A 57671-nucleotide genomic window follows, 5' to 3' on the forward strand; every position below is an offset into this window, starting at 1 on the left:
GTAGCTATAAATTATAAAAACCATATCTCACAGAATGCACAGAAACCCACAGAAAAGACTTTTAATTCTGTGTAAATCTGTGAAATCCGTGAGAAATAAATTTACTGGTGTAATTACTGATAACATTTTTTTTTAAACTTATTGCTTATTTGAGCAACTAAATTTAAATCATTTGTAGCTGCGGAAACTACTGGTGTCTTTCCGAGTACATAAAAGGGATTTAAAAAATGAAGATAGTAGCTATTCTCAATGCCCTTCATTTCTTCATCTTTTGTTGGGAAGTGCTCCCATAGCTTCTTGGTGTTATTCAAGTTTCGCTGGTTTGAGTTGAAAAAAAAAAAAAACTTCTATTCCTTGTTGGTTTTTAGGTGTTTAGCTCCGGGGAATCAAGTGCCCAATGAGAATATTAACCGATCTTCCCCTCTCCCTCAATGTTGTTAAGTTAACCACAGATGAAATGGATGAACACAGATTAAAAGAGGTAAAATGACACATCTGTGTTTATCTGTATTCATCTGTGGTTATTATTCCTCTTAACTTAAGAGCATTGAGATGCCCCTTTAGGGGGGCATTTTAACATTCCAGGAAATCTTGGCAATTTAGTTTGGGGAAAGATTCCCAAAGAATTAACAGATTTAGTCGGATACTTCTGATTTTTAATGAAAGAATCTGAAGGGTTTTATAGAATATAATTTTCAAGAGTTTTGATTTTCGTTATTTGCTCTGTTTTAAAGCGACTTTGTTTTTGTTTTATTTCGTTTTGTTGGTTTTGGACTAAGCAATCGTATGTGAAATGAAAAAAATAATGAAATTTTTTTGTGGTTGTTTTAGCGTCTTCCTGCACTGTATTAGTAAGCAATGGTCAATTACTGATATACGTAGATGGAATTTAATCCGGAAAGAGAACTAGATTTTTTAGAGAACGAGTACTTCGTTCAGTGGGTATTGTCCCCTGACGAAGAGTCGGAGCGGTTTTGGAACCGTTGGGTGAAGAATCACCCTGAAAAAGTGCAGATGATGCTCAGGGCGAAGGAGGCCATGTTGTCCTTTTCGCCGGCTGACCAACCTGATGGAGACGGTGAGCGATTGGAATCCATTCTTGATAATGTCATGATGCATCATCAGGGTAAAAAGAACAGCGTTTCCAAAAAGGAGCGATCAGAAGTTAGGTCTAGAAAAATGGACAGGGGCACTTTGGTATTGCTTGCTGCATGTGCGTCCTTGGTCCTTTTTTTTACCATTAGTTATTTAGGGTTGTTCCCATCCACAACTCCGCAGGAAGAGCCGACAGAGTGGATCACCAAAACGACGGCCAAAGGAGCTAAGTCTACTTTTTACCTTCCTGATGGGACCAAAGTGAAGTTGAATTCCTCCAGCTCCTTGAGTTTTCCGGTGACATTTTCGGAAGAAGTGAGGGAAGTAAGGCTGCTGGGGCAGGGATTCTTTGAGGTGACCAGAAATGAGGCGGTTCCCTTTCAGGTGCATACCGATGAATTTTTTGTAAAGGTGTTGGGGACTTCATTTGATGTGGAGGCCTACCAGGAATCGGTTGTTCAGCAAGTTACGGTGCATACCGGAAAGGTAGCGGTCGAAACGAATGCAGGTGTTTCGGAACTGGTGCTGCCCAATGAGAGGGTGAGCCTGAGTGCAGATAAACTGGAGCTGATCAAGACAAACGTAGATAGTGACCACTTGTCCGGCTGGAAAGATGGTATCATCATTTTTGAAAAAAGTACTTATCAAGAAGTGTTTAAGCGATTGGAGGAATGGTATGGCGTGGACATTTCCATTGAGAAAGGAATGAGGTTGGAAGGTACTTTCAGTGCTAGGTACCAGAACGAATCCCTGGAAAATATCCTCAAAGGGGTGAGCTATACCAAGAAATTCCGCTATTCCATTCAAGGAAAGAAAATTCAGATTACCCCTTAGGGATCAAACCGCATTTATAAATTATCAACATATAACGAGATAAAGAGTAGCCAATGAAAGACTCCAGACCCAATTTCAACAACGTTCGACTTCCCTTAGAGATAAGCGGGCCGGATAGAAAAGATGTTAAAACTTTTAATAATTAATCTATGAACAAATATGTACTTAAGGAGTTGAGTACTGCTGGTTATATCATCGCCTTATGTCTGGTGATGATAAGCCCGGTATGTGCTGACCAGTATGCTTACGGAGCTGTCAGCAGGAGACAAATAGACATTTCCGAAATGATGGTTACCCTCCGCTCTAAAGGCAAGTCCATTACGGAAGTGCTGAAGGAGGCCGGTCGAAAGACGGGAGTTTACTTTGCCTTCGAAGATCAGCTGGATCTGAAGATTCTTGCTGTGAATGTCAACGTCAACAATCAATCCCTTCAAAGCTTCTTGGAGCAATTGTCACGGGATTATGGCTTGAAATTCAAGCAGGTCAATAAAACTATTCATGTCAGCCAACAGGAAAAGGCCACAGAAGAAATCGTAGCAGGGATCAAAGTGACCGGTACTGTTTATGATGACCAGGATTTTCCAATTCCGGGAGCCAACATCCTTATCAAGGGAACTTCAACAGGGACGATTACAGACCTTGACGGTAAGTTTACCTTGGAAGATGTGCCTGCGGATGGGGTGCTTATCGTACGGTTCGTAGGGTTCGAACCAATGGAAGTGCCGGTTAATGGCAGAAGCACGATTGAGGTAAAGCTTTCCCAAAATACCATGGGCCTTGACGAAGTGGTAGTAGTGGGTTATGGTATGCAGAAAAAAGCGACTTTGGTAGGAGCGGTTAATTCCATTGATACCAAAGACCTTTTGCAGTCACCAACAGCTAACCTTGGTAATGCCCTTGGAGGTAGATTGCCCGGTTTGATTGTACAGCAAAGGGGCGGTGCGCCAGGATCTGATGCACCGACCATAAGAATACGTGGTGTGGGTACCACCAATGATGCTTCTCCACTGGTTTTGGTGGATGGTGTCGAAAGACCCTTTGATCAGATTGACCCAAATGAAGTAGAATCCATTTCGATTCTAAAAGACGCCTCTGCTACTGCCGTATTCGGTGTGAGAGGTGCAAATGGTGTAATACTTATCACCACCCAAAGAGGTGAGGCAGGGAAGCCCAAAGTAACGGCTACCTTTAACCAGGCCACGCAATCACCGACCATGTTGCCTAAGTACCTTGATTCTTACAACACCGCAATGTTGCTGAACGAGGGACTGAGAAATGAAGGACAGGATCCGCAGTTCACCGATGAGCAGTTGGAGAAATATAGAACCGGTTCTGATCCTTACCTGTACCCGGATACAGATTGGTATGATGCGGTGTTGAATAATTCAGCTCCTCAGAGCCAGGCCAATATTAATATTAGCGGTGGCACCAAATCAGCACGTTATTTCGTTTCTGGTAGTTATTTGACGCAGAGAGGCCTTTATAAAGATGCCAAAACACCGGATTATGATGCTACCGATAGGTTCCAACGTTATAACTTCCGTTCTAATTTGGATTTTGATGTGACCAAGGACTTTACGGCTTCTGTGAATCTGGCCGGTAGAAGAGAAGTAAGAAATGGTCCTGCTATTGGACTGGGAACTATTTTTTCCGGGATGGCAAGATTGAAGCCTTATGAAACCCCCGTATATAACCCGGATGGCTCTTTAGGGGCTTCCAATGTCGGAACCAACCCGGTAGGTCAAGTGACTCGTTCTGGTTATAACAGGCAATATTTGAACACTTTTGAGTTGACTGTGAAGCTTAACCACAAGTTGGACTTTATCACGGAAGGCTTGTCAGCAAGGGCTATGGGGGCTTATGATAATGTGTATAGGTATAATGAAACATGGTCCAAGAGTTTCCAATCAGTAAACTATACCCTTGACGGTGATGGCAATCCTGTTTATATCCCAAAGACCGGTGTAGAGAGTCCTCTTAATTTCAGCTCGGGCTGGAATGATAACAGCAGAAGGTTCTATACGGAATTTGCGCTTGATTATGCCAGAACATTTGAAGAGGATCATGCCGTTTCTGCCCTGGCTTTGTTCAATACGGACAGGACTTGGGGCAATGCCAACTGGCCATCATCAAAATTGGGTTTGGTAGGCCGTGTAACTTACGGATACAAGGACAAGTACCTCGCTGAGTTCAATATGGGCTATAATGGTACGGATAACTTTGCACCGGGACTTAGGTTTGGCTTCTTCCCTTCTGCTTCTGCAGGTTGGGTGATCAGTGAAGAGTCTTGGATCAAGGATACGGCTCCTTGGGTAAGCTTTTTGAAACTGAGGGGATCTTACGGTTTGGTAGGAAACTCAGGAATCGGTGGAAGAAGATGGTTGTATTTCCCTGATAAATACGGTAGTGTATCCGGATATCCTTTTGGGGAAAACCCCAACAATACCGGTGGGCTGGGAGAGACAGAGCTGGGCAATCCTTTGGTGACCTGGGAAAAAGCCAAGAAGAGCAATTTAGGTTTAGAAGCTTTCTTCTATGAAGATAAATTCGGAATTGTTTTCGACCTGTTCCATGAGAGCAGAAACGATATCCTGATGACCAGAAGAGATGTGTCGGGTATCTTGGGACAATCTTCCCTTCCTCCGGTAAATATCGGTGTGATGGAAAACAAAGGTTTTGAGATTGAATTGAGCCATAGAAACAGACTTTCTGGGGACTTTGGATATTTTGTGACGGGGAATTTGTCCTATGCCAGGAACATTCGTAGCAACCTGACCGAGCCTGTTCCAGAGTATCCATGGATGTCCGAAGAGGGAACACCGCTAGGTCAGATCTTCGGCTATCAGAATTTAGGTTTCTTTGATTCCCAAGAGGAAATCGATAATTGGGCCGACCAATCAGCCTTCGGTATGGTCCTTCCCGGAGATATCAAATACAAAGATCTGAATGGAGATGGTGTGATCAATGCGGAAGATAGAGGCCCGATTGGATACCCACTGTTCCCAGAGATTATTTATGGTGCTACGGTTGGCTTTGATTATAAAGGTTTTGACTTCAGCATGTTGTTCCAAGGTGCTGCAAATGGTAGTTCTTATTTTCTTCAGGAAGCTGGCTGGGAATTCTTTAACGGCGGCAAGGCCATGGCCCACCACTTGGGAAGATGGACACCTGAAACCAAGGATACTGCTACCTACCCAAGAATCAGTAGCGCTTCTGGAGATGCGATGAATAACTTCCAAGTTTCAGATTTTTGGTTGAAAGATGCTTCGTATTTGAGGTTGAAAAACCTGGAGATCGGATATACACTTCCAAAGAGTGTTTTGTCCAAATTCAACGCAAGCAATTGTAGGATTTATGTGAATGGTACCAATCTTTTGACTTGGGATGATGTAGAATGGCAAGATCCAGAAATGAGAGATGGCTCAGGTAGTAGGTATTTCAGAGGATGGCAGTATCCTATCATGAGGGTCTTCAACGCAGGTCTTTCAGTAACATTTTAACTTTTGAAAGTTGCTTAAGCTAGAAAATATGAATATTAAATTGAACATAAAGATATACACGCTGTTTTCAGTCTTGATTTTAGCTTTGTCTTCTTGTGCCGGTTATCTGGATCCGGAGCCTCAGCAGGATGATCTGACTAAAGACATTGTGTTTAGCGATATATTACAGGCAGAGAAGGTGCTGAATAATGTTTATTCAGGCGTAAGGACGGGGCTTGATGCAGGTACTTATTACTATGCTATGTTGGGGAGTGCTTCAGATGAAGGAGTGAACTCATTTAACTGGGCCGGAACCTGGCCTGTCACCAATGGTGCCTGGTCTCCAACCAATCAGTTTGACAATATCTGGAGCCGTCAATACCAGTTTATTAGAAAGGCCCACCTTTTCTTGGAAAACATCGATCAGGTTCCCGGAAATGATGAGCTCAAAGGAAGAATGAAAGCCGAGGCGAGGTTCCTTCGGGCTTATTTCTATTTCACCTTGGTGGAAAGATATGGCGGAGTGCCTTTGGTGACTGAGCTATTGTCTTTGGATGCAGACCTTGCGCTTCCTCGTAATACCATGGAGGAGTGTGTGAATTTCATCGTAAGCGAGCTAGAGGCTGTAAAAGAAATTTTGCCAGGTACTTATGGCTCCTCCGATTTGGGAAGAGTGACCAGGGGAGCGGCCATGGCCTTGAAAGCGAGAGCCCTATTGTATTTCGCCAGTCCATTGCATAACCCCTCCAATGAAACCAGTCGTTGGGAAGCCGCTGCCAAGGCAGCAAAGGATGTAATTGATTTGGGTACTTACTCCCTCTATCCCGATTATCAGGAATTGTTCTTAGAGCCATTCAATCAGGAAATCATTTATGCCAGAGTGGATTATGGTAATAGTTTCTTTGATACCATGAACAGACCAAGCGGTAATATCAATGGTGGATGGGGAGGTACTAACCCTACAGTGAATTTTGTGGAATCCTATGACATGGAAAACGGAAAGACGATTGACGATCCAACTTCCGGATATGACCCCGAGAAGCCATTGGAAAACCGGGATCCTAGATTGTATCAAACGGTAGTGATCCCTGAGGATACTTGGTTTGGGGATTCCTATGAACCGTGGGATGGTGGTAAAGACGGCCGTACACCTCCTCCGGGCTTAGGAAATGCCGGCGATGGTACCCGTACTGGTTTCAACCTGAAAAAATACATGCAGGAGAACTTTCAGAACAATACCAGAACATGGATTGTGTTCAGGTTGGGTGAAATGTACTTGAACTATGCCGAAGCGACCAATGAAGTTCAGGGACCGGTGGATGCCGTTTATGAGGCATTGGATATGATCCGAACAAGGCAAACGGTAGGACTTCCTCCTTTGGAGAGAAATCTGTCTAAGGATGAAATGAGAGAGCGGATCTGGAAGGAAAGACAAGTGGAGTTGGCTTTTGAGGATCACAGATGGTTTGACGTAAGAAGATGGAAGATTGGTGAAGTATTGGGCGGGCCAATGTATGGTTATAAAATGACCAAAAATGCAGACGGTTCTATCACTTATGAGAAGAATGTCTTTCAGGAAAGAAGGTACGATGCGCCTAAGTTCAATTTGTATCCCATCCCGCAATCAGAAATCAACATCAACGAGAACCTAGAGCAAAACCCACTGTGGTAAGCTCTGGTCTCGGGTATTTCATCTTAAAAACAGAAATATATGATACTACAGATAAGAAATAAATTTCGCTTTCTGACTGTGTTGTGCTTGGTGTTGATGCTGGGCTTATTCACGGGAAAGCAGGCTGCTTTTGCTGTCAATCCTTCCTATTCTCTGGGAATGGAAGAGAAAAAGGTAAGCGGAAAAGTAGTCAATGCCGATAGTGAGGCATTGATGGGGATTACCGTTACTTCTGTAAATACCCAAGAAGAAGTGGAAACGGATCGTCTGGGGAATTTTACCATCACCGTTAGTGGGGATGATGATTCCTTGACGATCGAAGGGGAAGCCTACATCAGCCAAACTGTTTCAGTAGAGGATTTGGCTGGAGCTCCTTTTATCAGCTTGGTTTCTTCCAAGACCCAAAAGACGGATTTGGTATGGGGAGAGCTGCCCAGTGAATATACCACGGAGGCAAGAAGCTCCATTGGGATGGAAGAAGTGCGCCAGAGTCCAGTTGCCAATTTGTCCAATGCCTTGGCGGGCAGATTGCCAGGCTTGGTGTCTGTTCAGGGTACTGGGGAGCCCGGTTATGATGGTGCTTCCCTTTATATTCGTGGACTGTCCACCTTTGGTAATAATTCAGTAAAGGTTTTTGTAGACGGTTATGAGAGGCAGTTTGGTCAGTTTGATCCCAATGAAATTGAATCCATCACGGTATTGAAGGATGCCGCGGCCAATGCCATGTTCGGGATCTTTGGTGCCAATAAAGTGTTGATGGTGAAAACCAAAAGAGGGCAGGCAAACCAAACCAGGATCAACTTCAATACTGAATTTGGCTTCCAGTCTCCGATCGATTTGCCGGAATACCTGGATTCTTACCAATATGCCACCCTGTATAACGAGGCCTTGAGAAATGATGGCCTTCCGGAGCGTTTTAATCCCGAGGCTATCGAAGCCTACAGAACGGGAAGCAATCCATGGTTATATCCAAATGTCAACTGGCACGATGAAATCCTCAAGGATAAATCCATGCAGCAAAGACATAACTTCAATATCAGTGGTGGAAACGAAACAGCAAGGTACTTTGTGTCTTTGGGGATGTTGGATCAGAAAGGACTGTATAAATACACCGACCTGAATGACGGTTATAGTACGGATGCGAATTATACCCGATATAATTTCCGAAGTAATATCGATGTAAACCTGAATCCTAAGACCGCCATTAAGTTGGATTTGGCAGGTAGATTGGAAAACAGGAACTTCCCGGGGTCTGGAGCATCTACGATTTTTAATAACCTTTCAGGTTATCCTCCGGGATTGTTCCCCATGCTGAATGAGGATGGTTCCATAGGTGGTAATGCAGAATACGGTGATAACCCTTATGGTTTGATTACCAATACCGGTTTTGTGGAAAACCGTTCTAATTTCTTCTTAGGGACGGTAGAGGCCACCAGAAAATTGGATGAATTCATCAAAGGATTGAAATTCCATGTGGGTTTCACCATGGATAGTTATTATGATCAGTTGGTAAGCCAAAGCAAGGACTTTGCTGTCTACCAATTGAATCAGGACGGTACTTATACGCAGTTTGGAAATGATGAGCCTCTTTCCGGTAGATCTCAGGGGCAGGCCCAAAATAGCCGGGTCGGTGTGAAAACCGGTTTTGATTACAACCGAACTTTCGGAGCAGATCATGAGGTAATGGCCAATTTGGTTTATTACCAATCAAAGTATACCGTGAACAATACTCCTGATCCTTATGCTACACAGCTGGTAGCCTTGAGAGGTACCTATGTCAACAAAGGAAAGTATATCGGTCAGTTGTCCATGTCCTATTCAGGATCTGAGAATTTTGCTCCTGGTGAGCGGTTTGGGTTTTTCCCAACTGTTTCAGCTGGATGGATTGCCTCTAAGGAGGAATTCTTGAAAAACAGCAGTGTCATTGATTACTTAAAGGTAAGAGGTTCTTTTGGCCTGTTGGGTAATGATCAAATCGGAGGAGGAAGATTCCCTTATTTGAGCAGGTATACCGGAGGAGGAACGGTTCTTTTTGGCAATCAGCAAAATGTAGGAACCAGAAGAGAAGGAAACCTTCCTAACCTGGGAGCTACTTGGGAAAAAGCCAAAATGGGGAACTTTGGATTTGACCTTGCATTGGTGGATAATCACTTGAACATCAGTGTGGATGCTTTTTACGAAAGAAGAGAGGATATCCTTTCTCAGCTGAACACCATTCCTGATCTGATGGGGGCTATCCTGCCAGCAAGTAATGTGGGGATCGCTACCAATAAAGGTTTCGAATGGGATGTTACCTGGAACAATACGACCGGAGACTTAAGCTATTTTGTAAGGGCTTTGGGTTCCCTGAACAAAAGTAATATCGTTTACCAGGACGAGCCATTTAGAGAGAATGAGTGGGAGTACAGAAGAGGTAATCCTATAAATCAAGGCTTTGGTTTGACCGCTATTGGTTTCTTTGAGGATGAGGCAGATATCGCCAATAGTCCATTGCAGACCTATGGATCAGTGAAGCCTGGAGATATCAAATACAAAGACCTCAATGGTGACGATATCATTGACTACAGGGATGAAAGTGCAATAGGAAAACCTACCCTTCCTCAATTATATTATGGTGGACAGATTGGATTAAGCTTCAAAGGCTTTGACATCAGTGCCCTGGTACAAGGAGCAGGTGCCAGAGGAGCCTTTATTTTGAACAGGGCCACTATGGGCTTTGCTGGGAATGCCAAACCCACCGAGTTTGTGTTGAACAGATGGACGCCTGAAACAGCAGACACTGCAGATTATCCCAGATTGAGTGCGGGTGATTTTTCAAACAACTACAGAAATTCAACTTTCTGGTTGAGAGATGTAAAGTACTTAAGGTTGAAGAATATTGAGTTGGGCTACACATTGCCCGGTCAGTTGACGGAGAGAATCGGTGTCTATAAAGCGAGGATTTATGCCAATGGCTACAATCTCTTGACTTTTGATGATCTTGATTTTGATCCTGAGAACATCCAATCAGGTATCTCAAGCTATCCAATTATGAAAACGGTAAGCCTTGGAGTAAGGGTGAGTTTGTAAGCTGAAAAAAGAGACAGAACATGAAAAAAATACATAAATATATAGGGGGATGCTTGTTGGCCTTGAGTATGTCATCTTGCCAGGATTATCTGGATCGCCCCGTAGTTTCCGATGTAGACGAAGAGCGTGTATTTACAGATTATAATTTGACTTATCAATTTGTAAATGACCTTTATAGTTACCGGATAGATGAGTATCGTGGAGCGAATACCAATGGAGCTGTGGGTACGGTAAGCTTTTTGGGAGCCGGGATGCTGGCTTCTGCTACCGATGATTCCAAGTATTCTGAGCTTTCATCACCGGTAAACTTCCTGAATTCAGGCAACTGGACCCCATCTTATAATCCGGCCAATATTTGGTCGGATATGTTCTCAGCAGTTAGAAAGGCCAATTTGTTCTTTGAAAATGTGGACAGAATGGTCTTGGAGAGTTATGACGAGCCTATCCGTGATAATAGCGAATTAGGCCCTGATGGGAACTTGATCACGGCGGAGCAGTTAAAAATACGGTTAACCGGAGAGGTTTATTTCTTGAGAGCCTATTATTACTATGAGCTGATCAGGAGATATGGAGGTGTTCCGATCATCGATCAAACCTATGAATTGGGGGAAGAGGTGAATTCTACCAGAGCATCCTTCGAAGCTTGTGTGGATTTTATCCTGGATGATTTGGATGCCGCTAGGCCTTTATTACCGGAAAATTATAATTACTATCAAGCCAATAAAGGAAGAGCCACCCAGCCCATGGTCGATGCTTTCAAAGCACAGGTGTTGATGCTGGCTGCCAGCCCCCTGCATAACTCGGACAATGATCTGGATAAGTGGAAAGCGGCAGCGGATGCCTATAAGGAAGTGATGGAATCCGGTGCCTATAGCCTGAACAATAATTATGACAGGGCATTTGTAAGAAACCAGGGAAGTCCTGAGTCCATTTTCGAAATCATTTATTATAACCGGAATGATGTAGAGAAAAATCATACGCCCGTAGGTTACGAAGGAGGAGGGGGAGGAATCAACCCTACCCAGGATTTGGTAGAAGCCTATGAAATGGCCGATGGGACAGCTTTTGACTGGAACAATCCGCAACATGCGGCAGCACCTTTTGACAATCGTGACCCGCGTTTTTACCTTTCCATCCTTTATAATGGAGCAAACTGGAGGGGTAGACCAGTGGAAAGTTATGTAGGAGGGCTTGATGGAGAAGGGGTGAATGGAGCTACCTTGACAGGCTACTATCTCCGTAAGTTCCTGGATCCTGAATTGGATATTTTGAGAAACCAGACAAGTGCCAAAAACTGGGTGATTTTGAGGTATGCCGAGATCCTTTTGGGATATGCAGAAGCCCAAAATGAAGCTGTAGGTCCGGATGCCTCTGTTTACGAGGCGGTCAACGCGGTAAGGGACAGGGCCGGAATGCCTGCTCTTCCTGAAGGGTTGTCCCAGGATGAAATGCGTGCAAAAATCAGACATGAAAGAAGAATTGAATTTGCTTTTGAAGGTCAAAGGTTCTTTGACACCAGAAGGTGGAAAACCGCTGAAGCTGAATTCGACGGTCCTGTGCATGGCTTGAGAATTACCAAGTCAGGCGATGATTTTGAGTATAATGTGATTGAAGTGGAAGACCGGGTGTTTACGGAAAAAATGTACCTGTTCCCCATTCCTCAGTCTGAAATCAACAATACCAACGGAAACCTTCAGCAAAATCCAATGTGGTAATCCTTAAAAAAGCAAAATCATGAAGCTATATAAAAAAATAATCAATCCAATCGGAGGAATGTTCATGGGCCTGGTGCTCATGACTTCCTGTGATCCGGATTTTGTGGTAGAACAACCGGATCAGTATACCCAACTGTATATGCCTCAGGCGGTAAACAGCACTTCCAGCCATTCTTTGGTGCTGAAGGACAGCGTGCAGTACATTACCTTTGGTGCAGCTTACGGTGGTCCCTATGAATTGGGGGCTGATATCCAAGTCAGTTTTGAGGCCAAGCCTGAACTGGTAGCTGAATACAATGCTGCCAATGGTACGGATTATCCTGTGCTTCCTGCGGAGTCTTATGAACTTTCAGCTACTTCAGTGGCCATTCCTGCGGGAAGCCTGGCTTCTGAAGGACTCAAGCTGAACGTCAATCCAATCAACGGTTTTGAATTTGAGACCAAATATTTACTTCCCATCTCTATCGCAGCGGTGGAGGGAGATATTAGTTTGAATGAGTCACTGAAGACTGCTTACTTTCTCATTGAGGCCAATCCACCGGTTTACGAGCCATTTGTGCGGGACGGTTGGACCGTAGTTTCGGTGTCTTCAGAAGAGACGGTGGGGGAAGGAGCTGGTAATGGCCATGCCAAACATGCTTTGGACGGCAATATCGGTACCTTCTGGCATACCCAATGGTATGGTGGATCTCCAGGGCCTCCTCACGATATCGCCATTGATATGGGAGAGAGTAAACTGGTCAGTGGACTATCTTTTGTGCAGCGGCAAAACAGAAGCACGGGTGATGTCAACGAGATTTATGTGGAGTTGAGCGGTGATGGTGAAAACTGGACAAGAGTGGATATTTTCCCGGGAAATCTTCCTGATGATAATGCCAATAATCCGGTGTTTTTGAAGTCACCTCAAACAGCAAGGTATTTCAAAGTAACCATTACGAATACCTATGGTAATACCAATTTTACCCACTTGGCTGAAATTTATGCTTTCTAAATGAAAGTGTTAATCGGCGTAAAGGCTGTTAAAGGCTTTTACGCCGATTGTTTTTGATCCTGGTAGGTTTTCTGGCGGTGCCATGGGCTTAGCCGGCAGGGTGAAAGTTGAGCCCTCGGCTCTAATTGACATAAGCAAGGAGCCCCTAGGCTCAGTTTTAGAAGTCCCGCGGCACAGCTTAGGGAACGAGGTTAGCGCCGCAAAAAGTAGCAAATCGGTTGATTTTAAAGCCGTTTCGGGCCGTAAAACTTTGGCGCTGTGATAGTTTTTCTAAGGCATATTTCGGGTTTAAGCTTCTACCACGGTTTCTTTGGATAGTTTAGGAGCAAAGGGATTTATTTGGGAGATTCATTTGATCATGATGGTTTACTGACCACTTTGCAGCGTATTAGCTTAACTGTCCCAATTAAAAAACTCATTGTATGAAAGGATTTGGTAAATTTCTATTGTTGGCATTGCTACTTGGATTCTCTTGGGCATGCAAAAATGGAGAAGAGGAAATAAAGCTGCTGGAAGAGCTTTCTCCCAACAGCTCCGGAGTAGTGTTTGAAAATATCATTAAAGAGACCAAGTCACTCAATATCCTGACCTACGAATACCTTTATAATGGCGGAGGGGTAGCAGTGGCCGATTTGAATGTTGACGGCCTTCCTGATCTGATTTTTACAGGGAATATTGTTGAAAACAAGGTTTTTTTGAATAAGGGAAATATGCAGTTTGAAGACCTCACTGCAAAGACCGGTTTGGCCGGACGGAAAGATTTCAAAACGGGGGTATCCATAGCGGATGTCAATGCCGATGGCTATCCTGATATTTATTATTGCTATTCGGGCCCTGGGGAAGACCCGGTCCGAAGAAACGAGCTTTACCTCAATAATGGGGACATGACTTTTACAGAAGTGGCGGCAGCTTACGGACTGGATGCTGTGGGGACATTTTCTACTCAAGCAAGTTTTTTTGATTATGATAATGATGGGGACCTGGACATGTTCCTGCTGAACCATGGAAAGACCTTTTACAACCCTACTTTTAATACCAAAAGACTAAGGGGCACGCGGCATCCCCAATATGGGAACCGCCTTTACAGAAATGATGGGGAGAAGTTTACAGAAGTAAGTGAGCAGGCAGGAATAGACGGTAGTGGGCTGAATTTTGGCCTGGGGCTGTACACCAGTGATGTGAATGGCGACGGTTGGGCGGATATTTACGTGTCAAACGATTACAACGAACAGGATTTCTTTTACCTGAACAATCAGGACGGGACCTTCAAAGAAAGCTCTAAGCAGTCGTTTGATCATCTTTCCAAATTCTCCATGGGAGGAGATCTGGCTGACTACAATAACGACGGAAAAATAGATGTTTTGACTTTGGATATGTTGCCGGAGGATAACTACCGTCAAAAACTGCTGCGCGGTCCGGACAATTATAATACGTACAACCTCTTTGTGGATAGCGGGTTTCATCACCAAAACATGAGAAACATGCTCCACCTGAATAGGGGAGCTGATGAAAATGGAACCCCAATCTTCAGTGAAATCGGCCAGTTGGCCGGCGTATCCAATACGGACTGGAGCTGGACAGGCCTTTTTGCTGATTTGGACAATGATGGCTGGAAGGACATGATTGTCACCAATGGATACTTGCGGGATTTTACCAATATGGACTTTTTGAACTTCACCTATGCCAATGCGGCCAGAGAGGCCAGGGAAGCAGGTAAAGAGCCGGACCTTATCGGCTTGGTGAACCAGATACCGGCCACCAAGGTGCGGAATTATATTTATAGGAATCAAGGCGACCTTACTTTCAAAGATGTAACCGCAGAATGGGGCTTTGATCAGCCCACCATTTCCAATGGGGCAGTTTATGCGGACTTGGATTTGGACGGTGATTTGGATGTCGTCGTCAGCCATATCAACCAAAAAGCTTCCATCTATCAAAACAATGCCCAAGCGCTAGTCGATCATCATTATTTGGCGGTCAAGCTGGTAGGAGTAGAAAAGAACACGGCAGCTATCGGCGCAAAGGTAACGGTGAGCACGGGGCAGGAAATACAGGTGCAGGAGCTTTTTCCGGTCCGGGGTTATCAATCTTCTATGAGCCACACGCTGCACTTTGGCCTGAAAGACCATAAGCAGGTCAAAGGCTTGGAGGTAAGCTGGCCGGATGGAAAGAAAACTTTGTTAAGGGATTTTGCTGCCGATACGCTATTGGTATTGGAGCAGAAAGAAGCAAAACCTGAGACTGATGATGTGCCTGATAAAGTGTCCAACGGGGAGGTACATCAAAGATTGGAGAATGTGACGGTAGCATCGGGTATTGAATTTACACATAGGGAGAATGAGTATGTGGATTTTAAAAATGAGCGATTGCTGCACCAACAGCTATCCCGCTTGGGCCCAAGGCTTGCTGCCGGAGATGTAAACCATGACGGGGTCGAGGACCTGTTCATCGGCGGTGCGGCCGGACAGGCAGGGCAACTCTTCCTTTCCACAGGCTCCGGTAAGTTCAAGCCTGCTTCTTCCCAACCGTGGAAGGAAGATCTACAGAGCGAGGATCTTGGGCTTGTCTTTTTTGATGCGGATGGTGACAGTGATCTGGATCTTTATGTGTGCAGTGGAGGAAATGAGTTTGTACAGGGAGCTCCACAGCTTCAGGACAGGTTGTATTTGAATGATGGGAAGGGCGTTTTCTCGAAAGCCAATGGAGTTTTGCCTGATTTGCGGGGAAGCAATTTGGCCGTTGCGGCAAGTGATTATGACGGAGATGGGGATTTGGATCTTTTTGTTGGGGGCAGAGTGAGCCCGGGTAGCTATGGGGTGTTGCCAAGAAGCTACTTGTTGAGAAATGATACGAAAAATGGGCAAGTGAAATTTGAGGATGCTACTCCAGAAATTTTGGAAAGGCCAGGCTTGATTACCGATGCCTCATGGGCTGATATCAACGGTGACGGAATGGATGAGCTCATCTTAGTAGGAGAGTGGATGACGATAAGGGTGTTTGGCCACTCTCAAGGGAAAATGGTGGAGCTCACGGAAAGTTTAGGATTACAGGAGTTTTCCGGGATGTATTGTAGGTTGAAAACAGGGGATTGGAACAATGACGGCCATGTGGATTTATTGTTGGGGAATATGGGTAGAAATACTCAATTCAAGGCTTCCCCAAGCGAACCCATGCGGCTTTACGTGGCCGATTTTGATAAAAATGGCTCTATTGATCCAATTATCACCTACTACATTCAGGGGCAAAGCTATCCCTTGGCCTCAAAAGACGAGTTGATCGAGCAAATGCCGATTTTAAAGAAGAAGTTTATCCGTTTTGAAGATTACGCAAAGGCTACCATTGAGGATATCCTTAGTGCAGAGCAATTAGCCAAAGCGGAAGTGCTGGAGGCTACCCACTTGGAAAATATGCTGCTTTTGAGTGATGGAAAAGGAGGGTTTTCCCAAAAGGAGCTGCCACTGGAGGCCCAGTTTTCATCGGTTTTTGGAGCAGCGGAGGTGGATTTTACAAACGGCTCTTATCCGGATCTGTTACTTGCAGGTAATTTTTATCCCAACAGGGTGGAATGGGGGAAATATGATGCCTCGAAAGGAACGGTCTTAAAAAATGATGGCGAGGGAAACTTTTCGGTGCAGCCCACTTCGATCAGGGACTTGGATATTTCTGGGGATATAAGGGACATGGTCAAAATTCCTTTAGAGGAGGGCTATTTGATCATCGTGGCCAAGAATGATGCTACCGTTGAAGTGCTAAAAGGCAGTGACAGGAAGAAATCGGAAGATATTGACCAAGAGCATTAACGTCGGTTGAATTTTAAGAAATAGCGGCTAAAACAATAAAAGACCGGCCTTTAAAAGGTGAGCATTTTAGGTCTGGTGGAGTACTATGCCTTTTCCTTACCCTGCTAAGTCTGGTCGGCTAATAGGATAAGCTGAATTTTTATAAACATATAACCATTAAAGAGATGAAAAGAAAATACCCCTTTTGGCAATTAGCCACATGTTTTTCTATGTTTTCTTGTTCTGTGGCGCAACAGGAGACCCCGCCTCAACAAGAAGATGAAAAGCCGGTCAGTTATACGGAAATTTCCATTCCTGCAAATAAATCCTACATAGAGCCTTGGGATGATCAGGCACCGCCAATGAACTATAATCCGGATGCAGATGAGGAGGTAGTGAAGGGCTGGTCATCTGCTGATCATAGTCTGGTGGGATATTATGAATTGACCCAAGGGACGTACATTACCAGCCTTTCTTTGAAAGTGAATTCTTCCGATCAAACGGATTTTCAACTGACCGTAAGCTCTCCTGATGATCCTTCCTACCAAGAGATTTCTTACCAGCAGGTAGAAGGGAGCGGTTCTTTTGAAGAGGTGGTATTTGATACCATTGAGGTGGCCGCCAAAGGGTTTTATCGATTTGAATTGTCCCCAACAGCTGCTTCTGGCAGTGAGGTGGCAGAAGTGGAGAGTTTTCTTTTTAAAACCGAACAAGGTTCCGCCAGATATGCCAAATGGCTTTCTTCTCCATCTGTTCACCTTAATTATAAGCCCGGTGACCAAGTCAGCAGGGAATATGATTGGCTGTATGGGGAAATCAATGTTCCGCAGGGATATGATCCTATGTATACCTTTTACATGTGCATAGGTTTTTACAGAGGATACTTCGGGATCCAAGTGAACCGGACTACGGAGAGAAGGGTGTTGTTTTCAGTTTGGGACAGTTCTGATGTGCCGGATGACAGAGGGGACGTGGATCCTGATGATTTGGTCACCTTGGTGGATAAAGGTGAGGAAGTCTATGCCGGTGGCTTTGGAAATGAAGGGACAGGTGGACAGTCCTATTGGAAATATCCTTGGGAAACAGCAGTTCCGGTGAAGTTTATCATGAATGTGCGGAAGAATGAGGACAATACGGTGCTTTTGTCCGCTTGGTTCAAGGATGTGGAGGAGGAAGGCTGGAAGTATATGGCCACCTGGAAGGCTCCCAAGGAGCAGCGCTATTTTGACGGCTTCCATTCTTTCCTGGAGAATTTTGGAAATCGAAACGGGCAAGAAGTAAGAATGGCGCACTACTATAATATGTGGGGCAAGGAAGTTGATGGAGATTGGATCAATTTCAATAGGGCCACCATGACCCATACTGATGGGGTACCAGAGGGCAGAGAGGACTATGCAGGAGGACTTGTGGACGAAAATCCGTCGCTTTTTTACATGAGTTCTGGAGGGTATACCCATGCAGATGAGCAAAAAGTAAGTGTAGCCACTATTCAAACCGTCTCGCCAGAGGCAGATTTGGGGGCCTTAAAAGCAAGAGTGGATGAGGCCATTGAAAACCAAGTCATACCTTTTGAAAAAGCAGGTTGGTCGGTTGTGGACTTCTCTTCAGAAGAAACTTCAGGGGAAGGTGCGGACAATGGACGGGCTGAAGATGCCATCGATGAAAATCCGGGGACATTTTGGCACAGCCAATGGGCCGGCGCCAATCCCGGGTACCCACATTTTATCACAGTAGATTTGGGAGAAAGTAAAGAAGGAACTGGCTTGATCATCCAAAACCGGTCCAAGAAAAACGGCAGGCCAAAGACTATAAAAGTCCAGGTAAGTGAAGACAATAATCATTGGGAAGAGATCGCAACCTTGGAATTTCCATTGGACGGAGGGGCGGTGAAATTCCCTGAATCAGCCAGTTTCCGTTATATCAAGCTGACCATGGAGTCAGGGCATTTTGATGGGACGGAAGGCGACTTCTTCGTACATGCTGCAGAAATTGGCCTTTTTTGATTTGACTGAATAACTAATCCAATTTTATACACTCAAAGACCCTATTATGAAAAAGTTAAGGTTGTTTTTTATGTTGATCATCAGTATGATGGTGTATGCCTGTTCCGTGGAAGATCCTGAGCCATCTCCTGAACCGGATGAAAATGAAGAAAATGAGGGGGAAGTGGATCTGGGCAATTATGTTTCTGACTACAATTATAATTTAAACGTGGTTTACTTTGTCCCATCAGACATAGAGCCGCTGGAAAATTACCATCAACGCCTATCTGGAATCATGTTGTTTATGCAGGACTGGTATGAGGAGCAAATGACTTCTTATGGTTTTTCAGGGAAGACATTTGGCCTGTTGAAAAGTGAAGTGGATCCTGAATACGTAAAAGTAATTGTGATCAGGGGCAAGGGAGGCCAGGACGATTATCCCTATGAAGGTGGAGGCGGTAAAGCTGGGCAAGAAATCAGGGAGTACTTCCAGGCCAATCCCTCGGAAGAGGCCAGTGCCCACAGCATTGTGTTTATGCCCAGCCGAACAGGTGAAAACGGATGGGATGCCGGTGGGGTACCCTTTTATGGGATAGGAAAATGGTGCTATGCGCTTGACTATAAAAACTTCGATATGAAGTATTGGCAGGACGGATCCCGACAGGGAGAGTCCAATTGGATAGGCGGTACCATTCATGAGCTCGGGCATGCACTGAACCTACCGCACAATAAGCACAAAGCCAGTGATGACTGGACTTCGATGATGGCATGGGGAAACCATGAGTTCACCAAAACCCCAGACAAGGTAAAGCTAACCTTGGCCGATGCGCTCATACTTAACAATAACCAGGTGATGGGCAAAGATACCGGCAGCGATCACTATCAGGGAGATGCAGGGTTTGGCCTTAAGTCGATGAAAATTTTCGCTGATTCGGAGAACTTGTACCTGAGAGGGAGGTTTGAAGCCGATATCGCTGTCAACGGGGTGATCGCCTATAACGATCCCAAGACCAGTGAGGGAGATGCCGACTACAATGCGGTGACCTGGGGAACCAAGGAGATTATCGATGGGGACAGTATCTCCGTGACCATGCCGCTTTCGGGGATAGATGCAGAATTTAGACAGTATCCTTTTGAATTTCGCGTAAGGTTTTGCCATGCAAATGGCAATTTTACCGTGCTGAAGTATGCCTATGAATTTGAGGAGGGCAAGCCCAATATCGACTTTCATCTAAAAGAGGTAAATGAACTTTCCAAGGAAGATTGGAATGTCATTGACGTTTCTTCAGAAGAGCTGGTCGGTGGAGGTACCAATAAAGGGGCGGTAAATAATCTGAAGGATGGCGATGATGCTACCTTCTGGCATTCGCAGTGGTACCAGGCAAACCCGCCTTACCCGCACCATTTTACCATTGACTTGGGCCGCTCAGAAACCGTTACCGGAATGGTCTTTGGCCAGCGTTTGGACAAATACAACGGAAGGGTAAAAAAAGCTACTGTGGAGATCAGTGAGGACGGCGAAAGTTGGACGGATATAGGAGAAATTGAAGTTGGGGACAGTACCAGGGAGTTGGTGGATTTTGCCTCAAGTCAAACATTTAGGTACATCAAAGTAACCGTAACGGAAGGACATGATAATGGCAGTGGAGAGAATGTTTTCTTTACCCATTTGGGAGAGTTTGGACTGTATTGATGAAATTGTTCATAGTGTAAAGGATAAATCAGCCATTCTATCAGCATTCTACAAATGACTATAGGTGTCCACGAATTGCACGGTTTTTCTGTTGTAGGGATACCTGTCAATGATGGGTTTAGACAAGGATATGTGGGAGGGCTACCATTGGTAAAAGGATGGATTGTGGACTGTTTTTAAAAACAGATAGCTACTTAGGGCTCTCTGTGCTCCCCAGGTGGTCTTTGTGGTTAATCAGATAAAGCTAATGATATTGAGCCACTTCTTCCACCGTTTTACAGAGTGATCCTGATTAACTGGTTAAAGTAAAAGGGAAGGCGTTTGAAATGCCTTCCCTTTTTATTTTTTCTGATTCTACGCTTTCTTGCCACAAAGAAAATTTGGTGGGCAAACTTTAGCTGTTGCAAATAAATTATAGAAAATAAATCCTGATAATCAGTGAATTTGTTGTCCCTTCATCTGGCGTGGCCATTGGATGAGGGACGGCGTAATTTGAGCCTGTAGCTCAAATTAACAGAGCTGAAAGCTCAGTTTTATTAAGTCCCGTGGCACAGCGAACGTGACAACAACAGACTTCGTGAAAATTAGTGCAATTCGTGGAAAAGGAGGGGAGTAGTCCTTAATGCCTTCATTTCTTTATGTTTACATGCTTAATTCACCTTAGCTAAATGGGATTAAATCCGAAATTCACAATAGAAAATCTACACCAGGCGGACAGGGATTACATCCTGAAAATATATAATTGCTGTTTAAGATTCCTTTTTGGTCTTTACCCTTGAAATAACATGATAGCCAACGTTTTTCCCTTGCTCCACTCCATTGTCAATGGCCGGCCTATAGTGGATGCCCCCGTAAAGTCTGCTAATGGCTGCTTCTGAGGCGGCTTCCGCAAAAGAGTTGAATTCCCTGATAGGCAATCCATAGGTTACCTCAGTAGAGTCGACTATGTGTACCGTTTCCCCCAATAAATGGGTCAAGGCCACAGAAGCCGAGGTGGAGGCCACGCTATGGCCACTGGTATATTCCGGAAAAGGAGGGGTCTGAAGCAAAGGGAACCAGTCTTCATTGATGTATTGGTTGATATAGGTTTCAGGCCTGATCAGGATGCTGCGGTATTTTTCGTCCCAACAGGAGATAAAAGCATCAAAAAGAGAGATGGAAGTCAGGGCCATGGCCTCCGTTGTTGCTTTCCAGTCCAGCTTTTGGGCTTTGGCGGCAATGCCTGCAATGCCCATCCAATGGCCACCAGGGGTGATTTTCTTTTCGGCAAACATCACGTGCCCTTTGATATTCATCTTGTAAGGGTTACAGTCCCAGAACATGGCAATGTCCTTTTGTTCATCGGTAAGTTCAAGGCCCGTGTCCATGACAACTTTTGCGTCATGGTAAAATCCACTGCCTTCTTTGGTGTCAAAGTCAGTGGGCGGAGCCGGTTTAAATTGACTGGCTGAATCTAGGGTAAATGGACGGATTTTACTCCAATGTGGCTCAATACCTTCAATATAGGCCGGAGGAGTAGGCTTCCAGGAATATTTGCTTGAGGGGACCGTGTACTTTGGGTAGGAGCGTGTCTGGCTATAGTTGTCAGTAGCGGCGTAAGAGAGTACGTGTTTGGCCACTTCATTGCCTAATTTGACGGAGCTTTGCAGTACATCCTCTGGGAGACCTTCTTCCATCATTCGGTTCATTAGCGCCTTTTGGTCTTCGACAATATCCTCTTCGGAGAAAACCAAGGCTTTGGCGACCTCATAGTAAGCCTGCAGTGAGGCCAAGGGGAAATGACATTGATTGGGAATGTCATAGGATTTTTCCTTAAACCCGTTGAGCTGGGTGGTTAAGCTGGTGTAGGAAGGATCCGATAATGCCATCACCTCATAAGCCGCAATGGAAGAATAGGCATATATCCTGCTGGCTACCGGCGGGGAAAAAATGTCGTGGACCATTACCTCGGTGATGTTGAGGTTGGCATCTATCAGGGCTTGGGAATCTTGGAGGGTGTTATGGTAATCAGCCTCTTTACCACAGGAAAGCAAGGTGAAAAAGAGGAAAATATAGGGTAGTCTTTTAATCATAGTAATTTGGAGTTTTTAAACCCGAAATTACTTCTTTTTGATTGGTTTTCAAATAATTATCTTTCGTTTTAAAGGTGAAGTTTACGGATTTGAATGATTTTGGGTAAAAATGGTTTCATTGAATTTGTTGGCCTCTTTCCTATTTTAAGAGGGAAGCATAATAAAAGGAAACTCGTTAAAATGATGCGAGTTTTTTTGGAGGGAGTTAAGGAGAAAATACTTTTTTTGAGTATAAAAAAGTGTGATTTATACAGGTTAATTAATGCTGAAAAAATACTAATAATATACTTTTATGTGTTTGGTGAATAAAAAAGTATAATTTATATTGGTTTAACACAAAAAAAGAAAGAGTGCATGTGTTGTTAATTTTGTACCTTAGTGATTTGAATTATTAGCAAAATGTTAAGGCGGTAAGGATTATTTTCTACAAAGAACCGAAGTTGTGGCGTTGGGGTTTTGAAGCGCTGAAAAGGGTGAAAGGATGCCACCTTTTGGAGTTGTCGGGAGGAAGTTGATCGTGTAGGTAAAGAAAATGTATCATTTTTCTTTTTTATCAAGGCCTGTTAGTGAAGAATCTGTAAAAGCTTAAAATTTTTAAAATTTATGGATGCTGTTCCGAAATATCATACAAATCTCACTCAGGAAATTTTTTCCTTGAGTCCGTTTCCGATGTGGATTTATGATATGGAAACCCTCCGATACCTGAAAGTGAACCAAGAAGCCATCAAGATATACGGTTATTCGGAAGAGGAATTTTTAGCTATGACGATTTTGGATATAAGGCCAAGTTCGGAGGTCCCCAAATTAAAGAAAGCCCTAAAGGAGTTAAAAGAAGGCAGGTTGCCACAGGAGCATGGGGTATTTAAGCACCGGAAAAAAAACGGTGAGTTGATGGATGTACTGATCAAGGGGAGTACAATCCTCTATGAGGGGCGGAAATGTGGGGTTATTACAGGAATTGACCAGACGGAAAGGTACCAGTTGATAAGGGATTTGACCATCAAAAATTCCTTATTGGATCTTATGGGGCAATTAAATGCGCTTTATTTATCTTCCTCCAGTTACCAGGATATTTTAATAAAGGTAATGGAGGAAATAAGGCGCTTCTTTTCTCCTTCTTTTGTGGCCTACTACGAAAAATCAGGAGAAGAGGGCAACAGGACGGTGTTTTTTAAAAAGGAAGTGGTGGGTGGCAAAGAAGACGAATCTGTATTGGTGCAGGAAATCGTTTTGGAAAACCCATTGAGAACCTTTATAGTTGAAAAAAAAGATTTTCTTCAACCTTTGTTTTCCCATCATAAAATTAAGGAAAGTGAGGTAGCCAATTCAGTACTGATTCCGGTCATCATTGGAAATGAGTTATTGGGTTTTATTATCCTGTATAATATTCGCTTGAAGGAAGAGGGGATCAAAACGCTAGAGGATTTTTTTGATACCATTGGAAAAAAACTGTCGGTATTTGCTGAAAAATGGAAACTCTTGGATACGGTTTATTCTCAAAAGAACAAATTTAGAAAGTTGATCCATGAGTCTGCAGACATTATAGCCATATTGACTCCCGAAGCCAAGTTTACTTACCTTTCTCCTAATATACAGGCCATTTTAGGATATGGTTTTGGAGAGCTTTTAGAGAAAAGTGTTTTGGATTTTATCCATCCATCAGATAGGGAAATGGTACTGAAAGAGTTTGAGCTTATTGTTACTTTAGATTCACTCAAGCTATCTCCTTTTCGATTTAGGGATAAAGCGGGTAATTATTCCTGGATTCGGACCATCCTGACCAATAAATTGGAAGATCCATTAATTCAGGGAGTAATAGCCAATTCCTTTGAGATCAATTTGCTAAAGGCCCAGCAGGAGGAAATCGAGATGGTTAATGAACGCTACCGCTTGGCCGCCTCGGCATCCAAAGACCTCATCTTCGATATAGATGTACAAACGGGCCGTGCCACGGTATTGGGAAAGGGCCTAGAAACCGTATTTGGGTATACCCAAGAGGAAACATCCCCGTTTACGCAGTCTTTTTGGGAGCTTAAAATACATCCTGAGGACATAAAAGGGGTATTATGGAGGAGAAGTCAGTACTTGGAAAATGCTTCAGAAAAAAATTTGGTACTGAATTACCGGCTTAAGAAAGGCAACGGTCAATTTGCCCATGTAATCGATTCAAGCAGTGCTATCCGGGATGCTTCAGGAAAGGCCATCAGGTTGGTGGGATCCATCCGGGATATCACCAAGGTCAAGCAGCAAAGCCTGATCGATCAGCTCAAATATCAGGTAGCCAATGATATCGCTCAGGCTTCTACCTTAAAAGCGGCCTTTAAAAGAGGGGTGGAGAGGATTTTGCAGGGTGAATTGGGCCTGACACACATGGAAGTTTGGGTCAAATCTGTCGATGGAAAAAGGCTTGATTTAACAGCTTCTTTAAGCAAGTGTCCTCCCAATAAAACAGTGAAGTCCTTTGATCAACCGATTAAGGAGCTTAAAAGAGGGGAAGGCTTTGCCGGTGCCGTTTGGGAGGCGCTCAAACACATGGTTTGGGAAAACCTCACGGCTTATCCGGATTACCAAGGAAATGCCCTGGTGAAAAGCGCGATTATTAAGCATGGGTTGGGCATGCCTATCATTTATAACCAAGAAGTTTTGGGGGTGGTATTGTGTTTTACCGATGGGGATAAAGGGCTGCTTACGGAGTTGGTGGATTTTCTTTGGGACTTGGTGGAATGGATTGGCCCGGTTTTAAAAAACAGATTGACACAGGAAGAGCTCGGTTTTTTTTTAAAGGTTTCCACGGACTTATTGGTCGTCTTATCGTCCGAAGGTCAGGTTTTGAAGAGCAATAAGGCTTTTTTACAACTTACGGGATATGATACCAAAGACTTATTAAAGCGCAACTTTAGAAGTTTATTTACAGATCCTGAGGATAAAGATTTAAGAACCCTCACTGAGCCTACAAAACCAGTAAACAGTGTTGTCTGTCCCCTCTCCGCCAAGGGTGGTGAAAGCCAATGGATAGAATGGAACCGGAATTACGATGAACAAAATAACCTTATATACCTCACGGGAAGGGATATTACGGAAAAGCGACAGCGAGACCAAGATCTTCAAGGGGCCTTTGACAAGTTGGATAAGGCCCAACGCATAGCCAAACTGGGGTATTGGTCCCGAAAATTGGAGGACGATGTTTCGGAGTGGACGGAAGAAACCTACAAGATTTATGGCTATTCCCCTGCTGATTTTATCCCCACCTATAAGAATGTATTGAGTACCTTTCATCCGGAAGATTGTCACATGATGAGGGACGCGGACCTGAGCCAGCTTCCTTCAGGTGAAGTGCTCACAGTAACCCACCGGATCATCACCGCTTCAAAGGAGGTAAGGTGGGTGGCGCAGCACATTAATTTGGTCAAAGACGAGGAAGGAGTGCCGTATCGGATAGAAGGTGTTGTCCAAGACATTACCGAGCTAAAAAAAGCCAGTGAAAAGCTAAGGGCCAGCAACGAAAGGTTTGAATTGGCTTTGAAAGCGGCCAATGAACTGATTTGGGATATCGACTTGGATAAAGGAGAAGTCTTCCGAAGTAAAGCTTTTGAGGGCAAACTGGATTATAAGCATCACGAAAAGTTTCAATACCAAAATTCTTGGCAAAGTATTGTGGACCCTCAGGATAAAGAGAGGATATGGAAATCATTTGTGTTGACTTGTTCAAAACGCCACAAAAATTACTGGAGAGAGGAATACCGGATAAAGAATAAGCAAGGCAAGTACCTGCACGTCATTGACAGGTGCTTTATTCTCCGTGATGAAAAAGGACAGCCTTACCGTATGGTAGGGGCCATTCAGGACGTGACGGCAAGCAAAACCCAAATGAAAACCATCCACGACCAAAACATCAAACTGAGGGAAATAGCTTGGCAGCAATCCCACGAGGTTCGTGGCCCCTTGGCACAAATCATGAGCCTGATCAGTTATTACGATGAGTTTCGTGATACGGAGGATATTGACAACATCATGGAATTGATCCGGAAAGCATGTGAAAAGTTGGATGAGGTCATTCAGGCCATCACCGAAAAAACGTATGCTCTGGATGAGGAAAACGAAGGGGACAAATAAAGAGCAGTATTCGAAGGATAAAATCAGGTGGAAAACCTATTCCATTAGAGTTTGTGAAAGAAGCCGGCTTTAAATTATCAACACATTAACAGATTTTATAGAATCAATTTTTTGGGTATGGAAAACGAAATTCTCTTAATCGATGACGATGAGGTGACCAATTTTGTTCATCGAAGATTAATATTAAAGGAATCCCCTCTGGCTACCATAACAATAGCCGAAAACGGGAAAAAGGGTTGGGACTATATATACCAGAGTCAGTTTAGAAAGTTTACCGTTTTTCTGGACCTCAATATGCCCGTAATGGATGGCTGGGGATTTTTGGATACCTTGCAGTCCAATGCCAGAACGTTGACCTCATCGGTGGAGGTGATTATTTTGACTTCCTCCATTGACAGAACAGAAATCAAACGGGCCAAAATGTACGAGCAGGTAAGTGCATACATTCATAAACCCCTTCAAAAAAAACATCTACAAGATTTGATAGCGGTGTGGTAAAATCCATTCGTCTTTCCCTAGTTCAATTTTGGTGTCAAGCGATAAAGGCCATGTTTATCGAAGAGCTTCCAAATATTTTTGCTACAGGGAAGCATTCTTACAGAATGGAATTTAAATCTGAATATCTCCCGGACTGCCCCACCTTTTAGGCCAGCCCGGGAGAATCCATCATACAGTGCTTATAGGAAGAAAATACTCGGGTTTCGTCTTAAAAACCAGAAGCTGTTTCAAGGAAATCCTTCGATTAAACAATTAACCTTTAAACTTTTCAACCTTCCTGCTACTCTTTCACCCTTACCCGCTTGTTGTAAACGACCTTGTCGTTTACAAATACCCGGAAGAAATACCTGCTCTTGGGGTACCTGCTCAGGTCAAAGGTCAGCTTACCTTCTTTGAAGTCCTTATAAGTGTGCTCTTCCACGATTTCTCCTCCGGGATCTTTCACGAGCTTGATGACCACGTCTTCCGGACTGTTGGCCAGGTAGTCAAAATAGGTGAAGTCATTGGTCCTGGTAGGGAAAACACCCAGGGAGATTTCGTCCTCCTCGATAGGGTCCGCATGCTCCCCAACGGTAAAGTTATAGGTAATGCTGCTTCCAAAATCGGAATCAAAGCTTTTAACTATTTTATCTCCTTGGTTCAGCAAGATCGCCTTTCCTCTCCCTGCCTTGGTTTTATACCAAAACTCCAAGCCGTCACCGCCCTTGTCGGTAAGCAACAACTGGTATGCCCCAGCGGGAAGGTCAAGCGTGTCCTTGTAAGTGGTGTCTGCAATTAAACTGCCCTGGGACCTTTCAAACAGGGTATTGCCCTTGGCATCAATGACTTTGAAGGCATTGTCTTCCGCAGCCTTATTGGTTTCCAAATGGAAAACCAATTTAGGTTCATGGATAGGGGTGCGGGAATAGGCCGAGCTCATTTGGTTGTCCGCTTTGTAGCCGTCCTTTTTCCTGTTGGGCTTGTCCAATTCAAAACGGTAAGTAAGGTCACCATGCTGGGGAATCAGTCCCTGCATGCTGACGGTATCCATCTCCCCTGGTTGTAGAGAACCTTTCCAGTTAAATTTGCTGTCTTTTTCTCCCTCGGCTCCATGGCTGATCTCAACAGATGTCAATGGGCTGCTACCGTTGTTTTTGATGACAATGGTGGGGCCAAAAGCCGCAGGGTTTAATCTGCTGTGTACAGCCTTGTCAGAAGGGATAATGATGTCCTCAATGCTCACGTCATTTTTCTCCTGGTAGGGCTTGTATTGGATAAGGTAAGCGGCAATCAGTTCATTGGCGCTTGGTTTAGGTGAGGTATAGTCCTCCATCTGAAGCTGAACGGTGTGTTCGGGCTTATTTAGGGAGAAATCATAAAGGTCAGGTTGGATCAGGTCTCCCGGACACCAGTTTGCCCGGTCAAATATCCAGGTGCCTGCCTGAGGATAGAGCGGGTTTTCTCCACACTGTTTCCAGATCTGGCGACTGGCTACCAGTTTGCCGTCCAGTAGAAAATCCCGGAATTTGTTGCAAAACTCACCACATCCATCCGGCCGGTCCATGCCATGACCTGTTTGGATAATTCTCAACCTTCCTAAGGTCGCACCATTTTCTGGGGCAAAACCCACAGGCTTCAATGCCTTTTCAATAGGGTTTTCCTTGTCACCATAAGCGTAAGAGCCATGATATACTTTTGTAATGGAAACAGGCTCCATGATCGGTTTTCCTTTAATTATATCGAAGGCCACGGTTACTTTCCAGCCACGGTCATTGTTGGGCTCATAACCGGTGTGTTTGTACTCTATTTCCACGCTGTCCCTCAAAAGCAGGGAAAAATCCGTCACATCCACCTGCCAGTCAAATTCCCAGTCCTTGCCAAAAGCCCCGCCATAAGGGGTGAGCATTCTGCCGATCTCGAAGTCCTGTACTTCTCCGTGTACCCCGCCGGTTCTCTTTAAGGTGATATGGTCCAGGTAATCCCAGTCCGCACAGCGCATATTATCCGGGCAGGCAAACTTGATTTTCATGATGATCTTTCTGATGTCTTCCTCCTTGTCGGGAAAGGTAGCCCATTCGGTATAGGTGTTTTCGCCCTTGGAAGGGTCCGTAACGACAGTGATGGCATCATGGCTGGTCACCCGCAGTGTGTCTCCGGGACTGGCCCAAGTCTTCCCGACGATTAGTAAGAGCAGGAGCCATAAAAGTTGAAAAGGTTTCATTCTAAGTGAATATGGGGTTGAATAATTTGTTTTTTTGATGGATAGTTTTGATTGTGCCGACCCGATGTGGAAGACGGAAGGACCAAAGCAGGAGTGCCGTTAATTCCTCGTAAACCTCCCTGTTTACCGGCAAGGCAGCAGGGCTTCTCTACGGCTCTTCGACAAGCTCAGGGCCTTCGGTCGTCGTGACGGAATAATTTAGAGAAAGCCTTTATGCGTTGTCTATTTGTTTTTAAGTCTGATCATTTCTTGGTTCCAATCATTATGGATTTTTAGCAGCTCCTGAACCTTTTCGGGATGCTCTGCCGCAAGGTTGGTTGTTTCCGTAGAGTCGGTGGCCATATTCACCAGGTACAGTTTGTCGTCCTCGCCAAATTCAAGCTCCTTTTCCGGATCCCAAGGATTGGCATGGAGTTTCCAGTCTCCCTGTCTTACTACCCAGGAGTTGGTGCTGCTTTCAGGGTCGCCTGTGGCCCAGTGCAGGATGTCATGCTGGGAGGGGGCATTTTTGTCCTTGATGAGGGGCAGCAGGCTCTTGCCGTCAATTTCATCCCGGTTGGGAACCTCGGTATTGGTCAGCTCTGCCAAAGTAGGCAACCAGTCGATGCTGTTGGCCATTTGGTTTCTGACTTCGTTGGCAGGTACGGCTTTAGGGTAGCGGATCATGGCCGGTACCCGGATGCCGCCTTCCAGCATGCTGAATTTGGCGCCGTGGAAAGGTCCGTTGTTTCCGCCTCCGAAGAAGGCCCTTTCCTCTGTGCTATGCCCGTGGTCGGACTGATAGACAATGATGGTGTTGTCCAGCTGTCCGGTAGCTTCCAAGTGGTCAAGGACCTCTCCGATCATCTCGTCGTAGGTGCTTACAAATGCGGCATATTCTTTTCTCGGGCTAGGGGTGTCCTTGTAGTGCTCCAGCCATTTGGCTCTTCCCTGATAAGGGTAATGGGGCATGTTGATGGCCCAGTAAATAAAGAAGGGCTCTTCTTTTGCGGGGTCGGTGAACTTTTTTACCTCATCCACCATCAGGTCTCCAAAGAATTCTCCCTGATGGTAAACTTCTTTTTCATTTCGATAAAGGTCATGCATGTTGGGACCGTGCCAATAGAAAAAATGGCTGAAATTGTCGATGCAGCCTCGCTGGTGGCCAAAGAAGTAGTCAAAGCCCTGCCCGTTAGGGAGTTTTTCGGGGCTATGTCCAAGGTGCCATTTTCCAACCAGTGCTGTTCCGTATCCTCCGGCTTTGAAAATTTCGGCCATGGTGATTTCCTCTGTAGGGAGCCCCGATTTGAATTCCGGATCCGCATGAGGAGGAGCGACATTCCCAAAAAGCCCGGCGTGGAAATTGAATTTTCCGGTCAACAAGCTGGCCCTTGATGGAGAACATACAGGCGCGGCTGCATAGAACTGGGTGAACCTTACCCCTTCTTTGGCGATCCTGTCCAGACTGGGCGTTTCAAGATCCTTTGCACCATAGGCATTGATATCCATGGTTCCTTGATCGTCTGTAAAGATGACCAGAATGTTTGGCTTGCCGTTTTCTTTTGCTTCAGCTTCCTTTTGGGGAGCAGTTTGCTTACAGGAAGAGAAAAGGCCAAGTATACAGCCGCCTATCAACAATGTCTTGTTAACGAAAGGTTTTATTCTTTGATTGATATGCATAAAAGGGGTGAATTGTTTCTGTTTTATTTATTATAACTTCGATTAGTTTGGTTATTTTTTTACTCAACTTTCATTCAAATATATAGAAATAGAGGGAATAAACGTATGGGTATTATATCAATGGTGGAAGCTTTCAAGGATTATGGTTAAAAAATGACAAGGATAGGTTAAAATCTGTCAGGTGTTTAGTGAGAAAATTTTGTTGTTTTGATAGACTATGTTTGTCAACGAATAGAGCCCTTGACCTAATGAATACGAATAAAATCCTCCTCGTTTTTTTTGCCCTAATTTTTTCTGTTTGTGCCTGTAGAAACTCCCAACAGGCCCATCAGCAATGGCCTCAGCCTTCCGGACCTAACGGTAACTGGCAGCTAGAGACAGAGGACCATGTACCCACCGCTTTTAGTGTCACTACGGGAGAAAATATCCTTTGGACCTCCCCTTTACCTGAAGGAGGACAAAGTGGGATTGCAGTATGGGGGGACAGGATTTTTTTGACCGTCATGAAACCCGTCATGGAGATAAAGGAAAAGAGTGATTTGATGGGATCGGATATTTTGGCCCTGTGTGTAAATGCAGCAGATGGTGAGATATTGTGGCAAAGGCCCTTGGCAGGAAGCAGTAAGTCGGAGTACATGTATGGTTTCAGTGACAGCTCCACGCCAGGACCGGTGACGGACGGTGAATACGTCTGGTTTTATAATGCCAGTGGCAATCTTTCCTGTTTTGACTATGAGGGGAATTTAATCTGGGAAAGAACCTGGAAACCCGTCGAAGAACTGGACGGTGTCCATTTTCCCTTCAACAAGCAGTTCGAGCCGGTAATAGAGGGAGACATTATCGTCAATGAAGAACCCTATTGGGAAAAGGATGGTATCCGTGAATATGGCTGGAATTACCTGTTTGGTCTTGATAAGAAGACCGGAGAAGTGCGGTGGATCTCAGAAGATGGGCTGACACATTATAATACGCCTTTTTATGGCAAGACTTCAGAAGGTGTCCCCGCTTTGCTTATCGGTAGAGGAGGGCATCACGGGGTACCGGAATCCCCAAGAGGCTATTCACTGATAGACTTATCAAACGGGAAGAGGGTTTGGAAATATGATGCAGATAAAGGTTTGTCTCTTTATCATGCTACATGGAACAAAGACTATGCGGTCTGGTATACGGAAAAAGAAAATGAAGTGCACCTGTTGGATTCCAAAACTGGTAAACTGATGAAGAAAATCTCTTTGACCGAGAATGCGGATGTAAGGCTTTGGGATGAGGGGCAAGGAGGCTATAAGCTGTTGTCCAATATCAATATGGAAGAAGAAATAGCCCCTGTGGTGTTTCCTGCATGGTTTACCAATATCGTAGTGGATGACAAGCTCTTTTTTATGTGTTTCAAAAAGGGAAGGTACAGGGATAATATCGGGCCTGAGTATACGCTGGGAAGGATAGATCTGAATACCGGTAAAGCAGCATACCTACAGGTGCCCGTGCAGGTTGAAGTAAAGGATGGGAAGAAGGAGTATATATGGAACCAGGAGCTTAGTACGGAAACCATCAATACCCGGGGCTTGGATGTCTCCCACGACAAAAGGTCCCGCCGGGATGGTTGGCATTGGAATTTCAATGGCAATCCCATCAGCGTGAACCATAAGATCTACTTTACCACCATGCTTGGGGTGACCTACTGTGTGGATGCTCGTACGGAAAAATTTGATGAAAACGCCTTGGTCAGTGTGAATGATCTCGGCCCCAAAGGAGAGACCTGGTCTGTCAATACGCCTTCATTTGCCAATGGCCGGCTATATCACAGGACCTTGAAAAACCTGATCTGTATAGGGGAGGAGTAAAATTGCTTGATGATGGGCATTAGGTTATTTCATGATGACAATATCCAAAAACTTGTACGTATCCTTTCAAGAGAGGAGGTCCTCTGTTAATTTCGATTTCATGCCCCATAAGGAACAAAACTTTTTAAGAATAACTACAGAGGTACTATCGTTAGTTGTAATATTGTGAAATAATTAATTTTTTGTTTTGTTTCGATTTCATTACATTTATCCTCAAACACTGCTTTCCAATCTTTTGATGCCCAATTAATAACCTAGCTCTTTTAGCTTTTGAATGTTCAAAGGAGAAAAAAATATTGATAAGGATTCTGTAAAAGCGCTTGCAGAAGGCTCTCAGGATGCCTTTGATCAACTGTTTAGAAAATATTCTAAAAAGATATATCATGTAGCCCGTAAAATGAGACTGGGTCATGAAGATGCAGAGGGCGTAGTGCAAGAGGTGTTTATCAAAGTATGGAAAAACAAGGAACGTTTAGACCCCGAGCTCTCATTTAATGCTTATTTAATTGCTATCGTTCGATCCATAGTGATCCGTCAGGTTCAGAGGAAGGCCAAGCTGATTTCTTATAAAGAAAACCTTTCTCCATTTTTAGATAAAAGTGATAACCAAACAGAGGATTACATCATTTTTTCAGATATGATGGATTTATCATCAAAGGTCATGGAAAGTCTGCCTCCTAAGCAAAAACAGGTTTTTATGATAAAAAACATGGAGCATTTGAGCATTGATGAGATTGCTGAAAAGCTTCAGGTTTCCCGTAAAACTGTTAAAAATCAAATTTTTAGAGCCAGTAAATCACTTAAAGAGAAACTGGCAGATTCTAAGATTATCTCTGTTGTCGTGCTGCTTTTTCTTTTTTTAGGTGCTTAATTCCAAATTCTGAAAAAAAATAAAAAAAAAGTGAGTCCCTGAGTGGGTCGTAAGGGATGCTTGTGTCTATATAAAAGTAGTAACACAAGATTGATGGATAAGAAAAAACAACTGGACGACTTTATTGAGGGGAGGCTTTCCGATCGGGAGGCGCAAGCTTTTTTGGAATGGATCATGTCCCAAGAAGGAGAAGAGGAATTGGCGGCTTCCATTGATGAAGTATGGTTTAACAAAAATAAAGAGGAAGAGTATCCTGAATGGGATATGGAAAAACTGTTGTCAGAAACCCAAAGGTTGAGGGGAGAAGGGAAAAAACTGGCGTTATTAAAGAGTGGCAAAGTAAACAACGGGCCTTCTAAAAATAGAAGCTGGAATGCTCCTTGGTTGAGAGTTGCAGCGGTTCTGGTATTCCTTTTTTCATTTTCCTATGTCCTGTTAAAATGGAACGAAAAACCAGTTGAAGTAAAAGAAATCCCCGCTCCGGAATTCATCACCAGGTCCAATCCTTCAGGTGTCAAGACCAAAGTTCAACTGCCTGATGGCTCAGTGGTGTTGCTCAACTCTGAAAGCTCCCTGACTTACGCCAAGGACTTTGTGAACAATAGGAATGTGGAGTTGGAGGGGGAGGCATTTTTTATGGTGAATAAAGATAGTTTACACCCATTCTCTGTGAAAAGCAAAAGACTTACTACCGTGGCATTGGGTACTTCATTTAATATTAAGGCGTTCAAGGGAGATGAAAAAGTAGAAGTGACTTTGGCTACTGGCAAGGTAAGGGTAGAAGATGAGTTGACTTCTAAGGCTCTTCTTTTGGATCCCGGAGAGGCCACCAAAGTTGAAGACAATTCCGAGTCTTTTGATAAATACAAAGCCGATGTCTCATTCATCACCCAATGGAGATTTGGGGTTTTGGAATTTAGAAAAACGCCATTCATACAGATAATAGAAGAATTAGAGCGATGGTACGGAGTGCAAATAAAGGTCAATGGAGAATTGCCGGCAGAGAAGGGGTCGGGTAAGTTTAGAGATGGTGAATCGCTGGTGAATGTCCTTGATGTGTTGAGTTACTCCGTGGATTTTGATTATGAAATCAAGAAAAATCTTGTTGAAATAACCTTTAAATAACCATCATACCCCTGTGCCTATGAAATAAAACAACTATCAAAAAGAAAAAACGGGAAGTACGCCAATACCTCCCGGAAACATCGAATTGCCATAATTAGCTTTCAGTATGCAACGACAAAGCTGATCATGGCCGCAATAATCCTATGTTTTAATCAACTACTAAAATATGAATAATTACTTACGAAAAATAATCATGTACACCAAGTATGCTATATATGGCTGTTTGATCATGATTCTTGCTATGACCTCTGTTGCTGCCCTCTCGGCCAATGCCCAGGCAAAGAATATTGAGGAAGTGGTAATAGAGTTAGAAACCTCTGAAACAACACTTAAGCGTGTTTTTGGTGAGATAGAAAGGAAAACACCCTTTAATTTCTTCTTTACCGATAAAAGTGTGGATATGAAACAATCTGTGGTCTTGTCACAAGAGAAGGCCACGGTTGCGGATTATTTGGTGGAGATAGCAAAGCAGTCAAATTTAAGGTTCAGGCAAGTAAACGAAACAATCAGTGTGAACACGGCTGGTGAAAAGCCCGTGGAAAATCTTCAGCAATCAATTGCTGAAATTACAGTTTCCGGAAAAGTGACTTCTGAAATAGAGCCCCAAGGAATTCCTGGAGTCAATGTGCTTTTAAAAGGAACGACTAGAGGAACGGTAACCGATATTGACGGTAATTATTCACTTGCGGTTCCTGAGCAGGGGGCGGTATTGGTGTTTAGCGCCATTGGTTATACCACAACAGAGCAGCAGGTAAACGGCCGGACTACAATTAATTTGGAAATGGATGAAGAGGTGTCCGCCTTGAATGAAGTGGTGGTAGTAGGGTTTGGCTCCAAAGAAAGAGAGGATATTACTGGGGCAGTGAGCTCGGTAAAAATGGATAAAGTTTTGGGAGACCGACCTGTTACCGATGCGGCCAAAGCACTTCAGGGGTCCATTCCAGGCCTTCAAATTACTTACGGAAGTGGGCAGCCAGGTTCAGGAACAAACATAAATATCAGGGGATTTGAATCTATTAACGGAGGAAGCCCGCTGATATTGGTTGATAATATTCCTATGAGTTTAGATGATGTCAATCCAAGGGATATTGAAAATATCACCGTTTTGAAAGATGCATCAGCAGCTTCCATATATGGTGCAGAAGCGGCTTTTGGTGTGGTGTTAATTACGACCAAATCGGGTACAAAAAATCAACCAATGAAGTTGGAATATTCTAACAATTTTGGTTTTACCAAGCCAAGTACTCTGCCAGAGAAGGCTTCTCCGTTGGAATTTGTCACAGCTCTTCAATCCTGGGGGCAGCAAAACTACTGGACAGGGCAAAATGTGGATACTTGGATCGATTACATCAATCAGTACAATGCCAATCCAAGTGCATATCCGGATGGTTATATCGAAGATAATGGACTGAGGTATTATGTTCGTGAAAATGACCTTTATGGAGAGTTTTTAGGGGCCAGTGGATTTGAGCAGATCCATAATCTTTCTGTAACGGGAGGAACGGAAAAAACATCCTATAGGGTTTCTTTAGGTTATAATGACGAAGACGGTATCATGGTGACCGATAATGACAGTTATCGACGCTACAATGCAAGCATTAACTTGATTACTGAAATCACACCGAAACTAACCACTACTTTTAGTACACTATATAAGAATGGTCTGCGCACTGGGCCGGTAAGTGGAGATTGGAGCGGTATGTATTATAGTGCCATCAATTATCATTCAGCTACCCCGATAGGAGAAGGTGAGATTGATGGACAAAGATTGCCCTATGCTACCCCCGCCAATTTAATCAGGTATTCCCCTATGCGAGAGAATTTTGATGAAATGATCAGGTTTTTCGGGAAGGCTACGTTGAAGCCGATTGAAGGTATGGAGCTAAATGCAGAGTATACTTTTGAGAAGAAAAGAACGGAAGTGCAGGATCCGTCCTACACTCCTACGATGATCAATCCGGCCACAATGGCCATAACACCCTATCAAGCTAGTCAATCTTCTTACTCTACCAGTACATCCAGAAGAAACTATCATGCACTTAATGCATATGGTAAATACGATAAGACGCTTGGAAGCCATAAGCTACATTTCATGTTGGGTATGAACCAGCAAACTTCTGTTGCTGAAAGTTTCTATGCGAGCAGAAGGATGTTGATTTCCCCCAGCAATCCAGGCTTGTCCACTGCCACAGGTGTAATGAGTGTGGATGATGGTTATACAGATTACGGAATTATTGGCTTCTTCGGTAGAGCAAACTACGATTATAAGGAAAAGTATCTGTTGGAAATAAATGGTCGCTATGATGGGTCATCCCGGTTCCCTAAAGGAGACCGTTTTGGTTTCTTTCCTTCAATTGCCGGGGCGTGGAAAGTAAGTAGGGAGCCTTTTATGGATGGCATTGCCCAGACTATTACCAATTTGAAATTAAGAGCATCCTGGGGTGAAATAGGCAACCAGGCTATTGAACAGCAATTCGGTAACTATCCTTACCTTCCAAGCATGAGCCCTTATGAGGCTGCATGGATCGATGTAGATGCCGGGCTGAGGGCTGTTAGCTTGGGGACCCCTTCCTTGGTGAGTGCCAGTTATACATGGGAACGCGTTCGTACCTTGAACTTAGGTGTTGATTTTGGCTTATTTGATAATAAGTTGTATACAGCTTTTGATTGGTATAACAGACAGACCCTGGATATGCTTGCTCCCGGGGCACAACTTCCAGCAGTAATCGGTGCAGAAGCTCCACTTCAAAATGTGGCTGATTTGAAAACTTTGGGTTGGGAATTGGATATCAAATGGAGAGAAACCAAAGGAGACTTCGATTATAGCTTGGGGTTCAATTTATTTGACAACTCCACAGAGATTATTAAGTATCAAAACGAAGCAGGATTAATCAATCAGTTCTATGTTGGTCAGAAAATGAATGACATCTGGGGATTTACAACCGCCGGGTATTACACGGAGGCTGATTTCGTAGAGGGAAGCCTTGATGCCAATTTACTAAATGGTCAGCTTAAAGAGGGAGTGCCAGGTTATAAAGGAGTAAATCAAAATCCCGGAGACGTAAAGTACGCTGATTTGAATGGTGATGGGGAAATCTTCACCGGCAATAGCACATTGTCTGATCCAGGGGACCGATCCGTTATTGGTAATTCTACCCGGAGGTTTGAGTTTGGCCTAAATGGTTCAGCCTCTTACAAAGGATTCGACCTTTCATTGTTTTTGCGGGGTATAGGTAAGCGGGATTTATGGATAAGCAATCCAGTCGTATTTCCTTATACTTTTGAGTTTACCACGATCTACAAACACCAATTGGATTACTGGACTCCTGAGAATACGGATGCTTATTATCCAAGAAACTATCCCAATGGGGGAGGAAACTATGGTGGTAATTTAAGGACTCAAACCAAGTACTTGTCCAATGGTGCCTATCTAAGGGTTCAGAATATCACATTGGGGTATACCTTCCCTAAAGCCTTATTGGAGAAGTTGCATATCAGTCGTTTGAGAGTGTATACGTCTGGCGAAAACCTATTCAATTTCGATCACCTACCTGATGGCTTGAATGCAGATTTGAGCAACATCAGTCAAGGAGGTAATTATCCCTTTATCAAAAAGGTTTCTCTAGGACTTAATGTGACACTTTAAAATTCGATGAAGATGAAATTGTTAAAAAATATAGCCATTTGTTTTTCAATGGCAGGTTTAACACTTAGCTGTGTAGAAAGTACATTGGACAAAACACCTGAATTGGTATTCTCTGAAGACAATGCTTTTGAAAACTTTCAGGTAACCCAGACCTATGCCTTTGGTTTTTATACCGCATTCTCCGGTTATAATGATTTAGGCGTGATTAATAGTGATTGGAATGCAGACTTGATGATGAACAATAATTCCAATCAAGGAGCTTCTTGGATATGGGGAAGGGAAACCATACCCACTACATCAGGTATTTGGAACTTCTCTTTTGTGAGAAGGGTAAATATCATGCTGAAGAACCTGGAAGCTTCCAATATGACAGAAGCAGAGAAAAACCACTGGCGAGCAATAGGGTACTTCTTTAGGGCTTACGACTATTACGATAAAATAGCAGCCTATGGGGATGTGCCTTGGATTGATAGGGTGTTGACCGATGATGATGAGTTGCTGTATGCTCCTAGGACACCTAGAGCAGAGGTGGCTCAGCATATTTTGGACGACCTGCTTTTTGCAAGAGATAATATTATGGAGCCGGGGACAAATGGTATTCCCAGCAATAGCATCAGCAGTGATGTGGTTAGGGCGTTGATTTCTCGTTTTGGTTTGTTTGAAGGTACTTGGAGAAAATACCATGGACTTTCAGGTTCGGACACTTTCTTGAGAGCAAGTGCCGATGCGGGAGCTGAATTGATTGCCAATAATCCCTCTTTGCATCCCAACTATAATGAACTGTTTAACAGTGCTTCTTTGGCGGGGGTGCCGGGTATTCTCTTGCACAAAAGTTATGAGGTGGGGGTGCTGACGCATGTACTTACCTCAAGGCACAAAAACTCTGCCGGCAACTGGGATATCACTAAGAGGGGAGCAGATTCTTATTTGATGAAGGATGGACAGACCCGATGGAACAGCCCATTGTTTGAGACCGATCGAGATCCGTATGCAGAGTTTAGAAATAGGGATTTGAGAATGTTATATACTATTACTCCTCCTTTTAGGGTTAAGCCAGTTCCAGGTAACCGACTGGCATGGGAGTATTCGGATGATGCTAAAGACAGAGAATACATAGATTTCATGGAGACTATATCCGATGAGGCTCAAAAGGTGCTGCCAAGTAGGAATCATGCGGGATATATTTTGAGGGTTTCCCCTCACTTTAGGGATTTTAATGAAGGAGATCCTTATAATGTTTCCAGGACTGGTTATAAACTGTTCAAATACTATAACCGTCTTCATGATATCCAGAACAATGACTTCAATGATGCTCCGGTCTTCAGAATGGGAGAAGTCTTGGTCAATTATGCGGAGGCTAAATGGGAATTGGGAGAGTTTGATCAGTCTGTAGCAGATATGACTATCAACAAACTTAGAGAAAGAGGGGAAGTATCACCGATGACTGTTTCAGCGATTGGGCCTGATTTTGACCCTACCAGAGATGCGGAAATTGATCCTGTACTTTGGGAAATCAGAAGAGAACGAGGAATTGAGTTGATGGCAGAAGGTTTTCGTTTCAATGACCTGAGAAGATGGAAGAAAATGGATTACACCAATGACCCTAAGTTGGGTAGATGGATAAAGGCAGCAGATGTGAATAATCGTATCCCAATCCAAGGTGGGGCTGCTGAAGGTTATATCCAGTTTTTCCCGGGTACGCCACCGGCTTGGGAAGACTATCAGTACCTTTATCCGGTACCCTCTGAGGAGATTGCATTGAATCCTAATTTGGAACAAAATCCAGGCTGGGAATAATACATCGTCTTTAATCTAATTCATTTTGCCCTTGGTGTCCTCTGTTTTTTTTAGGATACCAAGGGTGTTTTTTTGTTTCGAATTTTCATTGTCCAGCAGCCCAGCTGCTGGGACGACAAAAAAGTCATTGCGTTGGGGGAAATTGATGGTCGGACAAAAGAAGGGTACAGATACATTACAGGGATTCATCCCTTGAAGTAATGGTGTGTTGAATGGAGACATAAAGTTATGATCGGTAGCGTAAAGACTGAATAGGGATTGTTTTCAATTTATTTCATATTGTGGTATAAAAAATTCGTTTTATTTCTTTTTTTTGTATTTGGATGCCTTTGCAAAAGTAAATGTAATGGTGTCACTTTATTTGTTTTAGCTATCGAATCAATTAAACCATATAAAAGTTAACTACATGAGATCCCTTCTATTGACGGCTTTATGTGCATGGGCATGCATCGGGTATGCAGTGGCACAGGAAAGGGAAGCCGATCCTATATTTGAAAATCCCAATGTCCAAGAGGAAAACAGGCTGCCCATGCGGTCTTCCTATTTTGCATTCGAAAATGCAGCACTTGCTGAGAAGAACGATAAAAGTGCCTCCGAAAGGTTTTTTGACCTGAACGGAACATGGAAGTTCTTTTGGACCAATCATTATGACAAGCTGCCCGCAGGTTTTGAAAAGACAGGTTTCAATGATCAGTCCTGGGATGATTTCCAGGTGCCGGCCAACTGGGAGTTCAATGGTTACGGAACCCCTATTTATGTAAACCATCCATTCGAGTTTGCTGTAAAAAATCCAAACCCTCCTTATATTCCCAATGAGGATCAGCCAGCAGGGGTTTACAGAAGAACCATCACTTTGCCGGACGGCTGGGAGGAGGAGCAGGTCTTCATCCACCTAGGTGCTGTGAAGTCGGCTTTCAGGCTGTATGTGAACGGAAAATATGTGGGGCTGGGTGAAGACAGTAAGCTGGAATCCGAGTTTGAACTGACCGATTATGTGCAAACAGGGGAAAACCTGATTGTTGTTGAAGTAAGAAGATGGAGTGATGGGTCATACCTGGAGGCGCAGGACTTTTGGAGAATATCAGGTATCGAAAGAGATGTTTATCTGTATGCAAGACCAAAAGTTCATTTCTACGACCTTTTTGTTAAGAGCTCTCTTGCCAATAGCTATAGAGACGGCAAGCTGAATGTGACCGTTGACCTTTGGAACAGGATGGATGCGGAACAGGGTGAGAATACCGTGACTGCAAAACTGTTTGATCCCAAAGGCAACCTTATTTATGAGAAAAGCCAAAAAACCATAGGGCTTAAAAGAAAGCTCGGAAAAACCGTATTGAACTTTGCAACGGAAATCCCTAATGTATCCGCTTGGTCGGCCGAAATTCCGACATTGTATCAGTTGGAGCTGGTTTTAGCGGATGAATCCGGAAATACTTTGGAGGCCATCCGCCAAAATGTAGGCTTCAGAACTTATGAGATTGTGGGCAACCAATTCTTGGTAAATGGGCAGCCTGTGCTATTTAAAGGTGTAAACAGGCACGAGTCGCATCCTGAAACCCATCACGTGACCACCCGGGAACAAATGGAAACAGATGTGCGCATCATGAAGGAACTGAATATGAATGCGGTAAGGCTTTCCCACTATCCAAATGATCCTTACTGGTATGAACTGTGTGACAAATATGGTTTTTACGTCATCGATGAGGCTAATATAGAATCTCATGGTATGTACTATAGCCCGGAGCGTTCGTTAGGAAATGCACCGGAGTGGGAGCATGCCCATATGCTTAGGATCCAAAGGATGGTCTTCAGGGATAAAAACCACCCTTCTGTGGTTGCTTGGAGTATGGGGAATGAAGCAGGAAATGGCTACAATTTCTACAAAGCTTACGACTGGATCAAGGCTTATGACCCCTCAAGGCCTGTACAGTACGAAAGGTCCACCTATGAGTGGAATACCGATATCATCGTTCCTCAGTACCCGCATCCCAAGTCCATGGAGAGATATGCAGAAAGCAATCCTCCTAGACCCTATATCATGAGTGAATATGCCCATGCGATGGGTAACAGCTTGGGGAACTTCAAAGAGTACTGGGAGGTGATCAAAAAGTATCCCATGCTTCAGGGCGGTTATATCTGGGACTGGGTGGACCAAGGGGTTTATCTGGAGAAAAACGGCAAGAAAGTATTTGGCTATGGAGGTGATTGGGGCCCTGAAGGAACCCCAAGCGATGATAACTTCCTGATCAATGGAGTGATCATGCCTGACAGGAGATGGAATCCGCATGCCTATGAAGTAAGAAGGGTGCACCAAGAAGTTTCTTTCAAGCTGGCAGAAGGCGATAAGTTGGAGATTTTCAACGAATACTTCTTCCGAGATCTCTCTAATTATACCTTTGAAGCGATCCTCTTGAAAGACGGAGAAGAGATCAAAAGAGCAGAGGTAGGTTCGTTTGCTTTGGCGCCGCGCCAGAAAACGACCGTTGCTTTGCCCTTTGAACTGGTAAGAGAAGAAGGGGCCGAATACCGCCTACAGATTGAGGGCAAGATCATCGAGGAAGAAGGAAGAATGGCTCCAGGTACTTTATTGGCAGAAGAGGAATTCGCATTGACTGCACCTGTTTTGGCTACTTTCGATCCGGTAGCAGCCGAAGTAGAGGTCAGCGAAGAGGACGGAAAGCTTTTCATTAAAAACAAGAACTTCTCGGTAGCCTTTGATAAAACCACTGGTCAGTTCCATGATTATGTCTACAAAAAGAAAACGCTTATCCTGGACGGGCCCAGCCTTTCTCTTTTCCGCCCCTTGGTGGACAATGATTTTGGAGGTGGAAGAAGTAAAAACTACGATTACCTCAATGGAGATATTGCCCAGTTGAAAAGCCTTGAGCATGCCGAGGCAGCAGACGGAACTTATCAAGTGACAGCGGTCTACGACGTGTTAAACGGAGATGCCTCTTTTACGCAAGTCTACAGCTTTGGCAATGAAGGGAAAATCAAGGTAGACAATGACTTCAAAGCCACAAAAGGAGACCATGAGCTGTTGCTGAAGTTGGGGACCGACCTTAAGCTTCCCGGAGAATTAGATGCTTTTTCTTGGTATGGAAGAGGGCCTTGGGAAAGCTATGAGGACAGAAAGTACAGTGCCCAGGTAGGTTTGTATAAGGGGAGTGTAATGGAACAATACCATCCCTATGTGCGTCCTCAGGAGTCCGGCAACAAAACAGACGTAAGATGGGCACAAGTGAGCAAGCAAGGGAAGCAAGGTGTTAAGGTTTCCGCTGTTGGGGACTTATTGAATGTCAGTGCTTTGCCTTACAGTATTGATCAGCTTTACCCAGGGAAGGAAAAGAAAAACCTTCACTCCGGTGAGCTTGAGTCCAATGGGTTTACTTATCTGCATGTGGACCATACCCAGATGGGCGTGGCCGGTATCAATAGCTGGGGCTCTATCGCCTTGGAAGAATACCGCGTGTTGTATAAGGATTATGCCTACAGCTATATCATTGAACCAGTGCTAAACTAAACCCAAGTAGAGAAATGAGATTAAAAAGTTTATTGACTGTGTCGTTATTGTCAGGCCTGATGGCCTGCAATAACGACAATATGGACTACACTGAAGCGGATTTTCAGTCCCCAACTGTCATTCCTGTAGGAGGGAATACCTATTTGACCTCGGCTGAAGAGGGAGCTCAAGTAGGAAAGGGAGGGATCAAAGACTGGACTGCAGAAGAGGCCGTATTGAGTACCTATTTTAAAACCGAGCAGGCGCAGCAGGCATTATTGCAGCTGATACTGGACAGTAGGACTGCAGGCAGCGAACTGAAAGTGACGGTTGGAGGGAAAGAAGAGGTCGTGGCGGTGGCCGCCAGTGGGGGTGATACATTAAGTGTAGGTGTTTTTGACCTGCCGGAAGGGTACGTCAAAGTAGATGTTCAGGGCATTTCCAAAGAGGGAGCAGCATTCCCGTCCATTCAGTCCCTCCTGGTACGGACGGAGGCCGAGGCCAATCTTACCTATGTAAAGGATAATGAAAGTAACCGCTTTTATTGGGGCAGGAGAGGTCCTTCGGTGCATTTAAGCTATACTTTGCCAGAAGATAAAGACATCAAGTGGTTTTATAATGAAATCACGGTACCTGAAGGGGAAGATCCCAATGGGTCTTATTACATGGCCAATGGCTTTGGAGAAGGCTATTTCGGCATACAAGCCAATTCTGATACAGAAAGAAGGGTGCTTTTTTCCGTTTGGAGTCCTTTCCACACAGATAATCCCAATGAAATACCCGAGGATCAAAAAATCAAGCTGTTGAAAAAGGGGGGAAGTGTGAACACTGGGGAGTTTGGAAATGAAGGATCCGGTGGTCAGAGTTTTATGAGGTATAACTGGATTACGGGAAATACCTATAAGTTCCTCAATGCCGTGGAGCCTGATGGAAAAGGCAATACCATTTATACCGCCTATTTTTATGCCCCTGAGAAAGGGGAATGGCAGTTGATCGCCAGTTTTCTACGCCCCCAGACAGATACCTGGTACAAGCGTCCGCATTCGTTTTTGGAAAACTTTATCGATAGACAAGGTTACAAAGGCCGTAAGGCATTTTATACCAACCAATGGGCGATGGATACCGAGGGGAACTGGATAGAGCTGACCGAGGCCAAATTCACGGGTGATGATATTGCAAGAAGGGAATACCGGGTGGATTACGCCGGTGGAGAGGAAGACGGTAAGTTCTTCCTGAGAAATGGAGGCTTCTTTAATGAAATGGAAACGCTCAACAGTATGCATGACCGTCCTGCAAACGGCCATAAGCCTGAAATAGATTTTTCGGCTTTGCCTTAAAAGGGCTGTTGAAAATGGATCGTATTGAAGGTGTTGGGGAAATTTAGCTTGAGCTGTTGCATCGTTGAACTGGTTAACTGATAGTTCGGGATCATTGAATTAGGGTTCAGCGCTTTAATTATGGAGCTTTGATCCCCCGACCGAGTTGGGCTGGGCAGGCCTTGGGCTAAAATCAAGTTGTCCCTCATCCCGATAGCTATGCGGGATGAAGGGACAACAAAATATTCATTGCTCACTTTAAAACTGTTGACTTTAAAGAAGAAAAGGGTTGCCAAAAGGCAGCCCTTTCTTGTTATTTCTCTATTTTTTAAATCGAATAAAAGCTGTTTTTCAACATTAAGGCACTTGAAAGGCCCTTAATGACCTTAAGTCCTTCTGTGTTTAAATCAAATCAATCTCTAAATGTTTCACAGTTATCGCTGAAAAACAACTGACCATATAGTTTTGTACATAAGTATTAACGCTCTGTTTAATAAGGTTTTGATTAGTTTTATGTTAAAAGAAATTGATACGAAAATAAATTTCATTACATTTATGGCAATTAATTGTTAATTCAACTAAAACAAAATCAAATGCCCTTGTTGAATCAACAGCAGTCCTTTTCTTCAAAAGGGCTGTCCCCATCCAACGTAGCACAGAGCCAAGCTTCGGAATCAGACCTCTGGATTTCCTTTTTGAGGGGAAGTGATGCTGCATTGGCAAAAATTTACAGGGCGTATTCCGACAAGCTGTTCAGTTACGGTAGGCAGTTTACCTCCAACGAAATGTTGATCCAAGATGCTGTGCAGGATGTGTTTTTTAAACTGGTGGATAACAGGGAAAAGCTTGGTGTGGCTCAGTCTGTCAAGTTCTATTTGTTTTCCAGTTTCAGGAGGATTTTAATGCGGCTGATCAAGCGTGAGCGGAAATATGTGGAGGAAAACGGTGATGGAGAAGGTTTTTATTTTTTGCTTGATGAGGATTACTTTACCATGGATGCGATGCTCAGCAAACAGCAGAAAGGCCTGATCAAAGAAGCCTGCAATGGGCTTACCGTCCGTCAACGGGAAATGCTGAATTTAAGGTTTTTTGAAAACCTGAGCTATGCAGAAATAGCGGATATGTTGGGAATGGCCAATGCCAAAACCGTCAGGACCATGCTTTACCGTATCCTGGGTAAACTCTCTGAGAAACTGAGCCCTTTTAAAAGAACCTTGCTCAGCCTTTTGTTTGCTGTGTGTCTCTTTGGGTGATTTGAAGTTGGTCCCCTATTTTTAGGCTTATTTGAAATTGGGGCAAGGATTTTAAGAAGCGGATCCACGAATTATACGAATTAGCACGAATTTTCAGGTTATATATTGTGTCTCACATTGTGTCGAGGGCTAACCCCTATACCATTATAATTGAGGTTTAGGTTCAATTTACATAGTACTTCTGGCAAGCTGGAGGGATAGCAAAAATACCATTCCATAGAGCACCTAATTATTTATATAACGAAACTTTAAGTTGTTTAAAAAGTAATTTTTTGAAAAAAAATATTTTCAATTGGTGGTTGTTTAATAATGGCTTGTCTCTTTATTAATAGAAACTTAATAGAGAAGATTTTGCCCAATGCAATTTGACCCTAAGAGAGAACAGGACTTTTTATTGAATGAATTCTTCATGCAATGGATCATTGCGCCAAATGAAGAGTCGGACCGCTATTGGACGCAATGGATGAGCGATCATCCCGATAAATCCCAAATGCTAAAAAGGGCAAAGGAAACGGCTCTTTCCTTCAGGACTTCTGAGTTTGCGATGGAAAAAGAGGCCAGTGAGCGGATTTTGCAGCGGGTCATTCAGCGGCATCAGGACAACAAGTCCGGACTGGGGACATTGGAAAGAAAGTCCGGTTGGGTACAATTGTTCCTGGGCAACAGGGTAGCAGCTATCGTGGTGTTTGTTGCATTTTTTCTTGGGGCGATGAGCTATTACCTGGCACCGGTAGAAGAGGCAGTGGTGGAGGAAAAAGTAGCTTGGGTCACCAAATCCAGCAAAGCGGGTACTAAAATGACCTTCCATTTGCCTGATGGTTCCCTTGTTAAGCTTAATGCCAACAGTAAGATCGTTTTTCCCGCACAATTTTCAGATACCCTCCGAGAGGTTAGCTTGGTTGGGCAGGCATTTTTTGACGTGCAAAGAAATGAAAAGGTGCCTTTCATCGTACAGGCAGGAGACCTTCATGTGAAAGTTTTGGGGACTTCCTTCGATGTCAATAGCCGCCCGGATCTAGCGGTACAAAATGTAGCCCTCTTGACGGGGAAGGTCCAGGTAAGCTCGGCTGATGGGAAATATGAGTTTCTCAATCCCTTGCAGATGATCACTTATTCCAAGGAGAGGGGAGAAATGGTGAAACAGGAATTTGACCCAGAAGAGACTGCCGGTTGGAAAGATGGGATCATCAAGTTTAACAATACGGACTTTAGAAAAGTGTTTAGGACGCTGGAGGAATGGTACGATGTGAAAATTACTGTGAGTGAGGGAGTTCACTTTAAAGGAGGGCTGAACGGAAGATACGACAACGAAATTCTGGACAACGTCCTGGCAGGCTTGTCCTATTCCGAAGGCTTTAAATATAAGATTGAAAACAAACAAGTGACAATATACTAATCATAAACCCAATTTAAACAAGACCCAAAGAGTATGAACCCATTGAGAAAAGAGATTAATGCATTAGGCGATTCGGTCCGGATAACTTATCCGGTTTATGTAAACAAGTACTACCAATCATAAAATTTATACAGCTATGATGAAAAAAATACTATTGAGATTGGGTTTGGTGACCGTATGGAGTTTGTCCCTACTGATTGCCGCATCCCCATTGAAAGCAAATCAGTATGCTTATAATGATTTGACTTTTCAGAACGATATGGACAAGAAGATTTTGTCTGTTCAGTTTGTGGAAGAGCCTTTCAAAACGGTTTTGGAAGAAATCGAACAAAAGACCGGCTTTCATTTTACCTATAACGACCGGCTTGAGGCCAAAAAGGTGAGCGTTTCAGCCCAAAATGAAAGCCTGGAAGCTGTTCTTAAGAAACTGGGGAGGGAATATGGCTTCAGTTTCAGGCAGGTAAACAAGACCGTTCATGTCAGTGCGCCCGTAGAGGAGAAAGTGGCCGAGCAGTCAGTCCTCCTGAAAGATGTAACGGGAAAAGTAATAGATATTACCGGAGAGCCTCTTTTAGGGGTGAGTATCTTGGTGAAAGGGACTACCAAAGGCACCGTGACTGACTTGGACGGGACTTTTTCCCTTCAGGGTATTGCAGAGGATGCCGTTCTGCAGGTTTCGTTCATTGGTTTTGCCAGCAAGGAAGTGTCCGTTGCCGGTTCCAATGTGCTGGAAGTGGTACTGGAGGAAGATGCCCAAGGCCTTGAAGAAGTGGTCGTGACCGGTTATACCAGCCAAAAGAGGGAAAACCTCACCGGTTCCATCGCCGTGGTGGACGGTGACAAGCTGAAGGACGTGACTTCTCCCAATATAGGGAATATGCTCCAAGGCAAGATGGCCGGGGTGGATATTGTCACTTCTTCAGGTACTCCTGGGGCTTTGCCTACCATTAGAATCAGAGGTAAAAACTCCATCCGTTCATCTGTAGATCCTATTTGGGTTGTGGATGGTGTGATCTGGCATGGAACGCCAAACCTTAACCCTGCAGATGTGGAGAGTATATCTGTCCTCAAAGATGCAGCTTCCGCGGCCCTGTATGGTTCAAGAGGAGCCAATGGAGTAGTAGTGGTTACCACCAAGTCAGCCAAAGGAGCGGATGTAAGTTCGTTTAATGTGAGTGCAAAAACGGGGGTGTCTATTTTCAATACCGGAGGGTTTAAGATTTCCGACTCCCAAGATCTTTATGGTTTGTGGGGGCAGTTCCCCAACCAAAGCGCTGTTCCTGATTATTATGGAGAAGATCTTTTAAATAGCAATACGGATTGGTTGGATGTCGGTACCCAAGCAGGAACCGTGCAGGATTATAACCTTTCTTATAGTGGGACTTCAGGCAAAGCCAGGATATATGCTACGGGTAATTATTTCAAAGAAGAAGGCTCTGTCAAAGGCTATACCTATGAGCGTTTGTCTGGTAGGTTTAATGTCGACTATGACGTTTCGGAGCGTTTGACTTTAAAGCCCAAATTGGCCGCTACTTATACCACCACGGATGATCGGCAGCACAGCATCTATGATTTGTACAGGAATCTTCCCTGGGACAATCCTTATGGAGCTGATGGCAGGCCGGTCAACCCTCAAAGCGGTGATGTGACTTGGTACGGAAGGGATAATAGAAATTACCTTTATGATCTGCAGTGGAATTACAGTGACGATGCCACGTTTAATATTTTGGCCAACCTGGATTTCCAATACGATATTACCGATAACCTGTCCTTTATATCCACCAATAATGTGACCTACTATAACTCGGAAGGCTTGAGTTATACAGATCCAAGATCCAATGGTGGATTGGCAGATAATGGACGGATTTCCAATAGCATGGCCAAAAGGATCACCCGTTTTACCAACCAGATGCTTTCCTATACCAAAACTATTGACGATCATTTTATCAATGCTTTGGTGGCCTATGAGTTTAGCGATTATGGCTATAATGATTTGAGCGCTACGGGCAAGGGGATTGTTCCCGGTGCCAGTATCATCGGAAGTACTTCGGAGCCTACGACCATCAACGGGACAAAAAATGATTATGCCTTTCAGTCGTATTTGTTCAATGCGAACTACGGATACAAAAGCAAATACAACGCTCAGGTCTCATTTAGAAGGGATGGGGCGTCAAGGTTTGGTTCGAATGAGAAATACGGAAATTTCTTTGCCATCAGTGGTTCATGGAATATTCACAGGGAAGAATTCTTCAACAGCAAGTCGCTGGATTATTTGAGATTGAAGGCGGCTTATGGCGGAGTAGGGAATACACCATCCTCGTTGTATCCTCAATATGAGCTCTATTCATTGGACGCCCAATACAATGGAGACCCTGCTGCTGTGCCTACTTCACTGGGCAATGATAACCTGACCTGGGAAAAGACCTATGACAGCAATATTGGGGTAGAATTTGGTCTTTGGAACCGAATGGACGGGGTTTTGGAGCTTTATAATAAGAGCACCAGTGGCTTGCTGCATTTTGTGCCTCTTCCCAATATTTCCGGTTATGACGGATATTATGATAATATCGGGGGTGTCCGCAACAGCGGTATAGAATTTACACTTGGAGCTGATGTACTGCAATCGGCTACAGGATTTAACTGGAGACTAGATTTCAATATTGGTAGAAATGTGAATGAAATCACGGAACTGTATGAAGGTAGAAGACAGGTTACCGGCCAGAACATTATCGAGGAAGGTGAAAACATAGACACCTGGTATATGAGAAAATGGGCAGGTGTCAATCCAGAGGACGGTACCCCGCTGTGGGAAGTTGTTGATCCAAACACCGGAGAGGTAAGCACGACGGGAAGTTATTCAGCAGCCACTTTGCAGAAAGTAGGTGCCCGTACACCTGATTTCTTCGGCGGATTGAGTTCCTATTTGAATTACAAAGGGTTTTACCTGAATGCTACCCTGGCCTATTCAAAGGGGGCAATGGTGTACCATTATGCCCGGGAGATGTTTGACAGTGATGGAGCTTATCCTACCTACAATTTTATGAGATTAAAGGATGAATGGTCGAGATGGTCTCCGGAGAATCCAAATGCCACGCATCCACAGCCGGTGTTTGGTGGTAATAATAATGCGCACAAGACCTCATCCAGGTATTTGGAAGATGCGAGCTACATCAGAATGAGAAACGTGACCTTGGGATATACTTTACCCACTTATTTGACGGATGCTTGGAAGCTTGGCGGGGTAAGTGCCTATTTGTCTGCGGACAACCTGTTTACCCTTACTGATTATTCAGGCCTTGATCCGGAAGCTGCCGTGAATGGAGACAATTCATCTCCTTATCCATTGCCAAAAAGGATAACATTTGGTGTAAATCTTTCATTCTAACCTCAACCGTATATGATTATGAAATATCTGAAAAATAACTATTGGATTGGGTTAACTGTATTGATCCTTTCTGCCTGTAATATAGATAGAACTCCCTATGACTCCATTACATCTGATGACTTGGCGAGTTCGGAAACCAGTGCCCAGTCGGTTACTTTGGGGACTTACAGTAGGATGAAGTCCTGGAGTGATAATTGGCACAGACTGTTTGAGTACCCTACCGATAACCTTGCCCTGAGCGGTACTACTACTGATCCCTTGTTCTTTACCTATAATTATCAAAGAATTCCCAATGGATCCAGGGTAGGAGGTTTTTGGAGAAGCTCTTATCAGATTGTGGTAGGGGCAAATAAGACGATCGAGGCCCTTGAAGAGGGCGTTTCGGATGCCAATGACCAGCTGCTGGCGGAAAATTACTATATCCGCGCATTGATGCATTTTCAGTTGGTCAATATTTTCGGAAGACCCTATGTGCAAGGAAGGGACAATGAAGGGGTACCATTGAAGTTGGACGGAGATCACTTGAACCACCCGATAAGATCTACTGTCGGAGAAGTGTATGACCAGGTTGAGGCTGACTTGCTGAAAGCAGTAGAGCTTTTTACAGAGGAGAAGAGCAACGCTTATGCCAGTAAAGAAGCGGCCTGGGCGCTTTTGTCAAGATTTTATCTTTATCAAGGAGAAAATTCAAAAGCCATCGAGTTTGCTGATAAAGTAATTGATTCTGGGAAATTTAATTTGGTGGCTACCGAAAAACTGGCAGACTATACCAAAATGGCTCCAGAGTCGAATCCAGAAACGATCTTTGCCGTTAAGTTCATTCCAGATGCCGATTATGAGTATAATGGTTGGTATACTGTAGGTTCATTATATGCCAATATCCAAGGAACCGGATGGGGGGAAATGTATGCTTCCCGCAAGTATTTGGAGTTGGTCAGAGAGTATCCTGAGGATCAGCGTTACGGGTTTATTCAGCCAAAGGTAGTTGACGAGGAGGTTACCTGGGCACTTTATGTGGACAATGCCAACAAATACCACTGGAAGGAAGTGACCCTGAATGGGGATGAGTACAGCTATACTGAAAACGGTCAGACAAAGATCCTGATCAAGGAGGATAATGGGCATGGAGGATACCGCTATTATGTGGAGACTGCAGAAGGAAATAAAAGAGCCTTGATCGATAAGAAATTGGATGTAAGGAATGGCTATCCGAAGTATTATGTGCTGAAATGCTCCGGTCAGGAGGACCAGGTGCACCTTTGGTCACCTGTTATCTCAAGATTGGCGGAAATGTACCTCAACCGTGCAGAGGCCAATGCCAAGTTAGGGAATGATGCACTGGCTCTTCAGGATGTAAATATCCTCAGAGAAAGGGCAGGTATTCCTGAAGTGGGACTTTACACGTCTGCTAATCTGGGCGGTAAGTCGGTGATGGATGTGGTGCTTGAAGAAAGACAGCTGGAGCTGGCTTTTGAAGGGCATAGGAAAATCGATGTGTTCAGAAATAACAGGACCATGGATAGAAGGTATCCTGGTACCCATCTGGCGGGCAACAGCCCAGTATTTACTGTAGCTCCTACGGATAATGCAATCATTGAGTACCTACCGGAAGCACAATTGCTGGTGCATGAGGGATTGACTCAAAACCCATAATTTTTAACGCAGTTAATGATAAAAGCTACCCTTGTTTTTCATGGGTAGCTTTTTTTTTGAAGTAACTAAAAGAAACCGCTTTTTAAACTGGTAAGTTCTCTTCAAAATTGGCAGGTTTTGTGCCAACTTATGATTTTTTATGACAGAAAATGCTGTTAAGATTACAAATATGGTTTGTCTCATTTCATATAATTATTTTTAATATTTATTGTCTTTTTATGGGTTTAATTTTGTCTCATAAAACATGGTTAACGTCCTGTTTTTAAGTTGAATTAAAGTTTTTGGGTGTTTTATGGTTTTGTTTTGTAAATGAACAACCTAATTAGGTGGGCTTTTTATACTATAAAATAATCTTAAAATACTCTAAAAACTTTTTTGGATAATGCTATTCTTGTTTTGTAAGGTAGTGCCGTGACGTTAGGGATTTTGATGTTTAGCTATTTCCTGAGAAGTGATTTTACCGGGGTAATATTTCTCCAAAGATTATAAAGCATAAGATCTAAACCAATTATTAAATGATTTTGATTTATGGGATCAATTTTTACTGAACCGAAAAAGCATGGCTACTTTTTGGTTTTGTCCTTTTTGCTGTTGGTGGGACCACTGGCATCCTTTGGACAAGGAACCAAATCGTTGGCAGATGAAGTGACTTACTCAAGTCCCAATGTCCCTGCAGGGCTCTTGGATTTTCCTCCTTATGATAAGGAGACAGTTGAAAATCCGAACCATGCCACAGTAGATGATGAGAACTTTGCCAGGTTATTGGCGAGTCCCGGCATTGCTGTCGGTCTGGGTGCCTATAATGGGGAGCTGGAACTCAAATACCCCAGCGTACAGCCGGCCAATACCACCACCTTTATCCGAGTGGATGGCAGTGGGGATATTTTTGGCTTGCTGCTGGGAGGCAGCTTGGGAGAGCTCTTAGGAGATGTGTTGGGATTGGTTGCACTGGGAAGGCAGGAATTTGAGGTGATTGCCAGAAACGGTGCTACGGACATTTATTCGCGCAACTCGGTGCAGGGCTTTAATGTAAGCAGGGCTCGTGTGATCGTAGGCCCTGACGGAAAATATTATATTGCTATAACTCCACAACAGGATTACGACAGGATCTATATAGAAAATGGATCCCTTTCATTGTTGGGCCTAGGAGCAGAAGTCAATCTGGACGTGTTCAATGCTTTTACTTACCAATCAGCAAGCATTTGTGGCAATCCGGTGGGGACTTCATATGATGTTAGCGGAATAGACCTGGATTTATTGGATTTAGGAGGTGCTGCAGCTGATGATCTCCATCTGGCTATAGACAATGATGAAAGCACCTATGCTACTTTGAGTCCGGGAGTATTGAGCCTTGCGGGGATTCTGGAACAGCATTTTTTCTTTGATGGTCTTGGACAGAGCACAGATGAGCTGGAGGTCACTTTAAGCGCTGATCCTGGGGTTTTAGATGTGAATTTGCTTAATAATATTGATTTAGTTGCTTATGCAGGGACGGTAGAAGTAGGACGTCAAGATATAGAAAGCCTCGGCAGTGAATTGCTGGGGATCGTTCAATTGGACCTGCTGGGATTACTGGCCGATGGTAATCCCGTAACTTTTACCATGACGCCGGGTGCTGCTTTTGATCGTCTTGAGATCGAGGTCAGCACTTTGCTTAATTTGGGGACTTCTGAAAGTTTAAGGATCCATGAGGTAAAAAGAACCCCCAAGCGTCCCACCATCAGCGGAGTGGACAGCGAACAAAATATGCTGGTTTGCTCCGGAACCAACGTAATATTGAATGCCACCGTGGCCAGCGGAGACCAAGTCTATTGGTATGATGCGCCTACAGGCGGCAACTTAGTACATACGGGAGCTTCTTTTAATATTGGTCAAGTTGGATCAAAGGTCACCTATTACGCCGGCGCCCAAAGGACTGGCTGTCCGGAGGAATCCATACGTGTCCCTGTTACCGTGGATATTAACCCTAACCCTTTGATTTCTCTCAATGGCGCAGCGGTCTATAATGTGGCAGTGGGAGAATCCGTGACCCTGCCTGGCGCCACAGCAGTCAATGAAGATGGGAGTCCGGTCATTACTTCCTGGTCAGCACTGGGAGGAGCTCCTTTTGGCTCACCAAATGTAGCGGGACCATTCACCAACGGAGGCCGCTATACCTACAGGGTTTCAGCTACTGGTACCACCTGTACCAATTTTATAGATGTAGTAGTCAATGTTTTTGATCCGGCTGACTGTCCTCTGGTATATGAAAGGAGGTATTCCACCAGCGCAGATGATTTTACCGTAAGTAGCCTGTTGGGTTTACAGTTAGGTGCTGTGACCAATCCTAATTTGGCCGCGGGAAGCGATATGAGTGGCTATTCCCTACTGTCCGAAACGGTTGGAACAAGTTTATTGGGTTTGACAGGGGAAACCTCCCAAACCATCAGGTGGAATACCATGGTTCCTGCGGGTACACCGGTGACAATCAAGCTAGGCCGGGAATATGGCGTAGCTGGAGTTTCCAGCGGAATTTTTGTTCAAGCACTGGATGGAAACCCGATAGATGGGGATGAGTTGATAGGAATACGGCAAGTAGCTGACGGGAATTTGGTTTCTGCAGTGAACGGCGTAAATGAATTCACCTATACTTTTATACCTGTGGATGCCAGTGGCGTGCCCGTCGCTTATAACGGAGTGAAGATTTCGCTTGCTTCCCTGGTAAATGCTGTTCAGAATGTTAGGGTATATGGTGCTTATTATCATGAGACCGCAGCAACTTTGGCAAGTTGTTCTTTTGGAGCCTTAGACATTCAGACAGGATTTGAGTCCATTATTGGCGGTTTGGATGTTGCTTCAGGTTTGACCTCGGTAAGCAATCCTAGCTATGCGGTAGATGGGGATTTGAATACCTACGCCAGCTTAAACAATGCGGTAGGTGTCAATATCAGTAGCAAGCTGGATATTACATTCTCCGCTCCTGCCATTGCGGGAGACTCCGTAGCCATTAAAGTGGGAAGCTCTGTAGAGCTGATAGACCTGACATTACTCGAGGGGTATACCATTCAAAGGTATTTGGGGGATAGAAAAGTAGGGGAGCCTCTCGAAGCAGGGTCTTCCATACTTGAATTGAACCTGCTGGGAAGTGGCACGGAGCAGGCCTTGACCTTTATTAATGATTTACCCTTTGACAGGTTGAAATTCCTTTCCGGAGGAATAGTGGAGGCCTTGGATGATCTCAGGATTTATGAGGTAGAACTGGTACCTCTAAAAGAGTTGGATGGAGAAGATTACGATGATACAGCGGGAGTAGACTATATTGAAATTTGCCCTGGAGATCTCATTGATTTACCGGATGCCACTTGTGATCAGATCAAGCTTTACTCCAATGCATCAGGAGGTACAGAAATTACCGTAAGCGACATCGCATCATGGACAGGTGGAACCACGCTAACTGTTTATTTACAAGTGGTAAGATTTGGCTGCGAGGAGGGTATTGAGAGACGTCCGATAGAGATCCGTGTATTGGAGTCTTCCTCCTCTTTGCTGGAAGAAATTCTTATAAACGGAGCCAATGAAAATACTTTTTGCGCTGTTGATCCAGTGACATTGGAAGCCAGTTTGGTTTCAGGAGCTCCAGCAGGAGTGACGTATCAATGGTATGCTGACAACACAGGGACACCGGAACTGATTTCAGGAGAAACTTCCGCTTCTATTAATCTGAATGGATTGACGGAAGGTGCTTACACTTATTATGTAGAAGTTGCTGCCCCTGGATATTGTACTTCAGACCCTGTTCCCGTCAATTTTACAATCAACAGGAATGCTGTAGACGGGGATATTAATCTGGATGATTTGGTGACCCAATGTGTTGGGGCACCCGTAGTGCTGAGTCCTACGAGCAGTATTACCTCACCTGTGTTCACCTGGTATTATGATGAAGCCAAAACCAATCCGGTATTGGACGGTGATGTGGATGGAACGGCTACGCTGAACCTGTCTGGATCTGGAGAACTGACGATAAGTGGGCTCGCCGATGGTGCTGATAAACTATATTATGTAACAGTAAGCGGAGACGTTGTTTGCGAGAACCTGACGGGCAAAGCAGTAAATGTTCAGATTTCTAATAATTTGCCTGAGCCTACCTTTACAGAAGCGAACCTTACGCTTTGTGGAACAGGAAATGACGCGGTATTTGAAGTGACCAATGATGCAGGCGGCTTGAGCTACCATGTATTTGATTCAGAATCAGGGGGCACGGCCATCACAGCAGGTGTGTCAGTCAGCGGCAATATGATCACAATCTCCAATGTGAATGCGGATGCAAGCTATTGGATTGAGGTGAGGGGGGCCGGCGGATGTGTCGGAACAACCAGAGGCAGAGTTGAGGTGTCGGTTTATCCTGAGGCAACAGATTCGGACATTTCCATTTCAGATGCATCGATTTGCATGGGAGAGTCTGTGGTCCTGACAGCTAGCAGCACAACGGTGTCCAATCCTATATTCAGGTGGTACAGTGATGCAGGCTTGAGCAATCTTTTATTTGAAGGGGCATCTTATAATGTGAGTCCTGCCGCTTCGACAGCGTATTATGTTTCGGTAGAAGGAGATGGTGTGTGTGAAAACGGATCCGGAACAGGAAAAATGGTAAGTGTTTTGGTGAACGATCTTCCTGATGTACCGGAAGTTTCGGGCGATGTCCAATTGTCTGAAGGATTCGGAACACTCTTGACGGCTTCGGCAGGAAACCCTGCCCCAGCGGATGTAGAGATTGTGTGGTATGATGCCTCAGGGAATGAACTGGCAACAGGAAGCACTTACAATACCGGGGTGCTTGGTCAGGGGACCTACACTTATTATGCAGAAGCGAGAAACACAACTACAGCTTGTGTGTCGGCAAGCCGCGCAGCAGTAACGGTAACTGTAAACCCAGCAAATGTGCTTGAAGATTGCTCAGTAGCCAATGCCCAAACGAATGGTACCGAAGCCATATGTATTCTTTGTGGTGTGGAAAATGCCAACAATGCAGTCGATGGGAATGAGAATACTTTTGCAA

At 44.2% G+C, this 57671-nt stretch carries 27 protein-coding genes (1 of these 27 running past the window's edge); 23 read left to right on the forward strand and 4 right to left on the reverse strand.

Features of this window, described 5'->3' with window-relative positions; translation table 11 throughout:
• Nucleotides 1-113 precede the first annotated feature (113 nt).
• A complete protein-coding gene (locus ACYVAA_RS10480) occupies nt 114-311 on the reverse strand; it encodes a hypothetical protein (protein WP_460541308.1) in 198 nt (65 codons plus the stop codon).
• A 571-nt stretch (nt 312-882) separates the two neighbouring features.
• On the opposite strand from ACYVAA_RS10480, the gene ACYVAA_RS10485 reads away from it, so the two are divergent.
• The 9 genes from ACYVAA_RS10485 (at nt 883) to ACYVAA_RS10525 (ending at nt 20309) form a co-directional block, all read left to right on the forward strand.
• Nucleotides 883-1929 (forward strand): FecR family protein, encoded by a 1047-nt coding sequence (locus ACYVAA_RS10485; RefSeq protein ID WP_460541310.1) that lies wholly within the window; start codon nt 883-885, stop codon nt 1927-1929.
• Nucleotides 1930-2078: 149 nt separating this feature from the next.
• Nucleotides 2079-5429: a SusC/RagA family TonB-linked outer membrane protein gene (locus tag ACYVAA_RS10490; protein ID WP_460541312.1), complete on the forward strand. Its 3351-nt coding sequence runs from the start codon at nt 2079-2081 to the stop codon at nt 5427-5429.
• A 28-nt stretch (nt 5430-5457) separates the two neighbouring features.
• Nucleotides 5458-7080 (forward strand): RagB/SusD family nutrient uptake outer membrane protein, encoded by a 1623-nt coding sequence (locus tag ACYVAA_RS10495; RefSeq protein ID WP_460541314.1) that lies wholly within the window; start codon nt 5458-5460, stop codon nt 7078-7080.
• A gap of 39 nt (nt 7081-7119) precedes the next feature.
• A complete protein-coding gene (locus tag ACYVAA_RS10500; RefSeq protein ID WP_460541316.1) occupies nt 7120-10149 on the forward strand; it encodes a SusC/RagA family TonB-linked outer membrane protein in 3030 nt (1009 codons plus the stop codon).
• 20 nt (nt 10150-10169) lie between these two features.
• Nucleotides 10170-11864 carry a RagB/SusD family nutrient uptake outer membrane protein gene (locus tag ACYVAA_RS10505; RefSeq protein WP_460541319.1) on the forward strand — a complete coding sequence of 565 codons (1695 nt, stop codon included), beginning with the start codon at nt 10170-10172 and terminating at the stop codon, nt 11862-11864.
• Between the two features lie 19 nt (nt 11865-11883).
• Entirely contained in the window at nt 11884-12855 is a 972-nt protein-coding gene (locus tag ACYVAA_RS10510; protein WP_460541321.1) for a BT_3987 domain-containing protein, read from the forward strand.
• 422 nt (nt 12856-13277) lie between these two features.
• Nucleotides 13278-16655, forward strand: a complete 3378-nt coding sequence (locus ACYVAA_RS10515) for a VCBS repeat-containing protein (RefSeq protein ID WP_460541323.1) — start codon at nt 13278-13280, stop codon at nt 16653-16655.
• A 164-nt stretch (nt 16656-16819) separates the two neighbouring features.
• Nucleotides 16820-18637 (forward strand): DUF3472 domain-containing protein, encoded by a 1818-nt coding sequence (locus ACYVAA_RS10520; protein WP_460541325.1) that lies wholly within the window; start codon nt 16820-16822, stop codon nt 18635-18637.
• A 46-nt stretch (nt 18638-18683) separates the two neighbouring features.
• Nucleotides 18684-20309 (forward strand): discoidin domain-containing protein, encoded by a 1626-nt coding sequence (locus ACYVAA_RS10525; RefSeq protein WP_460541327.1) that lies wholly within the window; start codon nt 18684-18686, stop codon nt 20307-20309.
• A 749-nt stretch (nt 20310-21058) separates the two neighbouring features.
• Here the strand turns inward: ACYVAA_RS10525 and ACYVAA_RS10530 are convergent.
• Nucleotides 21059-22381 (reverse strand): vanadium-dependent haloperoxidase, encoded by a 1323-nt coding sequence (locus ACYVAA_RS10530; protein WP_460541329.1) that lies wholly within the window; start codon nt 22379-22381, stop codon nt 21059-21061.
• A 603-nt stretch (nt 22382-22984) separates the two neighbouring features.
• On the opposite strand from ACYVAA_RS10530, the gene ACYVAA_RS10535 reads away from it, so the two are divergent.
• Together ACYVAA_RS10535 and ACYVAA_RS10540 are read left to right on the forward strand one after the other, a co-directional pair.
• A complete protein-coding gene (locus tag ACYVAA_RS10535; RefSeq protein WP_460541331.1) occupies nt 22985-26494 on the forward strand; it encodes a PAS domain-containing protein in 3510 nt (1169 codons plus the stop codon).
• Nucleotides 26495-26611: 117 nt separating this feature from the next.
• Nucleotides 26612-26992 carry a response regulator gene (locus tag ACYVAA_RS10540; RefSeq protein ID WP_460541333.1) on the forward strand — a complete coding sequence of 127 codons (381 nt, stop codon included), beginning with the start codon at nt 26612-26614 and terminating at the stop codon, nt 26990-26992.
• Nucleotides 26993-27272: 280 nt separating this feature from the next.
• On the opposite strand, the gene ACYVAA_RS10545 is transcribed toward ACYVAA_RS10540, so the two are convergent.
• Nucleotides 27273-29192, reverse strand: coding sequence for a peptide-N-glycosidase F-related protein (locus ACYVAA_RS10545; RefSeq protein WP_460541335.1), 1920 nt, complete (start codon nt 29190-29192; stop codon nt 27273-27275).
• Nucleotides 29193-29414: 222 nt separating this feature from the next.
• Entirely contained in the window at nt 29415-30851 is a 1437-nt protein-coding gene (locus ACYVAA_RS10550; RefSeq protein WP_460541337.1) for an alkaline phosphatase family protein, read from the reverse strand.
• A 248-nt stretch (nt 30852-31099) separates the two neighbouring features.
• On the opposite strand from ACYVAA_RS10550, the gene ACYVAA_RS10555 reads away from it, so the two are divergent.
• The 12 genes from ACYVAA_RS10555 to ACYVAA_RS10610 all read left to right on the forward strand — a co-directional run.
• Nucleotides 31100-32692, forward strand: coding sequence for a PQQ-binding-like beta-propeller repeat protein (locus ACYVAA_RS10555; RefSeq protein WP_460541339.1), 1593 nt, complete (start codon nt 31100-31102; stop codon nt 32690-32692).
• A gap of 274 nt (nt 32693-32966) precedes the next feature.
• Complete coding sequence (locus tag ACYVAA_RS10560) at nt 32967-33563, forward strand: RNA polymerase sigma factor (RefSeq protein WP_460541341.1); 597 nt, start codon at nt 32967-32969, stop codon at nt 33561-33563.
• Between the two features lie 93 nt (nt 33564-33656).
• Nucleotides 33657-34688, forward strand: coding sequence for a FecR family protein (locus tag ACYVAA_RS10565; RefSeq protein WP_460541343.1), 1032 nt, complete (start codon nt 33657-33659; stop codon nt 34686-34688).
• 166 nt (nt 34689-34854) lie between these two features.
• A complete protein-coding gene (locus ACYVAA_RS10570; protein ID WP_460541346.1) occupies nt 34855-38334 on the forward strand; it encodes a TonB-dependent receptor in 3480 nt (1159 codons plus the stop codon).
• Between the two features lie 12 nt (nt 38335-38346).
• Complete coding sequence (locus tag ACYVAA_RS10575; RefSeq protein WP_460541348.1) at nt 38347-40131, forward strand: RagB/SusD family nutrient uptake outer membrane protein; 1785 nt, start codon at nt 38347-38349, stop codon at nt 40129-40131.
• A 406-nt stretch (nt 40132-40537) separates the two neighbouring features.
• Nucleotides 40538-43654: a glycoside hydrolase family 2 TIM barrel-domain containing protein gene (locus ACYVAA_RS10580; protein WP_460541350.1), complete on the forward strand. Its 3117-nt coding sequence runs from the start codon at nt 40538-40540 to the stop codon at nt 43652-43654.
• 14 nt (nt 43655-43668) lie between these two features.
• Nucleotides 43669-44970, forward strand: a complete 1302-nt coding sequence (locus tag ACYVAA_RS10585) for a DUF3472 domain-containing protein (protein WP_460541352.1) — start codon at nt 43669-43671, stop codon at nt 44968-44970.
• Nucleotides 44971-45542: 572 nt separating this feature from the next.
• On the forward strand, nt 45543-46202 hold the full coding sequence (locus tag ACYVAA_RS10590) for an RNA polymerase sigma factor (RefSeq protein WP_460541354.1): 660 nt from the start codon (nt 45543-45545) through the stop codon (nt 46200-46202).
• 358 nt (nt 46203-46560) lie between these two features.
• Nucleotides 46561-47598 carry a FecR family protein gene (locus ACYVAA_RS10595; protein WP_460541356.1) on the forward strand — a complete coding sequence of 346 codons (1038 nt, stop codon included), beginning with the start codon at nt 46561-46563 and terminating at the stop codon, nt 47596-47598.
• Between the two features lie 136 nt (nt 47599-47734).
• Nucleotides 47735-50983, forward strand: coding sequence for a SusC/RagA family TonB-linked outer membrane protein (locus tag ACYVAA_RS10600; protein WP_460541358.1), 3249 nt, complete (start codon nt 47735-47737; stop codon nt 50981-50983).
• Nucleotides 50984-51001: 18 nt separating this feature from the next.
• Complete coding sequence (locus ACYVAA_RS10605; protein ID WP_460541360.1) at nt 51002-52636, forward strand: RagB/SusD family nutrient uptake outer membrane protein; 1635 nt, start codon at nt 51002-51004, stop codon at nt 52634-52636.
• 528 nt (nt 52637-53164) lie between these two features.
• Nucleotides 53165-57671: part of an Ig-like domain-containing protein coding region (locus ACYVAA_RS10610; protein ID WP_460541362.1), annotated on the forward strand (this coding region is incomplete at its 3' end). Its footprint extends 4746 nt past the window's final position; the window shows 4507 of its 9253 annotated nt.

It is taken from the genome of Echinicola sediminis (genome assembly GCF_054777495.1).

Excerpts from the sequence above, each read along its gene's own strand:
- ACYVAA_RS10485 (WP_460541310.1), top strand. The coding sequence starts at position 883 with ATGGAATTTAATCCGGAAAGAGAACTAGATTTTTTAGAGAACGAGTAC.
- ACYVAA_RS10490 (WP_460541312.1), top strand. The coding sequence starts at position 2,079 with ATGAACAAATATGTACTTAAGGAGTTGAGTACTGCTGGTTATATCATC.
- ACYVAA_RS10495 (WP_460541314.1), top strand. The coding sequence starts at position 5,458 with ATGAATATTAAATTGAACATAAAGATATACACGCTGTTTTCAGTCTTG.
- ACYVAA_RS10500 (WP_460541316.1), top strand. The coding sequence starts at position 7,120 with ATGATACTACAGATAAGAAATAAATTTCGCTTTCTGACTGTGTTGTGC.
- ACYVAA_RS10505 (WP_460541319.1), top strand. The coding sequence starts at position 10,170 with ATGAAAAAAATACATAAATATATAGGGGGATGCTTGTTGGCCTTGAGT.
- ACYVAA_RS10510 (WP_460541321.1), top strand. The coding sequence starts at position 11,884 with ATGAAGCTATATAAAAAAATAATCAATCCAATCGGAGGAATGTTCATG.
- ACYVAA_RS10515 (WP_460541323.1), top strand. The coding sequence starts at position 13,278 with ATGAAAGGATTTGGTAAATTTCTATTGTTGGCATTGCTACTTGGATTC.
- ACYVAA_RS10520 (WP_460541325.1), top strand. The coding sequence starts at position 16,820 with ATGAAAAGAAAATACCCCTTTTGGCAATTAGCCACATGTTTTTCTATG.
- ACYVAA_RS10525 (WP_460541327.1), top strand. The coding sequence starts at position 18,684 with ATGAAAAAGTTAAGGTTGTTTTTTATGTTGATCATCAGTATGATGGTG.
- ACYVAA_RS10530 (WP_460541329.1), bottom strand. The coding sequence starts at position 22,381 with ATGATTAAAAGACTACCCTATATTTTCCTCTTTTTCACCTTGCTTTCC.
- ACYVAA_RS10535 (WP_460541331.1), top strand. The coding sequence starts at position 22,985 with ATGGATGCTGTTCCGAAATATCATACAAATCTCACTCAGGAAATTTTT.
- ACYVAA_RS10540 (WP_460541333.1), top strand. The coding sequence starts at position 26,612 with ATGGAAAACGAAATTCTCTTAATCGATGACGATGAGGTGACCAATTTT.
- ACYVAA_RS10545 (WP_460541335.1), bottom strand. The coding sequence starts at position 29,192 with ATGAAACCTTTTCAACTTTTATGGCTCCTGCTCTTACTAATCGTCGGG.
- ACYVAA_RS10550 (WP_460541337.1), bottom strand. The coding sequence starts at position 30,851 with ATGCATATCAATCAAAGAATAAAACCTTTCGTTAACAAGACATTGTTG.
- ACYVAA_RS10555 (WP_460541339.1), top strand. The coding sequence starts at position 31,100 with ATGAATACGAATAAAATCCTCCTCGTTTTTTTTGCCCTAATTTTTTCT.
- ACYVAA_RS10560 (WP_460541341.1), top strand. The coding sequence starts at position 32,967 with ATGTTCAAAGGAGAAAAAAATATTGATAAGGATTCTGTAAAAGCGCTT.
- ACYVAA_RS10565 (WP_460541343.1), top strand. The coding sequence starts at position 33,657 with ATGGATAAGAAAAAACAACTGGACGACTTTATTGAGGGGAGGCTTTCC.
- ACYVAA_RS10570 (WP_460541346.1), top strand. The coding sequence starts at position 34,855 with ATGAATAATTACTTACGAAAAATAATCATGTACACCAAGTATGCTATA.
- ACYVAA_RS10575 (WP_460541348.1), top strand. The coding sequence starts at position 38,347 with ATGAAATTGTTAAAAAATATAGCCATTTGTTTTTCAATGGCAGGTTTA.
- ACYVAA_RS10580 (WP_460541350.1), top strand. The coding sequence starts at position 40,538 with ATGAGATCCCTTCTATTGACGGCTTTATGTGCATGGGCATGCATCGGG.
- ACYVAA_RS10585 (WP_460541352.1), top strand. The coding sequence starts at position 43,669 with ATGAGATTAAAAAGTTTATTGACTGTGTCGTTATTGTCAGGCCTGATG.
- ACYVAA_RS10590 (WP_460541354.1), top strand. The coding sequence starts at position 45,543 with ATGCCCTTGTTGAATCAACAGCAGTCCTTTTCTTCAAAAGGGCTGTCC.
- ACYVAA_RS10595 (WP_460541356.1), top strand. The coding sequence starts at position 46,561 with ATGCAATTTGACCCTAAGAGAGAACAGGACTTTTTATTGAATGAATTC.
- ACYVAA_RS10600 (WP_460541358.1), top strand. The coding sequence starts at position 47,735 with ATGATGAAAAAAATACTATTGAGATTGGGTTTGGTGACCGTATGGAGT.
- ACYVAA_RS10605 (WP_460541360.1), top strand. The coding sequence starts at position 51,002 with ATGAAATATCTGAAAAATAACTATTGGATTGGGTTAACTGTATTGATC.